Below are 53,598 nucleotides of genomic sequence, written 5' to 3' on the forward strand. Positions count from 1 at the left end.
GTCACGATGTGGCTGAGCACCGATACCGACGGCGCAGCTCCTGACGGCGCCCCGGCCGCGCCCACGGCACCCGATTGGGGAAGAAGGTACCGGCCCAGCGCCCGGCTATATCGCCCGACCCGTGTGCGCAGAAACGACAGAGCGAGCCTTGGACGCAAGCTCATTGACACGCCGCCCCAGAGCGCAAGCCGCCAACCGCAATTGCGGACCACCCACGCGTAATGCCGCGCGTTCGATGTGGTCCCGAACAGAGCCCCCAGCACCTTGCCTTCGGGCGAGCGCGCAACGAGGGCTATCCCGTAAGGGGAAAGCGCGAAGCTCTCCTGATATCGGGCCAGAAACGACTTACCAAGGCGCGGGAACAGGCCAAGTTTCAGGTATTTCTCGTGCAACCGCGCCGTCTCCGGCAAGTCGGCTTTCTGGAGAGGTTCGATGCTGACCATGGTGCGGCCTTCCCGCGTTAACCTTTTGGTGAGGGTTCAATGCGCCAGCGCCGCCTGTGTTCCCGAAGATCGAACCAAGCGCCAATCGCAATTAGTTGACAACATTGATCATGATTTTTAGGCAGGAGCGTCAATCGCTGGAGGCACCATGGCACCCGACACTCCCCCCCGCGGACCCGAACGGATCCGCCACCCCCTCAAGCTGCGCATGGCCAGCGTCCTGACCGTGACCCGGCTCACGCCCGCCATGGTGCGCGTGGTGCTTTATTCTCCCGAGTTTTCCGATTTCGCCAGCCTGGCCCATGACGATCACGTCAAGCTCTTCTTCCCGGCATCGGGCAGCAAGACCTTGCCCGAGCCGCAGGCCGGGCCCGACGGGCTGCGCTTTCCCGCAGGCGAACGCCCCCAAGCCCGCGATTATACGCCCCGCGCCTTCGACACCGGGGCCTGTACGCTGACGATCGATTTCGTGCTCCATGGCGAGGGTCCGGCAGCACGTTGGGCTGCTGCGGCGCAGCCCGGGGATGTGATCGGCGTCGGGGGCCCCCGCGGATCGTTCGTCCTGCGCGGGGCGTTCGACTGGTACCTGCTGATCGGGGATGAAGCCGCCCTGCCCGCCATCGGGCGCAGGCTCGAGGAATTGCCCGCCTCAGCCAAGGTGACGGCCCTCGTCTCGGTCGCCAACGCCGCCGAAACCCAGCGGATTGAGGGGCCACAGGGTTGCGAGATAAAATGGATCCTCCGCGACGGCAACGACCCGTCCGATCCCGCGCCTCTCGTCTCGACGCTCGAAGCAACGCCCCTGCCCTCAGGCGAGGGCTATATCTTTATTGCCGGGGAGGCCTCGGTGAGCAGAGCCCTGCGCGAGCACTTCGTTTCCAGGCTGGGGCACAACCCGGACTGGATCAAGGCAGCGGGATACTGGCAGGCTGGCGAGAGCGATTTCGACGACGGCCACGCCCACTGAGGGCAGAGCTGGAGCGTTTCCAGGAAAAGTGGAAACACTTTTCCGGTTCGGAGCCGCGACACATCAAGAACTTGGCGCTCCTGTTCTGATTCAATCAGATCAGGATGTGCTCTAGAGCTGAACCCGAAAGTGGCTCCAGAGCCAGTCCGTGACCTTTTCCTGCCAGGGGCGGTTCTCCCATTCGCTCAGTGACACTTCGCGGGCGCGCGACACATCCTCGTCGAAAAGCGCGATCTGGCCGGCAGCGAAGCGCGGATCAAAGACGTTGAGATTGGCTTCGTCATTGAGCCGGAAGGACCGCTCGTCGAAATTTGCGGACCCCACGCTGACCCAAGCCTCGTCCACGATGATGACCTTGGCATGGTACATGGTGGGATCGAACTCGAAGAGCCTGACGCCGGCCTCCAGCAGCCGGCCCCAGGAATGACGCGAGGCGCTCTGGACGAGCTCCTTGTTCATGTGCTCCCCGGGCATGAGCACGAAGACCTCCGCACCCCGCTCCCGGGCATCGAGCAACTGGCCGATCGCGATCTCGTCGGGCACGAAGTAGGGCGTGCCGATCCGGATGACGTCCTGAGCTGCACTCAGCGCCGTCATCACCATCAGATGGGTGAGATTGCGCTCCCCGACGCTGGAATTGAGCAGTTGGGCCGGCACGTCCCCGGCTTGCTCGAGCGGGGGAAAAAATTGCTCGCCCTCGAGCAACTCGCCTGAGGTTTCGATCCAGTTGTCCTGAAAGGCGCCCTGGAACTGGGCGACAATGGGGCCGGTGATCCGGTAGTGGGTATCGCGCCACTCGGCGGGCCCACTGGCGTCGCCCCGCCACTCGTCGGCGATCCCCACGCCCCCGGTAAAGGCGACCTCACCATCGACCATGAGAATCTTTCGGTGAGTCCGGTTGTTGATCCTGTCGACCGTGTACCACTGGAGTGGCCGGAACCGTTCGACCTTCACCCCGGCAGAGGTCATCGCATCGACGAGCCCGGGCTCCATGGGGACGCTGCCCTGCCAGTCGAGAAGCACCCGGACCTCAACGCCCTGCTGGGCACGATTGGCCAGGGCCTCGGCAAAACGCTCCGCGATCTCCCCACTCCAATAGACATAGGTCTCGAAGTTGATCGACGCCTGCGCCGATTCGATCTCTTCGAGCATCGCCTCGAAGATCTCGTCGCCATTGACCAGAGTGGTGATGGCGTTTCCGGGCACGATATTGGGCGGGAACAGCCCGTCCATGGCCCGCGCAAACTCGGCCGAGCCGGCCGTCATCCGCGGCGGGACGGGGCCCTTGAGCTCATGGGGCGGCGGAACGAAACTGTTCAGCAATTGGACGACGATCGCGCCGAGCAGAAATGCCGCGAGGCCAACGAAGATGCGTGATGAAAATATGCGCGCCATTGCCCGACCGGTCCGATTGTCGGCGGACCATAGCCCGCTGGTTCCGGCTCTGCCAGCGTTCAGCTTGATGACAGGGGCGAATTCGCGTACAGCCACGGCTTGACGTGCCGGGGCCGCCGGCACATGGACCGGACGTGGAAAGAGGGCTCGCGTGTCGACTTTTCCTCCCATTGCCATCGTCATGGGCAGCCAGTCGGACTGGCCCACCATGCGGTTCGCCGCCGAAACGCTTGAAGCGCTCCGGCTCGATTACGAGGCCCGGATCGTCTCGGCCCATCGTACACCCGAACGGCTCTACGGTTTCGCCACCCGCGCGCGCGACGACGGGTTCAAGGTGGTGATCGCCGGCGCGGGCGGAGCGGCACATCTGCCTGGCATGATCGCCTCGATGACCACCCTGCCGGTGCTCGGCGTTCCCGTCGAATCCCGGGCCCTGCGCGGGGAAGACAGCCTGCTTTCGATCGTGCAGATGCCAGGCGGCATCCCGGTGGGCACGCTCGCAATCGGCAAGGCCGGTGCCATCAACGCCGCGCTCCTGGCCGCCTCCATACTGAGCCTGTCCGACGAGGGGCTCGCCGAGCGGCTCTCGGACTGGCGCAAGGCCCAGACAGCGGCCGTTGCGGAGTTTCCCAAGGACGATGACTGATCACGCACCGCTCCCTGCCGGTTCGACCATCGGCATTCTCGGCGGCGGCCAGCTCGGTCGCATGCTCTCGCTCGCCGCCAGCCGCCTGGGGTTCAAGACCCGCATCTACTGCCCCGACCCGGCCAGCCCTGCCTTCGACGTGACCCCCTCGAGCATCGTTGCTGGCTATGAGGACGAGGCCGCGCTGGAAGGCTTTGCCCGCCTGGTGGACGTGGTGACCTACGAATTCGAGAATGTGCCGCTCTCGACCGCCGAGATGGTCGCTCGGCACGCGCCGCTGCGCCCTGGGGCACGCGCCCTTGAGGTCAGCCAGGACCGGCTGACCGAAAAGGCATTCCTTACCGACGCAGGCATAGCCGTGGCGCCCTATCGCGCGGTCGCCGACCGGGAGGAACTGGAGGACGCGCTCGAGGACATCGGCTATCCCGCCGTTCTCAAGACCACCCGGCTGGGCTATGACGGCAAGGGCCAGCGCACCATCCGGACCCAAGAGGATGCAGCTTCTGCGTTCGAGGCGATCGGCGGCGTCCAGCTCGTGCTCGAAGCCTTCGTGCCCTTCGCGAAGGAAATCTCGGTGATAGCCGCGCGCTCGCTATCGGGAGAGGCGGTCTGCTACGATCCCGCCGAGAACACCCATGAGAATCACATCCTCAAGACTTCGCGCGTGCCCGCCGACATCGACGGCCCGGCGCTCAAGGCTGCAATAAAAGCCGCCGGCACCATCGTGGAGGCGCTCGACTATGTGGGCGTGATGGGCATCGAGTTCTTCGTGCTTGCCGATGGCGGCCTGCTGGTCAACGAGATCGCGCCGCGCGTGCACAATTCAGGCCATTGGACCGAGGCGGTCTGCGTGACCGACCAGTTCGAGAACCACATCCGGGCGATCGCCGGCTGGCCGCTGGGCACCACCCTGCGCATGGCCGATGTGGTGATGGAGAACCTGATCGGCGACGAGATCGAGGACCTGGCCGGCCGGATCAACGGCGGCACCCGCCCCCATTCCTACGGCAAGGCCGAGGCGCGGCCGGGCCGGAAGATGGGGCATCTCAACCACGTCGCCCTGCGCGCGGACGGCAAATAATCACTGCCGCGTGGTGGACAAGACCCGACTCTTCTGGTAGTTACCGCGCCCACGGTGACTGACATGTGTTGGTCGGCGTCGGAGCCTTTATGCCGACGCATGGTTTCAACTGACTTTGATTTTTGAAAGGGCGGTGTTCCGCGTGCAAGTAGTCGTTCGCGATAACAATGTCGATCAGGCGCTCAGGGCGCTGAAGAAGAAGTTGCAGCGCGAAGGCGTGTTTCGCGAGATGAAGCTGCGCAACTATTACGAGAAGCCTTCCGAAAAGAAGGCACGCCAGAAGGCCGAGGCTATTCGCCGGGCCCGCAAGCTGGCTCGTAAGCGCGCGCAGCGCGAAGCAGGTCTCGTCGGCGGCCGTCGCTAACGCGACTGTTCGGCATCGAACGTATTTGCAAGAACGCCGTCCCTCGGGACGGCGTTTTTCATTGTGCTCATGGCACAGCCCCGCAGCGCGACGTCAGGTGCCCTCCAGCGCGGAACCAAAGAATTCCTGCGCCCGCGCCCAGATGCCCGCGGCCCACAAGTCCGCGTGCCCCGCCCCCTCGACGATCCAGAGGTCGTAAGGATTGGGCACTTCGGAAAACAGCCGCTCCCCATTGGCGACGCTGACCACTTTGTCTGCGGTCCCGTGGGCGACAAACACCGGCTCCTCGACGTCGGCGATCCACTCATGGGAGCGGAACTGGTCGAGCATGAGCAGGCTGACCGGCACGAAGGGATAGCGCTCCTGTGCAACGGAGACGGCCGAATAGAACGGCGTCTCGAGCAGCAGCGCCGCGCTCTGGCGCTGGCTGGCCACATGGATGGCCGGCGATGCCCCCAGCGACCGCCCCCAGATGAGAAGCGGCCCGCCCTGCTCGGCCGCCCAGTCATAGGCCGCAAGGGCGTCCTCGAGTATGCTCTGCTCACTGATCTCGCCCGGGGAGAGCGGAAAGCCCCTGTAGTCGACGGCGAGAAAGCCGTACCCCTCCGCCGCGAAGGCTTCGAGCCGAGGATACTCGGCCGTCACGCTGCCCGCATTGCCGCGATAATAAACGATCGTGGCCATGGTGTCCTGCGGCGGCGAATACCACCCGCCCAGCGCGTCGCCTTCTCCTGTCGGGATCGAAACCAGCCGGGCCCTCTCGAGTGCCGTTTCCGAAATCTCGTAGATCCGGCCATCCTGCGCATAGAACAGCGCGCGCTGATTGACATAGAGCAGCCCGACGAGCGCGATATAAGCGATGATGACGACGGCGATGGTGCCGAACAGGATTTTCCGTACCATGAGCTCTCCCTCGAGTGGCCCGAATCGGCGGCGCCGACGCCAACCGGCTCACTATCAGTTGCCAAAATGGCGATAAACCAGATCGCCGGGATCGGGCCTGACCGCGTGGGGATCGAGGCGACCGCCCAGCCTTTCCGCGAGCCGGCAGGAGCGCAGATTGTCCGGGTCGATATAGCTGACCAGCGTGGCAGACCGCGCGGTGTCGCGGGCCCAGCCCAGCATCGCGCTGGCGGCCTCGAACGCGATCCCCCGGCCTTCAGCCGCCGCGTAGACGAACCAGCCCAACTCGTGCTCGGGAAACAGAGGCCCAGCATTGACCGCGACCTGGCCCAGCACCTCGGCGCCGGCCCTGTCCTCGATCATCAGCGCGCCACTGCCGAAGAGATCCCATTGCGCATGATCGGCGCAGAACATGCCCCAGGCGGCAGACCGGGAAAACGGTCCGCCCATATGCCGCGCCCGGTCGGACGCCATCAGCGCACCATAGGCGGGCCAGTCCTCGGCGCGCATCGGGCGGAGCAGCAGACGATCGGTTTCCAGTGTCGGTGGCACGACCATGGCTCAGTCGAGGCTTGCCTCGCCAAGGGCGACTCTGAAGGCGCGCGCGAAGACGTCCGGCGGCTGGGCGCCCGAAAGCGCGAACTGGCCGTTGAAGATGAAGAAGGGCACGCCGGAGATGCCCTGCTGGGCCGAGGCGAGTGCCATGGCCCGCGTGGTGGCGCGTTCGTTCTCATCGGCCAGAAGAGCCTGCACCGCCTCGGACGCAAATCCATGATCCACGGCGATATCGGCCAGAACCTGCCGGTCGGCGATGTTGCGCCCTTCGAGAAAATAGGCCGCTGCCATAGCCTTGGCCAGACCGTACTGGTGCTCTGGCGCTGCCGAGCGGATCAGCGTGTGCGCGTCGATGGTGGGGTAGCTCATGGGCTGCACCGAGAGGTCGAGCGCCACGCCCGCTGAGCGCGCGGCCTCTTCCACGCGGGCCTGCATGGCCGCAATATCCCCGCCATACTTTGCGGCCAGCCGCTCCCGCGTATTCTGGCCCTCGGGCGGCGTCTCGGGATCGAGCAGGAAGGGATGGTGGGTGATCGCCACCTCGACGTCATCGGGCAAGGCCGCAATGGCCTCGTCGAGCCGCGCTGTGCCGATCAGGCACCAGGGGCAGACAACATCGGTGAAAAGATCGAGTTTGAGCATTCGTGCCATACTGCCCTCGGGTGTGGAGATCGCTTCGATGTTCCGGAGAACGAGGCTGCATACCTATCCTGATTTCCCTTGCGACGGAACCGGCGTCGGACCGCGACGGCGAGGTTCGCGGCAGCCACGGCGGCCCAGACGCACAAAAAGAACGCCCCTTTCCGGCCCTGGAGCGGAAAGGGGCGTTCGATTGGATGCAGTGAGGCGCCGCCGCATGTGGGCCCCCGAAAGAGCCCCGCATGCGGCGGGTGTCAGCGCTGCCTAGAACTTGAAGCTCACGCCGGTGCCGATCGACCAGTTGGACACGTCCTGGGTCACTTCATAGGTCGCGTCGGTCTCATCCGACTCGCCCTCAACCGAGATGCTGCCGAAATTGGTCCAGCTGCCTTCAAGAGGCAGGATTGAATTGTCGGTCGCGGCGTACTCAACGCCACCACCGACCGTGTATCCCTGAGGGTCTCGGTGTTGGAGCCTTCCCACTCGTAGTGCTCCGTGACTTCCTGTCCGAAGAGGTCGTCGTAGTCAGGGCCGTCAATACCGTAAGTGATAACGCCGGTTTAAGTCGCAGATGCAGACGTGGTCGCTGTGGCCTCCGACATTGCCGGCCCGCCCATGGCAAAAAGCATGAACCGGTCCGCAGCAAAGCCTAGAGCATATCCTGTTCTGATTGAATCAGAACAGGAGCTCTAAGTCTTTGATTTGTCGCGTTTCCGAACCGGGAAAGTGTCTCCACTTGTCCTGGAAACGCTCTAAGTGGGCGACAGGCGCGAAACAGCTGTTGTACGTGGTGTCGAACGCCAGTTCGCTTTCCTGAGTAACTTGGCCAGACCGAGACTGTGCGCGCCGATTTCAGGGAATGGCTTAGCCTGCTGTGGACCATGCGAGCCAGACCGCCACTCCCACCAGCATGGCCCCGAACACGGCCCCAAGTGCCCGACGGTGACCTGAGCGCGTGACGAAGGGCTCGAGCGCGCCTGCCCCCAGAACGATGAGCGCGTGCACGAGGGTGGCTGCGCCCACATAGACCAGCACCAGAAGGCCAAACGCACCGATCGGCGCTTCGGCCGCGAGGAAACTGGGCAGCACGGCGATATAGAAGACTGCGGCCTTGGGATTGAGCAGATTGGTGACCAGCCCGCGCCGGAAGAACCCCATTGGGGTGCCCGCGAGCTGGCGCGCTCCGATCGGTGCATTGGCATCACGCCAGCTCTCATAGCCGAGCCAGATCAGATAGGCGATGCCCGCCCAGCGGATTCCCTGGTACAGGGCCGGGGTCTGGGCGACGAGCGAAGCCATGCCCACCGCGGCCAGCCCCCCGATCACCGCCAGGCCAAGGGCCACGCCCGCAACCGCGAACAGGCCCGCGACCCTGCCGTGCGAAAGGCCCAGCAGCGCCAGATAAGCCATGTTGGGCCCCGGCGTCAGTTCGACGGCAATCGAGGTGACAAAGAATGCGCCGATGGTGCCCGCGGATGGCCAGTCCAAAGCTCTCCCCCAGTCCCTTCGATGGCGCGGAGCGGTGTGGAGCGCGCCCAACCGGATCGAGCCGGCAGCCCCGGGGCGGGCGCTGCGCTACCGGTCAGTGGTTGAGCGTCTTGACGATGTTCTCGGTCATCTTCTTTGCATCGCCGAAGAGCATCATCGTGTTGTCGCGGAAGAAGAGTTCGTTTTGAACGCCCGCATAGCCGGCTGCCATGCCGCGCTTGATGAACAGCACAGTGCCGGCCTTTTCCACGTCCAGCACCGGCATGCCGTAGATCGGCGAGGTCTTGTCGGTCTTGGCGGCAGGATTGGTGACGTCGTTGGCGCCGATCACGAAGGCCACGTCGGCCTCGCGGAATTCGGAGTTGATGTCTTCGAGCTCGAAAACCTCGTCATAGGGCACATTGGCTTCCGCCAGCAGCACATTCATGTGCCCGGGCATGCGTCCGGCCACCGGGTGGATGGCGTATTTGACGTCGACGCCCGCTTCCTTGAGCGCATCGGCCATTTCCCGCAGCGCGTGCTGCGCCTGGGCGACCGCCATGCCGTAGCCGGGCACGATAATGACCTTGGAGGCGTTGGCCATGATGAACGCGGCATCCTCGGCCGAGCCCTGCTTGACCGGACGTTCCTCGACGCCCTCGGGGCCGGCGGCGGCATCATCGCCACCGAACCCGCCGAGAATCACCGAGATGAAGCTGCGGTTCATCGCACGGCACATGATGTAAGAAAGAATGGCACCCGAAGAGCCCACCAGCGCACCGGTTATGATGAGCGCGGTATTGCCCACGGTAAAGCCGATGCCCGCTGCCGCCCAGCCCGAATAGGAGTTGAGCATGGAGACCACCACGGGCATGTCCGCGCCTCCGATGGGGATGATCATCAGGATGCCCAGCGCCAGCGCGATGATCGTGATGGCCCAGAAGAGCACCGGATCGGCGGTGACCGAGAAGATGCCGACCAGCACCAGCAACAGAACGCCGAGACCCAGATGGATCATGTGCCGCGCTGGCAGAAGGATTGGCTTGCCGCTCATGCGCCCGTCGAGCTTGGCGAACGCGATCACCGAACCGGTGAAGGTGAACGCGCCGACGGCGACGCCGATGCTCATTTCGATGAGCGCCTGCATGTGGATGTGTCCGTCGGTCGCGATCCCGAAGGCATCGGGCGCGTATAGTGCCGCGGCGGCAACGAACACCGCTGCCAGCCCCACCAGCGAGTGGAAAGCCGCAACGAGCTGGGGCATGGCCGTCATCGGCACCCTGCGGGCGATCACCGCGCCGATGCCGCCACCGATGGCGAGCCCGGCAATGATCAGCAACCAGGCCATCGGATCGGACGGCGCCGCGATGGCGAGGGTGGTCAAGATGGCGATCCCCATGCCCGCCATACCGAAATAATTGCCCCGCCGGGCCATTGCCGGGTTGGACAGCCCGCGAAGCGCCAGGATGAACAGCGATCCTGCAATCAGGTAGAGCAGCGCCGCAAGATTTGCCGACATGTATCAATTCCCCCTTGGGCTCAAGCCCTTGCACCCCTTGTCAGGCGCGAGCTTCCCGCGCTCAGATCGGCGGTATCCGTACTCAGTTTCGCCCCGGCTCGGGCCAGGGCTCGTCCAGCCTTGCCAGATATCCGCGCACTTGGTCGCGGAGCTGGCCTTCATCGATATCGTCGGTGTCGCGCAGCGCCGGGTCGGCACAATAGGCGTCCACCGCATAAAAGGTCAGATCGACGGCGTAGGGCATCGGCCCATTCCTGTGCGCCCGGAACATCTCGAGAAACCGGCTCTCGAAGGCCGGACCATTCATCCTGCCTTCGGCAAAATCGGTCATCAGCGCCTTCCAGCCGCCCGCGTCCATCCGGCCCCTCGCCTAGCCCTTCTTCTTGTACATCGCGAGCATTCGCTGGGTGACCAGAAAGCCCCCGAAGATGTTCACGCTGGCCATGATCAGGGCCGCGAACCCGAACCATCGGGCCGGACCGTCGCTGTCGACCAGGTTGACGCCCACCGCCAGCAGAGCGCCGACCACAATCACCGAGGAAATTGCGTTGGTTACAGCCATCAGCGGGGTGTGCAGGGCCGGCGTCACGCTCCAGACCACGTAGTATCCGACAAAGATCGCCAGCACGAAGACCGACACGAAAAAGAAGAAGGGATCGACTACACCGCCCATTATGCGTCTCCATCTTTGCTGGCCGCCTCAGGCGCGGCGGGCGCTTTTGCCGCGGCGGGCGCCGCATCCACCAGGTTGGGATGAACCACCGCGCCGTCGCGCGTCAGAAGCGTCGCGGTGACCAGCTGGTCCTCCCAGTTGACGGCCAGCGCCTTGTTTTCCTTGTCGACCATGGTCTCAAAGAACGCCAGAAGGTTCTTGGCGTAAAGCTGGGACGCGGTCGCAGCGATCTTGCCGGGCAGGTTGAGCGTGCCGATGATCGTCACGTCGTTGTGGACGATCACTTCGCCGGGCGCGGTCAGCTCCACATTGCCGCCGCGCTCTGCGGCCAGATCCACGATCACCGAACCCGGCGCCATGGATTCCACCATCGCCCGCGTCACCAGCTGCGGCGCGGGCCGCCCCGGGATCAGGGCCGTGGTGATCACTATGTCCTGCTTGGCGATATGGCCGGCGACCAGCTCGGCCTGCGAGGCCTTTTCCGCGTCGGTGAGCTCGCGGGCATAGCCGCCGGTGCCCGACGCATCCTTGAGCGCTTCGGTCATGATGAACTTGGCGCCCAGCGATTCCACCTGCTCGCCGGCAACGGCCCGCACGTCGGTGGCCGAAACCGCAGCGCCCAGGCGACGCGCCGTCGCGATGGCCTGCAGCCCCGCCACGCCGGCGCCCATGACGAACACCTTGGCGGCGCGGACCGTGCCCGCCGCAGTCATCATCATGGGCAGCGCGCGCTCATACTGGGCCGCCGCGTCGATGACTGCCTGATAGCCGGCGAGGTTCGCCTGGCTCGAGAGCACGTCCATCACCTGTGCACGCGTGATGCGCGGCATGAATTCCATGGCGAAAGTCGACAGCCCCGCACCGGCGAGGGCGGCAATGTCGTCCTCGTGACCGAAGGGGTCCATCATGCCGATCACCAGGGCCCCGGTTCCGGCGCCGTCGAGGTCCGCGGCCCTGGGCCGGCGCACCGTGAAGATGACCTCGGCGCCTTTGAGCGCTTCGGCCGCTGACCCGGCCATTGTCGCACCGGCTTCGGCATAAGCGGCATCGGAAATGCGCGAATGCTCCCCTGCGCCGGCCTCTACGGAGACTTCGGCGCCCAGCCCGAGAAGCTTGGCAACGGTTTCAGGGGTCGCGGCCACGCGGGGCTCATCCCCGACACGCTCGCGCAAAATGGCAATCTTCATGCGTTACCGCCCTCCCCTGGGCGCGTGAGTAATCGACCGGACGGTCGCTGACCGCGCCTTCTAGACCAGGAGCAGGTAAAGGACGATCAGCAGTATGGCGACGAGGATGGTGCCCCATTTCGACATCGACATGAAAAGCGCGAACGTGCGCTCATGCTCTTCGAAATCCTTTTCCTTCTGCTTTGCGCCAACCGGCTTGTCCGAGAAGGTTACCGTCTGCTGTTCGGCCATTTTCGTCCTCTGTAGATATCCAATGCGTCGTTCGGTCGAGTTCAGGCCAGCCCCGCCTCGACCTGTGACACCTCGAGCTCGTCGATCAGCCTCTCGATCATCGAGAGCCCAAGGGTCCAGAATTCGGGATCCCGGGCATCGAGCCCAAAAGGCGCGAGCAGCTCCGAGTGGTGCCGCGTGCCCCCTGCGGCCAGCATGTCGAAATAGCGGTCGGCGAACCCGTCGCTGGCTTTCTCATACTGTGCGTAGAGCGAGTTCACAAGGCAGTCTCCGAACGCATAGGCATAGACGTAGAACGGCGCGTGGATGAAATGGCCAACATAGGACCACAGCACCTCATATCCATCATTGAGCCGGATTGCGGGACCCAGACTTTCGGATGAGACAGCCATCCAGTGTGCATCGATCTCCTCGGCCAGCAACTCGCCCTGGCGACGCGCGGTATGGATCCGCCGCTCAAAAGCGTAAAACGAGATCTGCCGGACCACGGTGTTGAGCATGTCCTCCACCTTGGATGCCAGAAGCGCGAAGCGCTGGACAGGATCGGTGGTCTTCTCGAGCAGCGCCCGGAACGTCAGCATCTCCCCGAAAACGCTGGCGGTCTCGGCCAGCGTCAGCGGTGTGGGAGCCATCAGCTCGCCCTGCCCGGCGGCCAGCCGCTGGTGCACCCCATGGCCCAGCTCATGGGCGAGGGTCATCACATCGCGCGGCTTGCCCATGTAGTTGAGCATCAGATAGGGGTGCGCGGTCGTGACCGTAGGGTGCGCGAACGCGCCCGGCGCTTTGCCCGGCTTGACTCCGGCATCGATCCAGCCCTTCTCGAAAAACGGCGCTGCGATTTCCGCAAGGCGCGGCGAGAAGCGCCCATAGGCGTCCATCACCGTGCTGCGTGCCGTGTCCCAGTCAAATATCCGATCGTCGCTCCTGGGCAGGGGCGCGTTTCTATCCCAGGCGTCGAGCTTGTCCTTGCCGAACCATTTCGCCTTCATCTGGTAGTAGCGATGGGACAGCCGCGGATAGGCCGCGGTCACCGCCGCTTCGAGCGCTTCGACGACCTCGCGCTCGACCGAGTTGGCCAGGTGCCGGCTGTCGGCGATATCTTCATGGCCCCGCCAGCGGTCCGAGATTTCCTTGTCCTTGGCGAGGACATTGGTGATCTGGGTGAAGAGCCGGCGATTGGCCGACAGCGTGCTCGTGAGTGCGCCGAAGGCCTCCTCGCGCCTGGCTTCGTCCCGATCGCTCAGGCGTGCCAGGGTCTGCTCGAGACCCAGCATTTCGCCATCGACGAAAAATTCGAGCGAGGACATGGTCTCGTCAAACAGCCGGTTCCAGGCCCCGTGACCGGTGACGTGCTTGTCGTGGAACAGCTCCTCTACCCGATCCTCGAGCTGGAAAGGCCGGAACTTGCGCAATTCGGCAAACCACGGCCGATAGCGCGAGAGCGCCTCGTCGGCGTCAAGGGCGGCATCGAGCGCCCCGTCGTCGATCCGGTTGATCTCGAGCGTGAAGAACAGCGTCCGTGTCGAAAGCGTGGTCAGCTTTTCCTGGATGTCACCGAGAAACTTCACCCGCTTGGGATCCTGCGTGTTCTGCGCGTAGACCAGATAAGCGAACGAGCCCAACTGTCCGAACACTTCGTCGAGCCGCTCATAGCGGGTGATCGCTTCCATGAAGCGGCCTTCGCGCGCCAGCGCATCGAGCCGGCCCTTGTAGTCGGCCTCGAACGCCGAGGTCTCCTTTTCGAGGAAATCGAGGTCGGACTTGAGTTCGGGCGCGTCCATTCCTCCATAAAGGTCCGAAAGATCCCATTGGGGCAGATCGCCGAGTTGGCTCGATGCTGGGGCGGCCGGAAACGTGGACATGAGGGCGCGATACTCCGCGAAACAACAGGGTGGCGGGCACACTAGCGACGCGCCCGGCAGGTGCCAAGGGGCACGGGCGCTCCATTCTCGCCCACCGTTCGCCGTCGGCGTTAAAACCCTGTTAAGCGATGCTTTCTAACCTGCCCCAAATCGGCACAGAACCCCTGCGATTCGGGGCATGTCCGAAAGTCGCAAGCGGGGAGCGCGCACCAGAGAATGAACAAGGTCCTGATTGTGGACGACGAGCCCGTCCAGTGCCGGCTCGCCAGTGAAACTGTTGCCCGGGCCGGGTTCGATCCGCTTGTCGCCCATTCGGGACGCGAAGCCCTCGATATCCTCGCAAGGAGCGACGACATCGCCGCCATGATCCTCGACCTCGTGATGCCCGACATGGACGGCATGGCGGTTCTCGAGGCCCTCAAGCGGCGCGATACGGCCCTGCCGGTCATCGTCCAGACCTCCCAGACCTCGCTCGAGACGGTCGTCTCGGCCATGCGCCTGGGCGCGACCGACTTCTTCGTCAAGCCGGTCGCGCCCGAACGCATCACCGTCTCGCTGCGCAACGCGCTCAAGGTCAAGACACTTGAGACCTGTCTGCGGGTTGAACGCAACAAACGTTCTGGCGCATTCGGGTTCGATGACATCATCGCGGCGAGCCCGGCCATGAGCCGGCCCATAAGCCTTGGCCGCAAGGCAGCGGCAAGCACGATCCCCGTTCTGGTCGAGGGGGAAACCGGGGTGGGCAAGGAATTGCTGGCGCGCGCCATCCAGGGGTCGGGCGACCGCGCCGGCAAGCCGTTCGTCACAGTCAATTGCGGCGCCATACCCAAGGACCTCGTGGAGGCCACGCTTTTCGGCCACGTCAAGGGCGCCTTCACGGGCGCCATTGCCGACGCGCCGGGCAAATTCCGCGAAGCCAACACGGGAACGCTCTTTCTCGATGAGGTCGGCGAACTCCCGCCCGAAACCCAGGTCAAGCTCCTGCGCGCGCTCCAGGATGGAGAAATCGAGCCGGTGGGCGCCTCCAGACCCGTGCGGGTCAATGTACGGCTGATCTCGGCAACCAATCGGCGATTGCTGAACCTGGCCCGCGACGGCCATTTCCGCGAAGATCTCTATTACCGGCTCAACGTCTTTCCGATCTATGTACCGCCCCTGCGTGAGCGCCGCGAGGATATCGCAAGGCTCGCCGTCCATTTCCTCACGCGGTTTGCCGCCGAAGAGGGCCGCCATGTCAGCACCATCGACCCTGCGGCGATGAGCCTTCTGGAAAGCTATGACTGGCCGGGCAATGTCCGCCAGCTCGAGAACGCCGTCTTCAGAGCCGTGGTGCTCGCCGAACACGCGGCGCTGACCGTGGCCGACTTCCCCCAGATCGTGCTTGCCGCGGAAGGACACGCCGAGGCCAAAAGCACCACCCACGCCGCCTTCACCATGGCCCGCCCGATCCATATCGATCAGGCGGCCCCACCCTTGAGGCTGGCTGAACCTGTTCCGAGCCCCGTGGCTGACCGGTTTCTCGACGAAAGCGGCGATCTTCTCGCCATCTCCGAAATCGAGCGCGACCTGATTGCCTTCGCAATAGACCACTGCGCCGGACGCATGGCCCAGGTGGCCCGCCAACTGGGCATCGGCCGGTCGACGCTGTATCGCAAGATCAAGGAATACGGCCTGGAGCGGGAGGCCGAAAATGTTGCCTAAAAGCCGCATCTGCCTGCCATCCCGACATCACATTTTCGACACGAGATTGGCCATGCCCAGGACGTTGGGTACATCATGGGGCCAAACAGGGGCGGCTTGCCGTTCCGCTCGAGCAGACAAGAAAAGGGGCTCAACCGTGCTCAGGATTTCGGTATTCGCGCTCTTTGCCGCCATGGCCCTGGCCGCGCCCCAGGCGTCGGCCACCACGCTCGAAACAGTCACCGTGGGTTCCGTCGAGGCCACCCGGATCGTTATCTCGCCGCCGCGAAACGATCTCGCCAAGGCGATCCGCTCCGACCTGCGCGCCGCCGTCGACGCGGCTCCGCAGGGCTCGCGTGCCCAGACCGAGGCCCGTGAGCTCTACTATTTCTACGGCGCGCGGCATTTCGAGCCGCTCTGGCTGACCGAAAGCCAGACGGGAAGCGCCGAGTTTACCGACGCGGCCCACGAGGTCATCGCGCTGTTTGAAAACGCCCACCTCGAAGGGCTGGACCCCGACGACTACCTCACCGATGCGCTCGTTTCCGATTTCAACGGTGAACTGGCGGATTTGACCACGCTGGAAGCCGAGTTCTCGGCTGCCATGGTGCGCTATGCGCAGGACGCCTATTCGGGGCGCCTCGATCCCAGGAGCGTCACGCGCAATTTCGACATCGCCACCAAACGGGTCGATGAAGCCGAACTGCTCGCCAACCTCGCCGGATCGGCAAACCCGGCAGCGGTGCTCGCGAGCTACCACCCGGACCACCGCGAGTTCCAGGCGCTGCGCGCGCTTCTGGCCGAACACTACGCCGGCGAGGCCGAAGAGCCGATCATCGTGCCCGGAGGCACCATGCTCCGGCCCGGTATGAGCGATCCCCGCGTGCCGGTCCTGCGCGAACGCCTCTCGGTGGCCGCGCCTATTGGCGAGGACGCCGCACCCGAGCTTTACGACGAGCCCCTGGCCGACGCGATTCGCGCCTTCCAGGGGTCGATGAACCTCACCGTTGACGGGGTCGTCGGCCCCGCAACGCTCCAGGCCCTTAATGGCCAGCAGGGTGCTTCTGTCGGCCAGATCGTTGCCAACATGGAACGCTGGCGCTGGATGCCCGAGGATCTGGGAGAGTTCCACGTCTTGGTGAACATCCCCGAATACCATCTCGAGGTGAACAAATTCGGCAAGACGATCTGGGACACCAAGGTGATCGTCGGCAATCAGACACGTCAGACACCCGTATTCTCCGACGAGATCCGCCACGTGGTGACCAATCCCTACTGGAACGTGCCCCCCACCATCATGCGCGAAGATGTGATGCCGCGTGTGGTGGCAAACCCGGGCTATCTTGCCAGCCAGAACATGGAAGCGCTCTATGGCGGCCGCGTCATCGACGCCTGGAGCGTGGACTGGTCGCAGGTGAGCCCCGGCCAGGTGCGCGTGCGCCAGAGACCCGGCAGCTCCAACGCCCTGGGCCGGGTCAAGTTCCTGTTCCCCAATACTCACCATGTCTATCTGCACGACACCAACGCACCTGGCCTGTTCTCACGCTCGGCACGCGCGATCTCCTCTGGCTGCGTGCGGGTCGAGGACCCCTTCGGGTTTGCCGAGGCGCTGCTTGAATTTGAATCCAACTTCACCGTCGCCAGCCTCGAGAATTCGCTGGGCTCAAACGAACGCTGGTTCAACATGGACCGCAGGGTCCCGGTTCATCTGGCCTACTTCACGGTCCGCGTGGGCGAGGACGGCAGCGTCCGCTCCTATGGCGACGTCTATGGCCACGAGGCCACAATGATCGACATGCTGGGGCTGTAAGTGATCGCCCGGGGCGTAAACCTTTCGGTAAGATTTCCGCCACGCTCGCGCCGCCTTTCAGCCCTATAGCTCCTCGCGTTGAACGCAGGGGGCTGACGAGGGGTAGCGTTGAGAACCCGTTAGCGTTAACAATCTCGCTAGAGAGTCTGTGCTAGCATCCCGAGAGTTTTAAGCAAAAGCGGGCTGACAGGGCGTGACGAATAGGGCAACTGCGAATTTCATGCGCACCGCACGGGCCGTCACCATCGGCGCCGTTGTGGCCATTTCTGCACTGGTCGGGACCGCCGCTGCCGGCCTGGCCCAGGACCGCTCGCTCCACGTTCACTACACCCACACCAAGGAAACCGAGCACGTCGTGTTCAAGCGCAACGGGCGCTATGTGCAGACGGGGCTCGACCGGCTCAACCACCTGACGCGCGACTGGCGGCGCAACGAACCCACCAAGATGGACCCGGCCCTCTTTGACCTCCTCTGGGAAGTTTATCAGGAGACCGGATCGAACCAGCCGATCCATATCGTCTCGGGTTATCGCGCGCCGGCGACCAATGCCATGCTCGCCTCGAACTCCTCGGGCGTCGCCAACAATTCCCAGCACATGCAGGGTAAGGCGATGGATTTCTTCATCCCCGGCGTGTCCGCCTCCAGGCTGCGCGAAATCGGCTTTAAAAAGCAGATTGGCGGCGTGGGTTTTTATCCCTCCTCGGGCAATCCCTTCGTCCATCTCGACACCGGCTCGGTCCGCGCCTGGCCACGCATGACCACCGCCCAGCTCAAGCAGATATTCCCTGACGGTCGCACCCTGCATCTGCCGTCAAACGGCAACGTGCTGTCCAATGAAGGCCGGCAATATGCCCAGGCTGAATGGAACCGCTGCCGCCGCGTTCCCTGCGGCTCGGGCCCTGCTGCTGGCTCGGGTGACACCCGAATGGCCGATGGTGGCGACCGGCGCACGCTCATGGACCTGTTTACGGGCGGCGGACGGACCGAAACCGCCGCCGCGCCTCAGACCGCGCCGGCTCAGCCCGCTGCCCCGGCGGGCGAAGCTCAGGCGCCCGCCAGCGCTGCTCCTGCCACCCGCACCGTTTCCGTGGCCGCGCTGGACGCCCCTCCTCCCGCCCGGCCCGCCGCGCTTGGCGGCACGCCCCCCGCACCCGCTGACCTTCCATTCCAGCTCATCGAGCGCGAGACTGTTGCATCAGGCGAGCCCGATCTTGAGGCGCCGGTGCCGCCCACCATGCCCGAGCGCGTCGCAAGCCTGCGGGCTCGCGCTGCTCAGCCCGACCCCTCGGCTCCGACCGAAACCACCCTCTCTGATGGAGCCATGGCGATCGCGGCCCTCGATTCTCCGCCGCCGCCGCGGCCCCAGAGCCAGAGCGGCGCCGTTTCGGCCTCGGCCTACGCCGCGGCAGGCGCTTCGCTCGGCCGCCTCCTTGAAGCTCAGCCTCAAGCCCAGGATCCCGTGACCACGGCTTCGCTGCGGCCTTCGGTGACCGAAGCTCCGCCGATTTCATCGTCCGGCAGCGCGACGGGTGCCGTCATCGCCGCCTCGTTCAGCCCGCAAATGGGGCTCGAAAGCTTCGCTCACCTCTTCGAGGGCCCCATCACGCCGGAAGACGTCGCGTCTCCCGAAACGCTTACGGCCGATGTGCTCGATAGCATTTCCACGCGGCAGGGTGAATTATTCGCACCCGACCTCGACCACATCACCGACGTATTTCTCTCCCCCGAGCCAGTCTCCGGAGAGGGCTTTGCCTGGATCAACGACGCCCCCGACAACGGCGATTTCGATCCCGCGGTCCAGCCGGGCACGTTGGGCAATCACCAGTTTTCGCGGACAGCATCGCTTGGCACCGTGGAAACGGCCTTCGGCCGGGGCGATACGATCTGGGTGCGCTTCGGGCAGTGACCCCGGCCCAACAAAGGCCCTCATTGGTTGCAAAACACCAGGCTTGTCCCTACTAACGGACGACCAGCGCCACTCAGGAACAGCCAAGGCAAGGCCCGTGCCGGACACGCCAGACACTCCACTGCTCGATACCATACACTCTCCCGCCGACCTCAAGGGCTTGAGCCGCGACGAGCTCCTCCAGCTCGCCCGTGAGCTGCGTTCGGAGGTGATCGACGCCGTTTCGATTACCGGCGGGCATCTGGGGGCGGGCCTGGGCGTCGTCGAACTGACCGTGGCGCTTCATCACGTCTTTGACACCCCCGATGACCGGATCATCTGGGACGTGGGCCACCAGGCCTATCCCCACAAGGTCCTGACCGGCCGTCGCGACCGGATTCGCACCCTGCGCAGCAAGGACGGGCTTTCGGGCTTCACCAAGCGGGCCGAAAGCGTTTACGATCCGTTCGGCGCCGGCCATTCCTCCACCTCGATCTCCGCCGGGCTCGGCATGGCGGTCGCGTCCGAGCTCAAGGGGGAAAAACGCAACGTCGTTGCCGTGATCGGCGACGGCGCCATCTCTGCCGGCATGGCCTATGAAGCAATGAACAATGCCGGCGCCATGGATGCGCGCCTGATCGTCATCCTTAACGACAACGACATGTCGATCGCGCCGCCGACCGGGGCCATGAGCGCCTATCTGGCGCGGCTGGTCTCAGGCCCGACCTATCGCAGCCTGCGCGATGCGGCAAAGCACGTCTCCCAGATCCTGCCGCCCTTCTTCAAGGACAAGGCCAAAAAGACCGAGGAATACGCGCGCGGATTCTGGACCGGCGGCACGCTGTTCGAGGAGCTGGGCTTTTACTATGTGGGCCCGGTGGACGGGCACAATCTCGACCACCTCCTCCCCATCCTCAGGAACGTACGCGACGCCGAGGACGGGCCGATCCTGATCCATGTCGTCACCCAGAAAGGGAAGGGCTACGCCCCCGCCGAAGAGGCCGCCGACAAATATCACGGCGTCTCCAAATTCAACGTGATCACCGGCGCGCAGGCCAAGGCCAAGTCCAACGCCCCGTCCTATACCTCGGTCTTTGCCCAGTCCCTGATCGACGAGGCAACCGATGACGAGGCCATCGTCGCGGTGACCGCCGCGATGCCCGGGGGCACGGGGCTCGACAAGTTCGCCCAGCATTTCCCCACCCGCACCTTCGACGTGGGCATCGCCGAACAGCACGCCGTGACCTTCTCGGCCGGACTTGCGACCGAAGGCCTGCGCCCGTTCTGCGCCATTTACTCCACCTTTCTCCAGCGTGCCTACGATCAGGTCATCCACGATGTGGCGATCCAGAACCTGCCCGTACGCTTTCCCATAGACCGGGCCGGCTATGTGGGCGCCGACGGGCCCACCCATGCCGGTGCCTTCGACGTGGCGTTCCTCTCGACCCTGCCCAACATGGTGGTGATGGCCGCGGGCGACGAGGCGGAATTGCGTCACATGGTGGCAACCTCGGCGGCCTATGACGAGGGCCCGATCGCGTTCCGCTATCCGCGGGGCGAAGGCATGGGCGTCGATATGCCGGCCCGGGGTAAGATCCTCGAGATCGGGCGCGGCCGCATCATGCGCGAAGGCACGACGATCGCGCTCCTGTCTTTTGGCACGCGCCTTGGGGAATGCCTTGCGGCGGCCGAAACGCTCCAGACCTACGGCTTTTCAACGACTGTGGCCGACGCCCGCTTCGCCAAGCCGCTCGACACCGACCTCATCGAACGTCTAGCGCGCGAGCATTCGGTCATGCTAACGGTGGAAGAAGGAGCGATCGGCGGCTTCGGCTCGCACGTCGCGACCCATCTGGCGGCCAACGGCCTGCTCGATGGCGCGCTGCGGTTCCGCCCCCTGATGATGCCCGACCGCTATGTCGATCAGGCCGGTCAGGGCGACATGTATGGCCAGGCCGGATTGGATAAATCCGCCATCGTAGCCGCAGCACTGCGCGCGATCGGCGACGAAGCCCACGCACTTCAGGTCCTCGCAGCCGCCGGCAGAGAACCCATCTGAGATCAAGACGCCTGTTCTGGTTCAATCAGAACAGGCCATGCTCCAGTCTGCTATTCGCCCGCTTCGGCGTAGTCGTCATTGGCTGGCGCTTCGACCATCCCCAGGGCGTGGAGGTAGAGGTCGAGGATCGCTTCCTGCTCGGCGCGCTCATTGCGGTCCTGCTTCCGGATCCGCACGATCTGGCGCATGACCTTGGTGTCGAAACCCGTGCCCTTGGCTTCGGCATAGACTTCCTTGATGTCGTCGGCGATCGCCTTCTTTTCTTCCTCGAGTCGCTCGATCCGTTCGATGAAGGCGCGCAGCTGATCCCGTGCAATCCCGTGGTCGGCCATAACTCGTCTTTCCTTGCTGGTTCGCCCCCGTTCAACCCCAACCCGAACCGGGCTTCAAGTCCATAGCGCGGTTTCTCACAGGCAAGGCAGACAGCGCGACCAAATTGTGCCAAAAGCGCCGATTAGGAACCGGGGCGGTTGATTTGTCGACTCATCTACTGAAAGGCTCAGCTTCCCATGCGAATCGTCATTGCCGCGTCATCGATCGTGCGCACCACTGTTGCCGCAACGGCATTGGGCATCGTGGCGCAGCTCGGCTGGGCGACGCCGGCCAGTGCCCAGCTTGAGGTCTGCAACCGGACCCCGAACACCGTCTCGATAGCGCTCGGTTACCGCACAGGATCGGGCTGGCAGTCCGAGGGCTGGTGGGTGGCGGGGCCGGAGGCTTGCGCAACGGTCTATCAGGGTGCATTGAATGCACGCTACTATTACCTTTTTGCCGTGGACGACATCGGAGGCGGCGCTTGGGATGGAACGGTGTTCATGTGCACACAGGACACCAGCTTCACCATTTTCGGCGTGGAAGACTGCCTCGCACGCGGATATGAGCGCACGGGGTTTTTCGAGCTCGATACGGGCGACGAGCAAACCTGGACCGTGCAACTGACCGAAGACAACGAAACCAGCCTGGACATGCAATGAAACGATCGCGCAGCGTCAAAATTCTCGCCACCCTGGGTCCCGCCTCGAGCGACAGGGACGTCATCGAGGAGTTGGTCCGGGCCGGGGCGGACGTCTTCCGCGTCAACATGAGCCATGCCAGCCATGACGTGATGCGCGAAACCGTTGCAAAGATCCGCGAGGTGGAAAAGTCGGTCCGCTATCCCATCGGAATCCTCGCCGATCTCCAGGGCCCCAAGCTGCGCGTCGGCAAGTTCGCCGATGGCTCGGTGACGCTGGCGGCGGACGAGACCTTTACCTTCGACACCTCCGATACGCCGGGTGACAAGTCCCGGGTGTACCTGCCCCATCCCGAGATCTTCGCTTCGGTCAAGACCGGCGACCGGTTGTTGCTCGACGACGGCAAGCTCCAGCTCAAGGTGTCGGCCCATTCCGACGAGGCGATCAACTGCACGGTGATCTATGGCGGCAAGCTCTCGGACCGCAAGGGCGTCAGCCTGCCCGATACAATGCTGGCGGTCGGCGCGCTCACCGACAAGGACCGCGAGGACCTCAAGGCGGTGCTCGATGCGGACGTGGACTGGGTAGCCATGTCCTTCGTCCAGCGTCCCGAGGACATCATAGAGGTCCGCAAGCTCGTACAGGGCCGCGCAGGGGTGATGGCGAAAATCGAAAAGCCCCAGGCCATCGATCAGCTCGAGGACATCATCAAGCTCTCTGACGCCATCATGATCGCCCGCGGCGATCTGGGCGTGGAAATGCCGCTCGAGACCGTGCCCGGCCTGCAAAAGCGCATGATCCGCATGTGCCGCCGCCAGGGCAAGCCCGTGGTCGTGGCCACCCAGATGCTCGAATCGATGATCACCGCCCCCGTGCCGACCCGCGCCGAGGTGTCGGACGTCTCGATCGCGGTGTTCGAAGGCGCGGACGCCATCATGCTCTCGGCGGAAAGCGCATCGGGCTCCTACCCGGTCGAATCGGTGGCGACCATGAACAAGATCGCGGTGGCGGTCGAGCAGGACGCCAATTACCAGGGCATCATCCGCGCGCAGGCCACCCAACCCGAGGCGACCGCCGCCGACGCGATCTCCGCGGCGACCCGCCAGGTTGCCGAGACCCTCGATCTTGCGGCCATCGTCACCTACACCTCCTCGGGATCGACCGGCATTCGTGCCTCGCGCGAACGGCCCGCCAAGCCCATCATCGCCCTCTCGCCCAAGCTCTCGACCGTGCGTCGGCTGTCGGTGGTCTGGGGCCTGCACTGTGTGCAGACCGAGGACGCCATCTCGCTCGACGACATGGTCGATCGCGCCTGTGCCATCGCCTATATCGAAGGCCTTGCCCGGCCGGGTGATCGCGTGGCGATCACCGCCGGTGTGCCGCTTGGCACTCCCGGCGCCACCAACATGCTGCGCATCGCTTTCGTCGGACAGGATGGGGCTGGCGGATCCTGATCCGCCCGCTGTCCCAGTGCCGAGACAAACGAAAAGGCCCGGATTACTCCGGGCCTTTTCGTTTGTTCTGTCTTCAAGCCTTCGCCTGGAAGGATCAGCCCTGACGGGCCTTCATCCGGCGATTGGTCTTGTTGATGATGTAGACGCGGCCACGGCGGCGCACCAGCTTGTTGTCCCGGTGCCGCGCCATGAGCGCCTTGAGCGAATTGCGGACTTTCATATCACTTGCCTTCTGACAATAAGATCATGGGCGGGGCTCAAGGCACCGCTGTCGAATTTCGCCCGATACATAGGGGCATCGGCTGGCCCTGTCAACGCGGCCAACGCCGGATTCAGGCGGCTTCCACCAATGCGGCGACGCCCATGCCGCCCGCAGTGCACACCGAGATCAGCGCGCGGCCCCCAGCCCCTTGCGACACCAATTTGGCCGTCATGCCCAGAATGCGCGCACCTGTGGCCGCGAAAGGGTGGCCATAGGCAAGCGATGATCCGTGAATGTTGATCCGGTCCGACCGGATAGGGCCCAGCGGCTCGTCCCGACCCAGCACCTCTCGGTTGTAGTCGATGTCCTCCCAGGCCTTGAGCGTGCACAGCACCTGCGCGGCGAAGGCCTCGTGAAGCTCGAACAAATCGATGTCCTGGAACCCGATTCCGGCCCGCCGGAGCATGTTGGAGACCGCAACGGTCGGAGCCATCAGCAGCCCGTCCCCATGGGCGAAGTCGTTGGCCGACACCGCGCCCATTCTCAGATAGCCCAGAATTGGCAGGCCGCGCTCACGCGCCCAGTCTTCGGACGCCAGCAACACCGCCGCCGCCCCATCCGTGAGCGGGGTGGAATTGGCTGCCGTGAGCGTACCGCGCCCCGAGGACTTGTCGAACGCAGGCTTCATCTCGGCCATCTTCTCGAGCGTGGTGTCGGGCCGGATGTTGTTGTCCTTGAGGATGCCCGCGCAGGGGACCACGAGATCATCGTGAAAGCCCGAATCATAAGCTTCGCTGGCATTCCTGTGGCTCTTGAGCGCAAGCTCGTCCTGCGCCTCGCGCGCAATCGCCCACTCCTTGGCCATCAGCTCGCAATGCTCGCCCATGGAAAGTCCGGTGCGGGGCTCTGCGGTGGAGGGCGCCACCGGGGTCAACTCCCCGAGATTGAAGCCCTTGAACGCCCCGGCCTTCTCGCCGGCGGTCTTGGCGCGCGAAAGGGCCACCATGCGCTTTTGCATCCTGGGGCCATGCACCACCGGGCTGTCCGAGACCGTGTCCGAACCCGCCGCGATCCCGCTGTCGATCTCACCGGTGGCGATCTTGGCGCCGATGGTCAGTGCGGCCTGAAGCGAGGTGCCGCACGCGATCTGGAGCGTGGTGCCCGGCGTCTGAGGGGAAATGCCGGCATCGAGCAGCGCTTCGCGGGCGAGGTTGAAATCGCGCGAATGGGAAATGACCGCGCCGGCCATGACTTCGCCCACGGGCTTGCCCTTGAGCCCATAGGCTTCTGCCAGCCCGCCAAGGGCGGCAGCGAGCATCGAAAGGTTGGTTTCAGATTCATAGCCGGAATAGGCGCGGCAGAACGGGATGCGCCTGGACCCGACGATGGCGACTCTGCGGAGCGTATCGGTCATCTTGGTTATGCCTTTCCGTCGCGGCGCGCCTTGAGGGGACCTCCGAGGAACGGAGCAAATCCGGTCCCCAGGATCATCCCGATATCGGCCATGTCCGGGTTCTCGACCACGCCCTCGGCGACAATCTCTTCTGTGGTATCGACAAGCGGCTGGACCAGGTCACGCCCCAGCCCCGGCAGATTGCCATGGGGGGGCGCCTTCTCCTTTTTGGGCTTGCCGTCTTCCCAGACGTAAAAGCCCTCTCCGCTCTTGCGGCCCAGCTTGCCCTGGGCGACCAGTTTGGCGAACCGGCTGTTGTCGGGCACCTTCTGGCCGAGTTCGCGGGCCACCGAGGCTCCGACATCGAGCCCGACGGTATCCATGAGCTCAATCGGGCCCATGGGCATGCCGAAGGCCACCGCGGCAGCGTCGAGCTGCTCGGGGCTGTCCCCGTCCTCCACCCGCTCGATGGCCGAGATCATGTAGGGCATCAGCGCCCGGTTGACGAGGAAGCCCGGGGCTGACTTGACCACAACCGGGCTCTTGCCGATGGCCAAGACGAACGCGGCGCCGCGCCCGATGGCCTCGTCATCGTTCATCTTTGAACGAATGACCTCGACGAGGGGCAACTGGGCCACCGGGTTGAAAAAGTGCAGCCCGATCAGTCTCGACGGGGTTTCGAGCGTTTCAGCGATCCGCTCGAGCTCGATCGAGGAGGTGTTGGTCGCCATGATCGCTTCGGCACGGAGCTGCTTTTCGGCCGCTGCGAAGATCTCGCGCTTGACCTCTAGCTTTTCCACCACCGCTTCGATCAGGACGTCGCAGCGGGCAATGCCGCGGCCTTCGACATCGGGCATCAGCCGCGCCATGGCGGCGTCCACGGCCTGCTTTGTCTTGAGGCGCTTTTCAAAGAACGTGCGCGCCCGCGCGAGCGCCGGCTTGATCCTCTCGCTGTCCATGTCCTGGAGCGTCACAGCCATGCCCCTGAAAGCGCACCATGCGGCGATATCGCCGCCCATAACGCCGGCACCGACCACATGGACCCGCGCAAAATGGGGCTTGGGCCGGATTCCCTGCTTCTTGAGCCCTTCGGTGAGAAAGAACACCCGGCGCAGATTTCGGGCCGTCGACGAGTTCATCAGTGGCACGAACCCCCCGATCTCGGCGGCCATCATCGCCTTGGGATCGTCCCCGTGCCGCTCGAAAATGTCGATGAGCGCGAAGGGAGCAGGATAGTGGTCCTTGTTGACCTTCTTGGCCGTCTCCTCACGCATCTTGGCAGCCGTGCGGCCGCGCACCGGCCCCATGGCCAGCACGCGCTTGGTCAGCGGAGCCGGCTCGGATTTCGCTTTGGCTAGGATCGCCTTGCGCGCCGCCCAGCGCAGGGTGTCGCGATGACGGACCAGTCTGTCGACGAGATTGAGTTTCTTCGCCGTGCGCGCAGGCACCGCTTTGCCCGTCAGCATAAGCTGCATGGCATCGACCGGGCCGGCCTGACGGATCGAGCGCCCGGTGCCGCCGAAGCCGGGAAACAGCCCGAGCCGGACTTCAGGAAAGCCGAACCGCGTGCCCTCGTCATCGACCGCGACCCGATAGTGGCAGGCGAGCGCAAGCTCAAGTCCACCGCCCATGCAAAAGCCCGAAATGCCCGCCACCACGGGAACCGGAAAATCCTCGATCCGCTGCAGCAGCGCGTGCGTGCGACGCAGCGCTTCGGTCAGGGTCGCCGGCTCGCTCATATCGTCGAACTCGGAGATGTCCGCCCCGGCGACAAACCCCGTGGGCTTGCCCGAAAGAATGCCCACGCCGGCAATGCTGCCGGACTTGGCCTTGGCTTCAAGGTCAGCAACGATGGTTTCGAGTTCGCCGATCACCTCGCGGCTGAGCACATTGACCGAGCTCTTTTCCACCGAAAGGGTCAGCCAGACGATATTCTCGATATCGGTCGAGACCGTCCAGTTGGGTGCGTGTGCAGCGTCTGCCAAGGCCAGCTCCTGATCTGGAAGAACGTTAAGGTTCACTATTGCGCGGCGACGGTTGCCGGCTGGGTCTCGTCATGCTCGGCATGCCGCGCCAGCGCGTCCGCGGGGAAGTCGTCCACGGCGATGACACGGTCCGTGGCCGCGTCGGCCACCCGCATCAACTCGGCCTGATCCGCCGTCAGCACGCCTTTTTCCACCGCATCATCGATCGCGTCGCGATCCAGCCGACGCACGATTTCGCCCTTCTTGATGGCGCGGAAGAATATCGTCTCCACCTCAGCGGCAGCCTCCACTTTCGAAAGCGCATCCTCGAGCATCCCCATGCGATCGGCCGGATCGTGGCTGAGATAGATGCCACGGGTCAACCGGTCACGAAATGCAGAATGCCCCAGCACCGATTTCGCGAGACGGAAATTGTCGCGGTCGCGCGCCGGACGAGCATGGCGCCCGAGCGGGAAAATCAGGACGTTGAGTGCAAAACGCATGAAGGGGTTGGGGAAATTGTCCACCACTTCGCCCAGCCCTTTCTCGATCGCGGCGATCCGATCGCGGGCGATCGCATCGATCACCGGCACGTCTTGGGGCATGCGCCCGTCGTCCTCGAAGCGCTTGAGCGCACACGAGAGGAGATAGAGATCGGAAAAGACGTCGGCCATACGCCCCGAGAGCATCTGCTTGCGCTTGAGCTGCCCGCCAAGCAAGGCGACCGTCCAGTCGCCAGCCAAGGCAAAGCTCTGGGAATAGCGGTGAAGCTGACGGTACCAGCGCTGCATCTCATGGCGGACCGGGGAAGAGGCAAAGCGGCCGAAGGTGAGGTTGTGCAAAAGGCTCGCCACAATGTTGCGGACCATGAAACCGATATGGCCCGAGAACGCGGCATCGAAGGCGACGAGGCCCTTGTGCCTGTCGGGCTCCTGTGCGGCGCTGACTTCCTTGAGGAGATAAGGGTGCGCCCGCAGCGCCCCCTGGGCGAAGGTGATCAGCGTGCGCGTCAAGATATTGGCGCCCTCCACCGTGATCGCAACGGGGACGGCCTGATAGCCGGCAAAGAGATAATTGCTGGGCCCGTCCTGGATAGCCCGCCCGCCATGGATATCCATGGCGTCGTTAACCCGGTCGCGCATCTCCTCGGTGGTGCGGTATTTCAGAGCCGCCGAGATGACGGCGGGCTTTTCCCCGTCGTCGACCAGCGCTGCGGTCATCGCGCGCGATGCTTCGAACTGATAGGCGGATTTCACAAGGCGCGCCATGGCCTCACCAACGCCCTCCATGATGCCGATCGAGATGCCGAACTGGCGCCGGATGCGCGCGTAGGCGGAGGAGGCCCGCAGCGCCGACTTGATCGACACCGTCCCGATGGCCGGCAGCGATATGGCCCGCCCGGTCGCAAGACATTCCATCAGCATGCGCCAGCCCTGCCCGGCATAGTCAGGGCCACCGATCAGGAAGTCGAGCGGCACGAACACGTCCGTGCCCGATGTCGGGCCGTTCATGAACGCAGCGCGAGCGGGCATGTGCCTGCGCCCGATTTCGACACCCGGGTAGTCGGCGGGGATCAGCGCAAGGGTGATGCCAACGTCTTCCCCTTTGCCCAGATGATTGTCCGGATCGTGAAGGTTGAAGGCCAGCCCGATCAGCGTGGCGACCGGGGCAAGCGTGATATAGCGCTTGTCCCAACTCAGCCGCACGCCGAGCACCTGCTTGCCGTCATGCTCGCCATAGCAGACGACGCCGACGTCGCGCATGCCTGCAGCGTCCGATCCCGCATGCGCGCCGGTGAGCCCGAAACAGGGGATTTCTTGGCCCTTGGCCAGGCGATGAAGATATTTGCCCTGTTGTTCGGGCGTCCCATATTTCTCGAGCAGCTCACCCGGCCCGAGGGAATTGGGGACCATCACGGTAATGCCCGCCGCAACCGAGCGCGACGCGATCTTGGAAACGACCTGGCTTTGCGCCTGGGCCGAAAAGCCCAGCCCGCCATGCTCTTTGCCGATCAGCATGCCGAGGAACCCCTTATCCTTGAGGTAGTCCCAGACTTCCGGGGGCATGTCCATGCGGTTGTGGCGCGTATCCCAGTCATCGATCATGGCGCACAACTCTTCGCATGGTCCGTCCAGAAACGCCTGCTCCTCGGCACTCAGAACCGGCTTGCCGATCTTGAGCAACCGGCTCCAGTCCGGCCGCCCCGAAAACAGCTCCGCATCCCAGCCCACCGTGCCTGCGTCGAGCGCTTCCTGCTCGGTGCGAGAAATGCGCGGCAGGATCGACTTGACCATCCGGTATGCCGGTCCGGTCAGCGCCATCCGGCGCACCGCCGGGATCGAGAGCAATGCGAGGACCAACGCCGGCAACAGAGCAACGATCCAGACGAAAGCGTTGCCCGAAAAGGCCAGCCCATCTTCCGAGCGCACGAGGGCCAGAAGTCCCACGACAAGCGCAGCGACCGCCCATTGCCAGAGCGGCGCCTGACGCATGGCCAAGACGCAAAACACAACCAGCGTCAGAAAAATGAGTGCCAGAACCATGAACCGATCTCCTCGCGATGCCTAGCAGCCGCCCTGCCGCCAGCCTGTGTACCCCACAAGGAAACACGTGCGGACGCTTACGTCAACGATATGCCGAATACGTTAGCCAGTCCGCAGGCATCATGAAACCCACCCCCTCATTACGGCGTTACATGCGATCGACAACGTCAGGGCTGACGTTTTGTTGCATGAGGAAGGCCGGCCCATCCACCGCAACGCGAATGGAAATTGATTGACCGTTACGTCAGCCGACGACACTATCGGCCTGCAAATGACAAGCGGCGCCACCGCGGGAGGAAACAATGACGGAGTCCACCGAGACTGAAGGCCCCGGCTCGTCCGACCCGGCCGGCCATGACATCCACCGCCCCTGGCTCACGGCCTACCCCCCGCACATCGACTGGAACGGCCCCACCGATACCACTCCCGTGACCACGCGGGTCCTGAAGTCCTGCGACCGGCACGCCGACGCGATCGCGCTTGATTTCTTCGGCGCCACCACGACTTATGGCGCCTTGGGCGCGCGCATACGCATGCTCGCCGCTGCCTTCCAGTCCGAGCTCGGCATCGAGAAGGGCACCCGTGTTGCGTTTCTGATGCCCAACACACCCGATTTCGTCGCCTGCTACTACGCGGTCCTCATGTGCGGCGGGATCGTGGTCAACTGCAATCCCCTCTATTCACTGCCCGAGCTCGAGCACATCGTCTCAAATTCCGGCGCGGATACGGTCATTACCGTCGATCTGAAAGTGGTCTACGACAAGGCCGATGCCCTCGCCCGCAAGGGGCAGTTCTCTCAGCTAGTGGTGTGCCCGTTCGCCAGGGCCCTGCCCTTCCCGAAGAATTTCCTCTTCGGGCTGGTCAAGCGCGGAGATGTTGCCAAGGTCGAGGAAGGGAGCGCGCGCCTCGTCCGCCTCGACAAGCTCGAAAAGGCGGGCCGCGATTTCCGGCCCGTGGAGATCGACGCCAAGGCCGATATCGCGGTCCAGCAATATACCGGAGGCACGACGGGCCAACCCAAGGGCGCCATGCTGAGCCATGCCAACATCGCGGCCAATGTGGATCAGATCTGCAAATATTGGGACCAGGTGTTCCAGCCCAGTTCCAGCCTAGTGGCGGTCCTGCCCTTCTTTCACATCTTCGCCATGACCGTCTGCATGAACGCGCCGCTGGCGACCGGGGTGCGCATCAACATGCTGCCGCGCTATGAAGAAAAGGATTTCTTCGCCCTGGTCAAACGCGTCAAGCCCGATGTCCTCGTGGCGGTTCCGACCCTTTGCCTTGCGCTCGCCAAATCCGAGCATGCAGCGGGCGGGGCACTGGCCTCGATCAAGGTGACCGTCTCTGGCGGCGCCGCCCTTCCAGAGGCGGTCCGCAAGGCCTATGGGAAGATCAACTCGGGCGCCCTCAAGGAGGGCTACGGGCTGACCGAAGCCTCGCCCGTGGCGATCTGCACTCATATAGACAAACCCGACAAGCAGGGCTCGATCGGCCAGCCGATCCCGGGCACTGACATCGTGCTCGTGGACGTCGATGATCCGGCGCGCAAGGTCGGCCCGGGCGAAAAGGGCGAGATCACCATTCGCGGCCCGCAGGTCATGGTGGGCTATTACGACAATGACGAAGCCAATCGCACCGCCTTTACGCCGGAAGGCTATCTGCGCACCGGAGACGTCGCCCAGATGGACGAGGAGGGTTACATCTTCATTGTCGACCGGACCAAGGACCTCATCATCTGCTCGGGCTTTAACGTCTACCCCCGCGCTATAGAGGACGCGATCTACAACCATGAGGCCGTTGAGGAAACCTCGGTGATCGGGGTGACCGATGAGTACCGCGGCGAGGCGCCTATCGCCTACGTCAAGCTCAAGTCCGGAACCTCCCTCGACGAGAAGACGCTGCTGGCGTTCCTCAAGGATCGGCTCTCCAAGCTCGAAATGCCGCGCGAGATCATCTTCCGCGACGAACTGCCCAAGACCATGATCGGCAAACTCTCGAAAAAGGACCTGCGGGAGGACTATGACCAACGATCCGGATCCAATGACTGAGACCGCCGAACGTCAGGGTGCCGACAGGCACGATCTGTTCTCGATCGCCGATCTTGCACGGGAATTCCAGATCTCCACCCGAACGATCAGATTCTATGAATCGAAAGGCCTCCTGCAGCCCGACCGTGTCGGCGCCACGCGGGTCTTCCGTCGGCGCGACCGGGCCCGGCTGATCCTGATCCTGCGCGGCAAACGGCTCGGCTTTTCCCTGCGCGATATCTCGGAATATCTCTCGCTCTACGACGCCGACCGCAGCAGGACCGCGCAGGTGCAACTGCTGCTCGACAAGGTCGACCAGCGCCTCGACCAACTCGAAAGCCAGAAACAGGATCTCGAAACCACCATCTCCGAGCTCGGAGAAATCCGCGCGCTCGCGGCTCAGCGCCTGCACGCCGAAGCCCCTTGAACGGGGGATACCGGCGGCGCCTGCCGGATCCTAGTCTGCACGCTCGATGTTCCGAGCACAGGCGAGCTGAACCATGAGCGCATCCGCGATCACCTTACTGGCCATTCAGGGGGCGATCTTCCTCTTCTGGATCGTGATCGCTTTCCGTTTCCTGTTCGCGCTCTGGGCCGATGCGCTCGTGACGGCTAGAACCGGCAGCATCTTTCCCGAGCCGAAGGCGATCCTCGCGGCCTTCAGGGATGGCGCGGTCGCCCCGCGCTACAATCGCCTCCGGAACGTTTTCCTTGTGGTGACAGCCGTGCTGCTCGTCCTCGCAGCGCTTTCCCCGCTGGTGCTGTCATGAAAAGACGCAAGCTCCGGCGCAGGCTGACCATGCTCATGGGCATCGCAATCCTCGTGGCCACCGGCGCTCCGGCCGTCACCCGCGACCCTCAAACCTGCCCGCCCGAGCGTGCGATCTACCGGTTCGAGTCCGAGGACGGGCGCTTCGAGTTCAAGATGGTGCCGGCGCGCAATTATGCCTCCATGGCGTCCGATCTCTATCTCCATCTCACCACGCCCCAGCGCGGATACTGGTTCACGTTCTCGGTGTCCAACGGTTATGGCGGCACGAGCCTGATCCCGGTGAGCGACCCGACGGCCCCTTCGGCGCGCCCGGACGGCCCGCGCGAGCTGCTGGCCGAGGAGAGTGCGTTCGATCTCCTTGCCCCATCCCTTCGGTTTTACGCGCTGGATGCCAGCCTTAGCTTCCTTGTTGACCCTCCGGTGTCGGGTGGGCAGGCCCCCGACTACATCATGGCCCCTGAGCTTGGATTGGCGCTGTGGTATGACGCGGCGGCCCTCAGCGGGGATCCCGATGCGAGCCGGGACCCTATGGAGCGCGGCATGTTCAGGCTCGCCGAATGCCTCGTGGCACCGCCCGACCCTGCCTATCCTTGAGCCTGGCCAGCCCGGTTCCCCGGGGGTGACATGGGCCGATCACTGGTCGGATGCGGGCATCTCGACGGGGAATCGAGCCTCGATGCGGGTGCCATCGGTGCCCGTTGCCGAGAATTCTCCCCCCATGTCCGCGACACGCGCGGCGATGTTGTGAAGCCCATGGCCGGGTTCGCCTGCCTTGGGAATTTGGCCATTACCATCATCGGCAATGACCAGCGCGATCCGGCCCGCGTCTTCCTCGATGCCAATGGTGATGCTACGGGCCTCGGCATGCCGGATCGTGTTGCTGGCGGCCTCGCGGACGATCGAGCGCAGCGTGTGAGCCGTCTTGGCGCTCACCGCCCGGGTGGAGCGGCAGCTGGCTTCCCAGTGGAGCACGAGGCCCGCCGCCTCGGCGCGCTCGGACGTCTCATACCGCAGCTCGGCGAGAATTTCCTCGAGCCCGATCCCCGCGCCCTGCGCATTGCTGATGATGTCGCGCAGATCGGTCAGCGTCTGGCCGACGATCACGTCCTTGCGCCCCGAATCCGATAGCTGCAGCGTGCGCTGGAGCTGGGCACCGATATTGTCGTGCAGATCGCGTGCGATCCGCGACCGCTCCTCGCGCACGCCCTGTTCATGGGCCGTACGGCTTTCGATCGCGTGAATCATCAGCTCCACCAGATCCTGCGCCCGATCGACATCGCGCAGCGAGAACAGCCGCCGTCCGCCGCCCGCATAGTTGAGAGATAGTGCCGGCAGGCCCGGCGGGCCGGGCACGATCAGCGCCGTTCCGTCCTCCACAAGCCGCGCGTGTTCCAACCCGTGCCCCACGCGTTCGACCGAGAGCGGCCTGAACGTTTCCTCGAGCAACGCCGCCCACTTCCCAATCTGCACCTCGCCGCGACGGGCCAGCGCGATGTCCACGATATCCCGAAACCGACGCTGGTTGAGCCCGGGACCGCCCGCAAGACGCAGCCCCAGCGCATTGCGCAGCGGCAGATAGGCCATTGCCACGGCGAGAAGCGACAACCCCAGGGCCGGAATGCGTTCGATTGCGACCACGTAAACGAGCACGGCATCAAGGCCCAGAAGCAGCATCGCCCCCAGAAGATACGAACCAAGCCGAAACGACCACAGCCCGAGGTCGAACAGCCGGTATCGCGCGATCCCCAGCGCAAGGCCGACATAGATCAGGAAGATGATCCCGAAGGATTGGCCTTGGGACATCTGCGGCTCGAAGCCCAGGACCGTGGGCAGCGCGATGGCAACGACAAAAACTCCGGTGCCCACCACGATCGAGAGCCCGAACCAGCCAAGCGCCGCGCGGCCGACCGGATCGCGCCGCGACAGGAAGGTCTGGAAACCCGCCAGGCCGACGATGAGGACGAAGTGGACGACCACAAGCCCGTAGACGCCCATAGAAGGGATGGGCAGCAATTGCAGCAGATGGGTGAGCCACACCGCAAAGGTCCCTGCCCAGACGAGCACACATACCCAGCCGGGGACCAGGCGCTGAGGGTAAACGAGAAACAGGCAAACGAGCGCTGCGCCAAAACCGCTCGTTCCGGCATGATTGACGGCCGATAGCACCCTGAACACGTCGCCCTGGAGTGCCAGTTCACGGGTGCTGTACACCGAGGCCGCCAGCGCCGAGGCCATAAGGCCCAACCCGGTCAGGAACAGATAGAGTGCGCTCTGCTCGCGCATGCGCAACGCCCAAACCACCCCGCCGATCAGCAGCCCGCCGGTGCCCACGAGCACCTGGAGCCAGTACTCGAACGGCAGCGAGAACGGATCCCGCGCCGGGCGGGGCGAGAGGTCGACCTCCTGGCGCCCGAAATCGGCGTCCACGATCGTAACCACGACCTGCGGGCTGGCAACAATGGCGCTGAGTGCCGTCTGCCGCTCGCGAAAGTCGTTCACCTGTCCATAATAAGGGAGGGTGTCGGGCTCTTCAATGACATCCACAGCCTCAAGGGCCATCGCGTCGCCATCCGGCGTCGCAACCGAACCCACCTGCGCGCCAGGCCTGAGCAGCGGGTGCCCGCCAGGGTCGGCGACCTCGGTGATGATCACCGTGCCGTCTTGTGCCGGAGCAAGCGAGAGCCCCATCCATGGCTGATTGAGTGCGAGAGACAAGCTTGCGGCAAAGCCCGCAAGGGCGATGGCAAGCACCGCCAGCAGAACCACTGCTGGCGAAACGCGAACCAGGAACCGCCGGTCCGCTGCCGGCCTGACGTCGGTGGTCATCGCGTCCCCTCGCTACCCTCTGAACGGGGGATGCCACAGAATTTGGCAGATGTATACGGTTCTCCAAGCATTTCAGCCATTTCCCAGCAACGGAGACGTCCCGTGAACACATCCAGCTCCAGCCACAACGTGCAACCGAGCGCCCTCGGTGGGCGCTGCAGGAAGGCGTCGTTGGTCGCCATCCTCGCAGCGGCCGCGCTCGCCGCCACCCCCGTTTGGGCCCAGGAGCTGATCGACGGCAATTCGGTTGCCGAGATCGAGGAGCTGCTCAAGGAGCGCGGGGAGGTCACGGCTGTCGAGGAGCCCGGAATGGACGCGCAGTTCCATGTCACGGTCGACAACCTCAATTACCTCGTGTCCTTCATGACGTGCAGCGAGGCCGAAGGCTGTGAGGACGTTTATCTTTACGCCCGCTACGAAATTCCCTCCGATCTCGAGACCATCAACGCCTGGAACTCGGAAGCCCGGTTCACCCGCGCCTATATCGATGCCGAAGAGAACTCCATTCTCGAACTCGATATCAATCTCATCCACGGGGTCACGCCCGACAATTTCATGAACACCATGGATGCCTGGGAGCTCAGCATGGAGCTCTTCGGCGAACATCTCGGAGCGTGGTGATGCGCGGACACAGCCCAAAGGCCATTGCAGCGATCGCAGCAGCGACGGTGCTCGCCACCGCGCTCGCGGGGCCAGCCCAGGCCCAGTTCCCGCGCGAAGGCGTTGCCGGGATCGAAAACGGGGTCAGCACCACCTTTGCCGGTAAGTGGTGGATCGGCTTTCCCGAGGGCGAAGGGATCATCGTCGGCGCCCCCGTCGTGAGCTGCGAGGATCCCGTAGCGCTGGCCGCCCCCAGCGCTGGGGTGCTGGTTTACCATTCGCCCACCGGCGCGCAGGTCAGTTTCGAGGTCTTCGAGTTCTCGGGCCGGACCACCTGGATGCCCGAGAGCGGGGAAAGTATACTCGCGGTCTGGACCGGGCCCGACGAGTTCTTCTCCTATCGCGTGGACGCCATGTCCGGCAGCGCGCTGTGGGATGACCCACGCGTCTACCGGCGCTGCCCGGACGCCGGCTAAGCCCGGCGCCCACTCCGATCATGAATAGGCAGAGCTCGTCGTCCGAAGCCATCGGAGGCGGGCTGTGACCTATGCCGAGACCCGCTTGGAACGATGACTCCAGAGCGTTCCTGAACAGGATTAACGACTTGGAGCTCCTGTTCTGATCCAATCGGACCAGGATACGCTAGGGTTTGGGCGGCGCGCTCTGCTTGATGGTGCTGGCGAGGTATCGCGAGATTTCCGGCCAGAACAGCTCCATCCCAAAGCGGGCGAAGGTCAGGAGCACGAGCACCGCGATGCCGCCGATCGCGAACGCCAGCCAGCCGCCCAGAATGATCACGAACTGCATGGCGATGATCCGCACGTAGAGCCCGATGACGATCGGGCTGGTGGGCTCGTTCTGGACCCGTTCGGAGACGAACCCGATGCCGCGCAGGACGACCAGAAAGAGGATCGGCAGCCCGAAGGCGGACAGCGAAAGATCGACATCGGGCAAAGGATTGAAAGCCGACATGCCGGCTTCGCTCAAAAGGGTGTTGATGAAGATCATGTGGACGGCAAGAAACATCCCCGCGTGGAACACGAGGAACATCGCGATGCTCGGCCCCGCAAGCGTGGTCGACGGGCCCGCGGGCTGATCCTCGGGGCGCGCCACGGCCACCGAGAGGATGGCGAAAAGAGCCACGACCGCCGTTTCGATCCAGTAAAAGACCACCAACTCGTAGGCGCTCCATCCCGCAAGGAGCACCCCGAGTAACGGAAGGGCGTTGTCCGCCGCCACCCGCGCCAGAACCCCGGGGTCCCGGTGCGCAATGATATCCTGCAGGCGGGCCAGTCCATTGCCCCAATCGGTCATGTCTCAGCTCCAAAAGCTATGGCTCAAAGAGCAATGGCGCGCCCGGGCGCCTTTTGCCACCCTCTGTTCAGGGGATCGACACTCGATCAGTCGACCAGAAACCGATTGGTGTAGTAGCTGGAAAAATCGGGCACCGGATCGAGCGGCTGACCCGAGGGGTCGAGGACAAGCCCCGCTTCGTGCATGAACCGGCCCATCTCCTCCATCATGGTCTCGTCCATGCTGCCCACCACGCCCTCGGGCGTCGCGAAATAATGCTCGCCGGCCATTAGTTCCATCGAGGCATGGACCAGCTCTGTGTTCGAGAGCACCATGGGATTGGCGGCAATGAGGATGTTGGCGGCCTCATCAGGGTTCTCTACGGCAAACCGATAGGCTTGTTGCGTGGCCCCAAGGAAGGCGCGTGCGGTCTCGTCGTTGCCCTCCAGCCACGCCTCGCTCGCCGCAAGCAGGGTCGTGTGCTCCTCGGGCACGCCGTAATCGGCATAGTCGAACCCGCGCTGTGCGGGCCCCTCGATCTCGGCCTGAACGCCTTCCCAGGTGTAAACCTCCAGCGTGAAGTCGATCGCCCCGTTGGCTAGCGCCTCATAGGCGGAAGTGCCGAGGGTCACAGTCTCGAACTCTCCCTCGCCGCCACCATTGCGGATGATATTGGTCAGCAGCGCATCCTCCCAGCCGGTGCCGAACCCGCCATAGACGAGACCGTCGAGATCGGCGGGGGTTTCGATATCGTCGCGGTCCGCCAAAAACACCAGCCTGCCCGTCTCCCGCTGGGTGATGGCAAAGACCCCGATAATGTCAGAGCCCCGCGCCCGCTGGCCATAGACCCCGAGCGTGCCCGAAACGCCGAAATCGGCCACCCCGCTCGCAATCAACGCTCCGGCCGAGGTGTCCGAATAGGGCAGGATCTCGACGTCCAGCCCGGCATCCTCATAGTAGCCGAGCGACTGGGCGACATAGAGGCCCACATGGTTTGTGTTGGGCGTCCAGTCGAGTGCCACGGTCACCTCCGTCTGGGCCAACGCCATTGAGGGAGCGAAAAGCAGGCCGGCAAAACCGGTGGAAGCAAACAGGTGTCTCATGAAACTATGTCCTTTGCGTCGGGATTGGTGTTGAGCAACAGGTCGAGAATCTGGGCTTCTATGGCACTGGCAGCGGCGGCGAGGCCTGCGCTGCCGATCCGGGGCCGATCCAGCGCAACGTCGAACTCGCCGATGACCCGGCCCGGACGCGCCGAGAGCACATAGATCCGGTCCGAGAGCAGCACCGCCTCGCGCACATCATGGGTGATCAGGAGGCTCGACCATCGGTTCTGTGTCCAAAGCCCCTCGAGAAACCCCTGCATCTGCATCCGGGTGAGCGCATCGAGCGCGCCGAAAGGCTCGTCGAGCAACAGGATCGGCCGATCCTGCACGATCGTCCTGAGCAGGGCGGCGCGCTGGCGCATGCCGCCCGACAACTGGTCGGGATAGCTGCGCTCGAACCCCTCGAGCCCGAACCGCCCAAGCATCGGGACGACCTTTCGGCGCGCCGTTCTGCGGCTCATCCCCGCGAGTTCGAGCCCCAGCGTGATGTTGTCGATGATCCGGCGCCACGCCATCAGCGCGTCGCGCTGGGGCATATAGGCAAAGGCCGAACGCCGATCGCCGCCACCGGCAAGCGCGATCGTGCCCGATGCCGGGCGATGCTCGCCCAGCAGCAGTTTAAAGAGCGTGGACTTGCCCGAGCCCGAAGGCCCCAGGATCGAGACGAACTCGCCGCGCGCGAGGTGCATGGTGATCTCCTCGATCACCGCAAGATCGCCGAACCCCATGGCCAGACGGTCCAGTTCCAGCAGCACCCCGCTCATGACGTCGGCTCCTTGTGGATATGCCGCCAGGGCATTGCCAGGCGCTCGATCGCCGCGACCAGCGCAAAAAGGCAAAGGGTCAGCACCGCGCTGACCATCACCGCCGAGAGCACGAGGTCGGGCCTGAAGCTGTTCTTGGCATTCAGGATGTAAATGCCCAGCCCGCGCGCCGCGCCTGAATATTCCGCAAAGATCGCGGCGACCACCGCATAGGTGATCGAGATGCGCAGGCCGGCAAAGAAATAGGGCAGTGCCGAAGGAAGCCGGGCGAGCAGGAAGACCCGCAGCCGCCCCGCGCCCATGGAACGCAGCAGCGCCTCGATTTCCCGCTCGGTGGACCCATAGCCCTGCACCAAAGCCACGAGCATGGGAAAGAATGTGACGAGCGCCACGAGGCCGATCTTGGGTCCCAGCCCGAAGCCGAACCAGAGGACGATCAAAGGCGCGATCGCGACCAGCGGCAGGGTCTGGAACACGATGAACACCGGGAAAAGCACTCGCCGCATCATCGGCACGAAATCGATGATCATCGAAAAAGCGAGCGCACAGCAGAGCGAAAGCGCGAACCCCGCGCCGGTCGCCTGAAGCGTCGGGACCGCATTGGCCCAGAGCGCCGCGCGCTGGGCGAACGCCTGCGCCGCGACCGTGGTGGGTGCGGGCAAGACCGTCTGGGAAAGCCCGGAGAACCGGACATAGGCCTCCCAGGCGAGAACGAGCGCGCCGATGGTAAGCAGTGCAGGCAGGCCAAGGGCGAGGGCACGCCCAAGGCGTGACGGCCCAAATGCCGAAGAGCTGAACATGGCTGTGTGATCCGTATCCGGAGATTAGCCCTTGGGGCTGGGGCTGTTGGCCGAAACCGTCAGGTCGAGCGTCAGGTGCCCGCCGTCGGGCGGACCGATCCGCATGAAGGTTTCGCCCAGCGCCGCATAGACCGGCCCGGCATCGCCTGCGAACTTGGTGACGAAGTTCTTCATCTTGACCCGCAGGCCGCTCTGCTCCAGCAGCTCGATACAGCCGGCGACTTCAGCCATATGGGTGTCCGAGCCGAGCACATAAAGCGCCAACTGGCCGGTTACATCCTGGCTGGTCCGGCCCGCGTCGGCAATCCGTTCGAGCGCACCCTCGATCCGCTCGGCAAGCGGGCCCACCGCGCCGATCACCCGGTCCGTATCGCAGATCGACTGGTCCTCGCCACCCGGGCACCCGCGCGACACGGTCGCTGAAAGCACGCAATGGACGCCAGATCGCGCTACCGCCACATGCACGTCCCGCAGCGCGGGAAAGAGCAGTTCAGGTGGACCCACGAGCAGCGTTGAAACGTCATCGGTCTCGATCCTCAGCCGCTCGCGATAGGGATCGAGCGCACCGAGCGCGCCGGTGATGATACCGACGAAATCGTCGGCCATCGGATAGATGGAAAATTGGACGCCTGAATACATGGTCCCTCTCGCTCCGCTGGCATTATCCAGATCAGCTTTAGGGTCCGCTGGCTTTCGCGCCTGCATCTCAGCCCCGACATCTACGGAGCACCCCTGTGGTGGGCCATTGCCTATCAGATTTGATCGCGCCTGCAAACCCGGTTCGGGTCATGAGTCCCGAAATCGCGCCGCCTGGTCACGGGGCGATGCGCTCGAGGCCGTTGGGGACCGGACCGCCCATGGCCCAGTCGATCAGCGCGATGGTGTGAACGATGGGGATATCGGTACCCGAGCCGATCTGGGTCATGCACCCGATATTGCCGGTCGCGATCACATCGGGTTTCGTCCGCTCGATATTGGCAACTTTCCGGTCGCGCAGCCTGCTCGCAAAGCCGGGCTGGAGAATGTTGTAGGTCCCTGCCGACCCGCAGCAGATATGGCCCTCGGGCACGTCGCGCACCGCATATCCCGCACGCTGCAGGAGGCGCTTGGGCTCGTCCCTGATCTGCTGGCCGTGCTGCATCGAACAGGCCGAGTGATAGGCGACCACGAGAGTGTCGCCGCGCCCCTCGGGCAGATCGAGCCCGTCGAGATACTCGGTGATGTCCCGCGCCAGCGCTGACACCCGCGCCGCCTTCTCCCGATAGGCGGGATCCTCGCGCAGCATGAAGCCGTAGTCCTTGATCGTCGTGCCGCAGCCCGATGCCGTGATGATGATCGCCTCGAGCCCATCCTCGATCAGCGGCCACCAGGCATCGATATTGCGCCGCGCGAAGACGAGCGCCTTGTCCTCCTGGCCCATGTGGTGGACCAGCGCCCCACAGCACCCCTCGTCCGGCACTGGCACCACGCCCACCCCCAGCCGCGCGAGCACCCTGCGGGTTGCCGCGTTGATCTCGGGGTCCAGCACCTTCTGGGCGCATCCGCCCAGGATCGCGACACGCCGCGTGCAGGAGCCCTGCTGTGCGGGCTCTGCACCAACCCTCGGCAGTCCGCCCACGGGCACCAGCGAAACCATGGCTTTGAGCCGATCGCCGCCCGGTACCCTGCCGAGCAGCGGCGCCAGCGGCCGCCCCAGCCGCCCCAGCGTCAGCGCAGCGCGGAAGCGACTCGGATAGGGCAGGATCGCAGCCAGCACGCGGCGCAGGAGCCGGTCGTGCCAGGGCCGCCTGTAGGTCTTTTCGATATGGGACCGCGCATGGTCCACCAGATGCATGTAATTGACCCCCGAGGGACAGGTAGTCATGCACGAGAGACACGAGAGGCACCGGTCGATATGGGTCACCACCTCCTTGCTCGCCGGCTTGTCGTTCTCGAGCATGTCCTTGATCAGATAGATCCGCCCGCGAGGGGAATCGCGCTCGTCGCCCTCGAGCAGATAGGTCGGGCAGGTCGCGGTGCAGAACCCGCAATGGACGCAGGAGCGCAGTATCTTTTCCGATTCCCGGGTCTGGCTGTCGGCGAGTTGGGCAGCTGAAAACTGGGTCTGCATGTCAGAGATATCCTGCCAGAACGCCGGGATTGAAGAGCGCTTGAGGGTCGAAGGCCGCCTTGACCCTCTTGCCGAGTTCGGCCACCGCGCGGCCCGGGCCGATCAGCGGCCAGTCCGTGTCCGCCGCGCAGCGCACCACCATCGGGTGGCCCCCGCGCTCGGCGATCCCGGCCATCGCCGCCTCGACTGATGCATCCGCGCCGAGCCCCAGCCAGATCAGCCCTCCGCCCCAATCCGCCATAACCCTCGCCTCGAGACGCTGCGCCAGCTCAAGGATGGACGGAGCCTTGGAAGGTGCTACATGAACGCGCAGGACGGCCGCGCAGTTCGGCGCCGCGAAATCGCGCGCATTGCCGACCCGGCGCCAGTTCTTTGCGCCCTCTTCGTCCCCGACCGGCGCGAAGGCACCATGGTGGGCAAGCAACTCCGAAAGGCGTTCGGAGCGATAGGCACAGCTTTCCGAAAAGCCCTCGATCCGCACCAGCGTCATGGACGGCTCGGCATCTGCAGCCTCGATATAGGCCGCAGCGCTGACTTCGAAGGGCGTGGCCAGAGCATCCGCGAGCGCGGTGAGCGCCCCTTCGGGCGCGAGGCCTCTGGCAGCCAGCGTCACTGCGGACTGGGGCCGCGGCAGCACCTTGAACGTAACCTCGGTCAACACCCCGAGCGTCCCACAGGCCCCGGCATTGAGCTTGACCAGATCGAGCCCCGTCACGTTCTTGGTCACCCGCCCGCCGCTCTTGATGATCTCGCCCCGCCCGTTGACCATCCGGATGCCGATCAGGTGATCGCGGGCCGAGCCCGCCGCCACGCGCCGGGGTCCCGAGATGTTGGCAGCGGCCAAGGCCCCGATCGTCGGCGTGCCCTCGGTTCCCAACAGCCCCCTATGATCCATCGGCTCGAAGGGGAGCATCTGGCCCTTATCGGCAAGGGCGGCCTCCACCTCGGCCAGCGGGGTGCCGGCCCGCGCCGCGATTACCATTTCGGCCGGCTCGTAGAGCGTGATGCCCGACAGCCCGGTGGTGGTGAGCTCCGAGCCTTCTGCCCTCCCCCCGATGGCCCCGCGCGTCGCCCCGCCGCGGATCGCAAAACGCTCGCCCGTCCCTGCCGCGCGGGAAACCAGCTCGGCGAGTTCGTCTTCGCTCGCCGGCACATAGAGGGTGCTCATATCAGCCGCCCTTCGAGCGGGAACACCTTGGCCGGGTTGAGCCGCCAGTCCGGATCGAACGCAGCCCGCACCCTCAATTGCTGGTCGAGATCGGCCTTGGTGAACTGAAAGCCCATCAGATCGCGCTTTTCGATCCCCACCCCGTGTTCCCCGGTCAGGCACCCGCCGACCTCCACGCACAGTTTCAGAATATCATTGCCCGCCGCCTCAGCGCGCGCCTGATCCTCGGGATCGTTGGCATCAAACAGGATCAGGGGATGGAGATTGCCGTCTCCGGCATGAAAGACATTGGCAACGCGCAAACCGTAGCCGGCGACGATTTCGCCGAGCCGCTTGAGCACGAATGGCAATTGCCCGGTGGGGATCGTCCCGTCCATGCAGATATAGTCGGCCACCCGGCCCGTGGCGCCGAACGCCGATTTCCGGCCCTTCCAGATTTGTGCCGTCTCGAGTGCGGATCGGGACTGCTTGATCACCCGCACTCCGTGCGCCTCGGCGATGGCGATGATCCGGGCAAGGCTCGCATCGACCTCTGCGTCCGAGCCCTCGACCTCGATGATCAGCATCGCTTCCACATCGAGCGGATAGCCCGCCTTGGCAAAGGCCTCGCAGATCTCGATCGCGGGCCGGTCCATGAACTCCATGGCCACCGGCACGATACCCGCGGCGATGATCGCGGCGACGCACGCCCCCGCCTCCTCGCTGGAATCGAATCCGAAAAGCACGGGCCGCGCGCCCTCGGCGGTGGGGATGATGCGCAGTGTGGCTTCCGTGACGATCCCGAGCTGGCCTTCCGAACCGATCAGCAGGCCGAGGAGATTGAGCCCGGGGACGTCCATCGCGTCACCGCCGAGATCGATGATCGTCCCGTCATTGAGGACGACCTTGACCCCAAGGACGTTGTTGGATGTCACCCCGTATTTCAGGCAGTGCGCACCGCCCGAATTCATCCCGATATTGCCGCCGATCGTGCAGGCAAGCTGGGAGGAGGGGTCCGGGGCGTAAAAGAAGCCCTCGGGCGCCACCGCCGCGGACACCGCGACATTGGTGATCCCCGTTTCAACAGTGATGGTGCGGCTTTTGCGATCGAAATCGAGCACCCGATTGAGCTTGGAGACCCCGATCACCACCGCATCCTCCTGGGGGATGGCGCCGCCGGCCAGAGATGTGCCCGCCCCGCGCGGCACCACGTTCACCCCTGCCGCGTGGCAGCAGGCCATGACCGCGCTCACTTCCTCGGTGGAGCGCGGGAGCACCACTGCGAGCGGCATGCGCCGGTAGGCGGTCAGCGCGTCAGTCTCAAAGGCCCGCATCTGGTCGGTCGCAACGATCAGGCACTCCTCCGGCACCACCCCCGCCAGCGCGGCGATGATCTCTTCGCGCCGGTCGGTGATGGTCATGTCGGGAATGGGAAACTGGATATGGGTCATGGCCGTCCTTCTCTCTCTCCGACACTGAGCCCCATGCAGCGGCGCGCTCAACCGCTGCAATCAACATTTCCGCATCATGGAAGCCCATGGCACACAGTGAACGCCCCACCCCGACGCCCGGGCTACCCCTCGACCGCCCCAGATAGCGGCGCTCCGGCGTGCGCCAAGCGCCTTGCAAGAACGCCCCATGTGCATTTCAGATATCAAATCGCGCATAGCAGGCATCTGAAAGGGGCATGATAGCAGCTATAGAGTGGAGAACGATAATAAAAAAATTCAGTTCTGGTTCTAAGGAGGAGACCATGACCAGTTTTCTGGGGCGTCTTTTGACGTCCAGCGCGCTCATTGCCGCCGGCACGAGCGTAGCCCACGCGCAGATGTCCGAAGACATGGTGCGCATCGGCGTTCTCACAGACATGAGCGGCATCTATTCGGACCTCGCCGGTGACGGCGCGGTGGAGGCCGTGCGCATGGCCGTGGAAGATTTCGGCGGCGAAGTGAACGGCGCGCCCATCGACGTGGTCGTCTATGACCACCTCAACCAGGCCGACGTGGCCGCGGCCAAGGCACGCGAATGGTTCGATGTCGAGGGGGTCGACATGATCACGGACCTCTCCAATTCGGGCGCGGCCCTGGCCGTGGCGGGCGTTGCCAGGGAGATGGAACGCCACATCATCGTCAACGGATCGTCCAATATCGGCATCACCAACGACGTGTGTTCGCCCTACGCGGTGCACTGGGCCTATGACGCCTATTCGCTCGCCAACGGCACCGGCCGCGCCGTGGTGGAAGCGGGCGGGCTGGAATGGTTCTTCCTCACCGTCGACTTCGCCTTCGGCATCGGGCTCGAAGAACAGGTGACCGGCGTGGTCGAGGACGCAGGCGGAGAGGTTCTGGGGTCGGCCCGGCACCCGCTGGGCACCACCGATTTCTCGTCCTACATGCTTCAGGCCCAGTCTTCGGGTGCCGAGATCGTGGGCATCGCCTCGACGGGCGGGGATGCGATCAACGCCATCAACGCGGCCGCCGAATTCGGGATCACCCAGGACCAGACGCTCGCAGCGCTCCTGCTCTGGCTCAACGACATTCACTCGATCGGTCTCGAAGCCGCCGGCGGGCTGCAGCTCACCAATGGCTGGTACTGGGACATGAACGAGGAGTCGCGCGAATTCGCCAACCGCTACTTCGAGCGCGTAGGGATGATGCCCAACATGAGCCAGGCGGGCAATTACTCGGCCACCATGCACTACCTCAAGGCCATCGAGACGGCGGGAACCGACGACCCCGATGCGGTTTCCCAAGCCATGCGGTCGACGCCGATTTCCGACTTCTTCACCGACGACGGCTACATCCGCGAGGACGGCCGGATGATGCACGACATGTATCTGTGGAAGGTGAAGACCCCTGAGCAGTCCGAATATGATTGGGACTATCTCGAAGCGGTCTCGACCATCCCCGCCGAGGAGGCCTTCCAGCCGCTCGACCAGAGCACCTGCTATCTCGTTACGGGTGAAGAGGGCTGACGCCCCGCTCCTGACCGGAACCGAACTGCCGGGCACCTTATCGGGCCCGGCAGTGCCTTAACGCAGAACGGGTGTTCCCATGAGCGAGCATGTTCTCGAAGTCTCCGGGCTGACCAAGGACTTCCGCGGTTTCGTGGCCGTGGACGATGTCTCGCTTTCGGTCCGCACCGGTGCGATCCACGCCTTGATCGGCCCGAATGGCGCCGGCAAGACCACCTGCTTTAATTTGCTCACCAAATTCCTCACCCCCACGGCGGGCACGATCCGCTATCGCGGCGAGGACATCACCCGCAAGGGTCCCGATGCTATCGCCCGCAAGGGACTGGTGCGCTCGTTCCAGATCTCGGCGGTGTTCAATTCCCTCTCGGTGCGCGACAACGTCATGCGCGCCATCCAGCGCCACAGGGGCGAGTCCTTCGACTTCTGGCGCTCGCGCAAGGTGCTCGGGGCTGGGCGCGAGAAAGCCGAGGGCTTGATCGAAGCCGTCGGCATCACCCGGCTCGCCAACACCCCGGCCGGCGAATTGTCCTATGGCCATCGCCGTGCGCTCGAGATCGCCACGACCCTTGCCCTCGAACCTGACTTCATCCTTCTGGACGAGCCCACCGCGGGCATGGGCATCGAAGACGTCGAGCGCATAACCCGGTTGATCGAGACCGCCGCCAAGGGCCGGACGGTGCTGATGGTCGAGCACAATCTCGATATCGTCTCCCAGATCAGCACCCATGTGACCGTTCTGGCCCGGGGACGCATCCTTGCCGAGGGCGACTACGCGACCATCGCCGCCAATTCCGAAGTGATCGACGCCTATCTTGGAGGCGGCCATGGCTGAGCCTGCATACCAATCCCATGACCAGAGCCATCTTGCCATCCGAGGGCTGAAGGCCTGGTACGGACCCAGCCAGGCGCTCTATGGCATCGACATCGACATCCGCCCGGGCGAACTTGTGACGCTTCTGGGCCGCAACGGCGCGGGCAAATCCACCACCCTGCGCTCGATCATGGGCATGGTCTCGCGCCGCACCGGCTCGGTCATGCTCGCCGGACAAGAGACGATTGGCCTCGCGTCCCATGTGATTGCCCGCAAGGGCATCGCGCTGTGCCCGGAGGATCGCGGCATCTACGCATCCCTCTCCGCTGAGGAAAACCTCATGCTGCCCCCGGTCGTTGACAAGGACGGGCTCAGCGTCGAAGAGGTGCTCGAGATTTTTCCCGGCCTGCGCGGACGGCTCAAGAGCCCAGGCACCAAACTTTCGGGCGGTGAGCAGCAGATGCTGGCCATCGCGCGCATCCTGCGCACCGGTGCGAAACTGCTCCTGCTCGACGAGCCCACCGAAGGACTTGCCCCGGTCATCGTCCAGCAGATCGGGGCAGCGATCGCCCGCCTCAAGGACAAGGGCCTGACCCTCCTTATGGTCGAGCAGAACGTCCGCTTCGCCTCGACCGTCGCCGACCGCCACTACATCATCGATCGCGGCCGGGTCGCCGACGCCATCACCAACGAGACGCTCGTCTCAGATTTCGGCCGCGTAACCCGCCTGCTCGGCGTCTGAGCCGCAACACCCGGTTCAGAGCTTGCCCCTGCGGTGGGTCTGGAACCGGGACGGACGGAAGCCCGTCATCCGCTTGAAGGTGTTGGAGAACGCGAACGGGTTCTGGTAGCCGACTTCGAAGGCCACGTCCTCGACCCGCATTTCCGTTGTCGCCAGCAGGTCTGCCGCATGCTGGATGCGCAGATAGGTCAATTGCTGCATCGGGCTGCGCCCCAGCCGGCTCTGGCACAGCCGCCGCAGATGCTCCCCGCTCATTCCGGCCAGATCCGCCAGCATCTCCAGCGTCCAGCCATGCCCGAGATCGGAGCTGACCCGCGTCCAGAGCGTGCCCAGCCGCTCCTCGCCCTGCAGAGGTTCGACGAACAGCGAGACATAGTGCTCGATCAGGTTGATCCAGAGCGTCGCCGAGCGGATATCGCCGGCGGTCTTCATCTCGTGATGCAGCCCCAGGATCGCATGGGAGAGCGGGCGCGCATCGAAACTGGCCACCAGCGGGGTAAGCCCTCCCGAGGCCGAACGCGGGGACGTCGGCATGTAGCGCACCCAGCAATACTGCCAGCGCTTGCCCAGTACCGCGTGGAAGGCATGGAGCACATGGGCAGGTGCGAGCGTCACCATGCCCTGCCGGTGGGCCCGCCAGCGCCCGTCGAGCAGCATGCGCCCCTCGCCCCCCAGACACGCATGCAGGTAAGCGCCCGAAAGATTGGTCCGCACCACCCGATAGGGTACCGCAGCGTCACCCACACCCACATGCGAAATCTGCCTTTGGGCGAGGGCCGGGCACTCCTCCGCACGCACGATCTGCTGGAAGGTATCGTCCCCGACGATGTGCGTTTCAGATAGTTTCTCGTGCATGATGGCCATAGTCAGGCCAATAGCGCGCCCTGTAAAGTGGGGATCGATAATGCGCCTGGAGGAAACCCCGCTCGCTTGTGCACGCGGGAACGCGGAGGAATCCACATGACAGCCGTGCGCGAAAAGGCACATCCCGATCCGGCCGGATGCCCCGCCAGCCGCGTGGGAGCGCGCTAGCTCGTGGACATTTTCGGTATTCCCCACCAGGCCTTTCTGGGCCAGATCATGCTCGGCGTGGTCAACGGCGCCTTTTATGCCGTGCTCAGCCTCGGGCTCGCGATCATCTTCGGCATCGTCAAGATCGTGAACTTCGCCCATGGCGCCTTCTTCATGGCCGGGGCATTCATCGCCTTTCTTCTGGGCCGGCATCTGGGCATCGGCTACTGGCCGTCGCTCATCATCGTGCCGTTGGTCGTGGCAGGCATCGGCATGGTGGTCGAACGGCTGCTTCTGCGTCGCATCTATGGGCTCGATCCCATCTACGGGCTGCTTTTGACCTTCGGGATGGTGCTCGTGATCGAGGGCGGATTCCGCATCGCGTTCGGCTCCTCGGGCTATCCCTATGCCGCACCCGACCAGTTGCGCGGCGCCACGAATCTTGGCTTTATGGTCATGCCAAACTACCGGCTCGTCGTGATCGTCTCGGCGCTTTTCGTCTGCGCGGTGACATGGTTTGTCATCGAACGCACATCGATAGGCGCCAAGCTGCGCGCGGCCACCGAAAAAGCCGAACTGACTCAGGCGTTCGGGGTCAATGTCCCTCTGCTGCTCACCCTGACCTACGGCGCGGGCGTCGGGCTCGCCGCCTTCGCGGGCGTGCTCGCCGCCCCTATCCAGCACGTCAATCCGTCCATGGGGTCCGAACTGGTCATCATCGTCTTTGCCATCGTGGTGATCGGCGGGCTGGGCTCGATATCGGGAGCCGTGTTCACAGGGCTGATGCTCGGCGTCGTCGAGGGCCTGACCAAGGTGTTCTACGCCGAGGGCTCAACGACCATCGTCTTTCTGGTCATGGCGCTGGTCCTTCTGGTCCGGCCTGCGGGCCTCTTTGGACGCGAGGAGAGCTGAGATGACCATCCCACCCATCCCGCGCGCCGTCCTCATCGCCCTTGGCGCGCTCGCCCTCGCCCTGCTCGTCGCGGTGCCTTTCTTTCCGACCGTCATCTACCCGGTCTTTGTCATGCGCATCATGTGCATGGCGCTCTTTGCCTGCGCCTTCAACATCCTCCTGGGTCAGACCGGCATCCTCTCGTTCGGCCACGCGGCCTTTTTCGGCGGTGCCGCCTACATCACCGGCTATGGGCTCTTGCACCTGGGCTGGGCGCCCGAATTCTCCATACTGCTCGGCGTCGCCTTTGCCACCGCGCTCGGCGCGCTCTTTGGGGCGCTGGCCACGCGGCGCTCTGGAATCTACCTCGCCATGATCACCCTGGCGCTGGCCCAGCTCGTCTATTTCGTTTTCCTGCGCCTCCCCTTCACTCACGCCGAGGACGGGATGCAGGGCGTGCCGCGCGGCACGCTGTTCGGGCTGCTTGACCTGCGCTCCGATCTCAACCTCTATTTCGTCGTGATGGCCATCGTGGCCCTTGGGCTGGCGGCGGTCTACCGGATCGTGAACTCGCCCTTCGGCGAGGTCTTGCGCGCCATCCGCGATCATGAACCGCGTGCCCTCTCGCTGGGCTATCCCGTCGCCCGCTACAAGATCCTTGCCTTCGCCCTTTCGGCGGGGCTTTCCGGGCTCGCCGGATCGCTTAAGGTCATCATCTACCAGGTCGCCGCCTTGCGCGACGTGCACTGGTCCATGTCCGGCGACGTCATCCTGATGACTCTGTTGGGCGGGATGAACTCGGTCTTTGGTCCGGTCATCGGTGCTGGAATCGTCTCCGCGCTCTATTATTATTTCTCCGCCTTTGGCGGCTGGGTCACCGTCATGGTGGGCACCGTCTTCATCGTTTGCGTTCTGGTCTTCCGCCGCGGGGTGGCCGGCCAGATCCGTCACATGCTCGCAGCGGCCCCCAACCGGCCAGCAGCGTCCCCCTCTTCCAGCATCAAGGACAATCAGAATGCCTCGCATTGAACGCGCAAAGATCGTGGAGCGGCTCCAGGAGATGGTGCGCAACCGCACGCCCATCGTGGGCGGAGGCGCAGGCACGGGAATTTCGGCCAAGAGCGAGGAAGCGGGCGGGATCGACCTGATCATCGTCTACAATTCCGGCCGCTACCGCATGGCGGGCCGGGCCTCTTCGGCCGGCCTGCTTGCCTATGGCAATGCAAACGAGATCGTCAAGGAAATGGCGCTCGAGGTGCTGCCCGTGGTCAAGCACACCCCGGTGATCGCCGGGGTGAACGGCACCGACCCGTTCGTGATCATGCCGGTGCTGCTCCGGGAGCTGAAGGATCTGGGCTTTTCGGGCGTCCAGAATTTCCCCACTGTGGGCATCATCGACGGCACCTTCCGGGTAAGCCTCGAGGAAACCGGCATCAATTATGCCTCGGAGATCGACATGATCGGTCAGGCCCACGCGCTCGACATGCTCACCACCCCTTACGTCTTTGACGCCGATCAGGCCATCGAGATGACCAAAGCGGGCGCGGATATGATCGTCCCGCATATGGGCGTTACCACTGGGGGAACCATCGGGGCAACCACAGCAAAGTCGCTCGCGGACTCGGTCCGGCTGATCGACGAATGGGCTGAGGCGGCCCGAAAGGTCCGCAAGGACGTGATCGTCATCGCCCATGGCGGCCCGATCGCTACTCCCGAAGACGTCGCCTATGTTCTTGAGCATTCCGAACACTGCAACGGATTTTACGGCGCCTCGAGCGTCGAGCGCCTGCCGGTCGAGACGGCCATCAAGCACAACATCGAGGCCTTCAAAAACCTGAGGATGAAATAGGCCCGGAACGGGCCAAGGGAAGGAGATCATCATGGCAAGGGTTTACGTCAGCGCGATCATTGATGCGCCGATCGAGGCGGCATGGGCGGTGTTGAGGGATTTCAACGCCCTGCCCCGTTATCACCGCTTCTTTGCAACCAGCGAGATCGAGGACGGGCTGCCCTCGGACCGCATCGGGTGCGTGCGCAATTTCCATAGCCATGACGGCGGGCATATCCGAGAAAAGCTCCTGACTCTCTCGGATCGCGAATACCGGTGCTGCTACGAGATTCTCGAGGCGACGCTGCCGGTGGAGAACTATGTGGCGGAAATGACCCTCAGGCCCGTGACGGAGGGCAACCGGACCTTCGGGGAATGGTGGGCCGAATACGAAGTGAGCGACGAGAACGCCACAGAAGTCCACCGCACGGTGACCGACACCTTCCGGTTCGCTTTCGAGGGCGCAGGGGACGTGGTGCACGGCCGCGCGGTCCAGCGGTGACCACCGCAAAAGTCTACGTTGTCGGCACCTTCGACACCAAGGCCGAGGAACTCCACTACGTCGCCCACCTCATTGCCGCGCAGGGAATCCCGGTCACAACCGTCGATGTGGGCACGAGCGGGCCGGTGTTCGATGTGGACGTCACCGCCCGCGAAGTGGCCGGGCACCATCATAGCGGCGCAGGCGCTGTCACCGTCGCAGGCGACCGCGGGAGGGCAGTCATTGCCATGTCCGAGGCGCTGGTCGCGTTCATGGCCTCGCGCACTGATGTCGCCGGCATCATCGGGCTGGGCGGGTCCGGCGGCACCTCGCTGATCGCGCCGGCGATGCGGGGCCTGCCGCTGGGAGTACCCAAGCTCATGGTCTCGACCGTCGCCTCGGGCGATACGTCAGGATATGTTGGCGTCTCGGATCTCGCCATGATGTTTCCGGTCACCGACATCGCCGGGCTCAACACGGTCTCGCGCCGCATCCTCGCCAATGCTGCCCACGCCATCGCCGGCATGGCCAGCGCGCGCCCTGCAGAGACCGGCCAAGACACCCGCCCCGCCCTCGCGCTTTCGATGTTCGGGGTCACCACCCCTTCGATCCGTAACCTGCGCGATCGGCTCGAGGACGACTATGATTGCATCGTCTTTCACGCCAACGGCGCCGGCGGCCGGGCCCTCGAAGCCATCACCCGGAGCGGCATGGTCCGGGCTGTGCTCGACATCACAACCACCGAAACCGCCGATCATATGATGGGCGGGATATGCTCGGCCGGTCCCGAGCGTCTCGACATGCTCGCGCACACAACGATCCCCTGGATCGGCTCATGCGGGGCGTTGGACATGGTCAATTTCGGCCCCCGCGCGAGCGTGCCCGCGCGCTATGAGGGGCGGCTGTTCCACGTCCACAATGCCAACATCACCCTGATGCGCACCACATGCGCGGAGAACGTCGCCATGGCCCGCTGGCTGGCCGGCAAGCTCAACGCCGCCCGCGGGCCGGTCGACCTCATTCTGCCCCTGGGCGGTGTCTCCGCGCTCGACGCTCCCGGCGAACCATTCTCGGACCCCGCTGCCAACACGGCGCTGTTCGAAACGCTTGAGGCCGAGTTCGTCCAGACCGACAGCCGCCGTCTCCACACGCTGCACGCCCACATCAACGATCCCGCCTTCGCCGACTTCTGCGCGGATCTCGTCCGGACCCGGCTCGGCGGCTAGAGCATATCCTGTTCTGATTGATCCGGAACAGGAGCCCCAAGTCTTTGTCTTGGCGCATGTCCGACCAGGAAAAGTGTTTTCACTTTTCCTGGAAAGACCCAGGCAGGCAGTCTGCTTCATTATTACCCATCACAGGAAGGCCGGACACCGCTTCCGGCCTTCCTCGCGTTCTGCTCACGGGTATCTGGCCACTGCCTCCCCCGTTGCTGATTGGGTCAGAACGGGGCTCCCAGTCCTCGACCTCGTCGCGCTAGAGCATGTCATTTGGCGATTGAATCAGATTTTGGATTCCGTTCAGGGAGTAAATCTGATT

51 protein-coding genes, 1 pseudogene and 1 riboswitch (1 of these 53 running past the window's edge) are annotated in these 53,598 nt (G+C 64.4%); of the genes and pseudogenes, 24 read left to right on the forward strand and 28 right to left on the reverse strand.

From position 1 onward, the window contains the following. Positions 1-443, reverse strand: partial view of a GNAT family N-acetyltransferase gene (locus EO136_RS00570; RefSeq protein ID WP_127142525.1) — the 5' portion only. It extends 334 nt beyond the left edge of the window; only the first 443 of its 777 coding nucleotides appear in the window; it begins with the start codon at positions 441-443; the stop codon falls past the left edge of the window. Between the two features lie 148 nt (positions 444-591). On the opposite strand from EO136_RS00570, the gene EO136_RS00575 reads away from it, so the two are divergent. Then, a complete protein-coding gene (locus tag EO136_RS00575) occupies positions 592-1,410 on the forward strand; it encodes a siderophore-interacting protein (RefSeq protein ID WP_127142526.1) in 819 nt (272 codons plus the stop codon). Between the two features lie 111 nt (positions 1,411-1,521). On the opposite strand, the gene EO136_RS00580 is transcribed toward EO136_RS00575, so the two are convergent. Beyond that, the gene (locus EO136_RS00580) at positions 1,522-2,805 is read right to left on the reverse strand and encodes a phospholipase D-like domain-containing protein (RefSeq protein WP_127142527.1); all 1,284 of its coding nucleotides are present in this window, start codon (positions 2,803-2,805) and stop codon (positions 1,522-1,524) included. 181 nt (positions 2,806-2,986) lie between these two features. Between EO136_RS00580 and purE the strand changes: the two genes are divergently transcribed. The 3 genes from purE (at position 2,987) to rpsU (ending at position 4,896) form a co-directional block, all read left to right on the forward strand. Beyond that, the gene (gene purE, locus EO136_RS00585) at positions 2,987-3,451 is read left to right on the forward strand and encodes a 5-(carboxyamino)imidazole ribonucleotide mutase (RefSeq protein ID WP_127142579.1); all 465 of its coding nucleotides are present in this window, start codon (positions 2,987-2,989) and stop codon (positions 3,449-3,451) included. After that, a complete protein-coding gene (locus tag EO136_RS00590) occupies positions 3,444-4,532 on the forward strand; it encodes a 5-(carboxyamino)imidazole ribonucleotide synthase (protein WP_127142528.1) in 1,089 nt (362 codons plus the stop codon). Before purE ends, EO136_RS00590 begins: the two co-directional genes overlap by 8 nt. A gap of 142 nt (positions 4,533-4,674) precedes the next feature. Continuing rightward, positions 4,675-4,896, forward strand: coding sequence for a 30S ribosomal protein S21 (rpsU, locus tag EO136_RS00595; protein WP_127142580.1), 222 nt, complete (start codon positions 4,675-4,677; stop codon positions 4,894-4,896). 93 nt (positions 4,897-4,989) lie between these two features. Here rpsU and EO136_RS00600 read toward each other — a convergent pair whose 3' ends face one another. The 11 genes and pseudogenes from EO136_RS00600 to EO136_RS00650 form a co-directional block, all read right to left on the reverse strand. Continuing rightward, on the reverse strand, positions 4,990-5,799 hold the full coding sequence (locus EO136_RS00600) for an alpha/beta hydrolase (RefSeq protein ID WP_127142529.1): 810 nt from the start codon (positions 5,797-5,799) through the stop codon (positions 4,990-4,992). Between the two features lie 54 nt (positions 5,800-5,853). Then, positions 5,854-6,357, reverse strand: a complete 504-nt coding sequence (locus EO136_RS00605) for a GNAT family N-acetyltransferase (protein ID WP_127142530.1) — start codon at positions 6,355-6,357, stop codon at positions 5,854-5,856. Between the two features lie 3 nt (positions 6,358-6,360). Further along, positions 6,361-7,005: a DsbA family oxidoreductase gene (locus EO136_RS00610; RefSeq protein ID WP_127142531.1), complete on the reverse strand. Its 645-nt coding sequence runs from the start codon at positions 7,003-7,005 to the stop codon at positions 6,361-6,363. Between the two features lie 252 nt (positions 7,006-7,257). Further along, a complete protein-coding gene (locus EO136_RS00615; RefSeq protein WP_127142532.1) occupies positions 7,258-7,476 on the reverse strand; it encodes an outer membrane protein in 219 nt (72 codons plus the stop codon). Between the two features lie 381 nt (positions 7,477-7,857). Then, positions 7,858-8,481: a LysE family translocator gene (locus tag EO136_RS00620; RefSeq protein ID WP_246018222.1), complete on the reverse strand. Its 624-nt coding sequence runs from the start codon at positions 8,479-8,481 to the stop codon at positions 7,858-7,860. 94 nt (positions 8,482-8,575) lie between these two features. Next, positions 8,576-9,979, reverse strand: coding sequence for an NAD(P)(+) transhydrogenase (Re/Si-specific) subunit beta (locus EO136_RS00625; protein ID WP_127142533.1), 1,404 nt, complete (start codon positions 9,977-9,979; stop codon positions 8,576-8,578). Between the two features lie 82 nt (positions 9,980-10,061). After that, positions 10,062-10,310, reverse strand: coding sequence for a colicin immunity domain-containing protein (locus EO136_RS00630; protein ID WP_164730373.1), 249 nt, complete (start codon positions 10,308-10,310; stop codon positions 10,062-10,064). Between the two features lie 39 nt (positions 10,311-10,349). Continuing rightward, a pseudogene (locus EO136_RS00635) lies at positions 10,350-10,649 on the reverse strand (proton-translocating transhydrogenase family protein); the annotation flags it as partial. 2 nt (positions 10,650-10,651) lie between these two features. Further along, a complete protein-coding gene (locus EO136_RS00640; RefSeq protein WP_127142536.1) occupies positions 10,652-11,839 on the reverse strand; it encodes a Re/Si-specific NAD(P)(+) transhydrogenase subunit alpha in 1,188 nt (395 codons plus the stop codon). 60 nt (positions 11,840-11,899) lie between these two features. Further along, a complete protein-coding gene (locus tag EO136_RS00645; protein WP_127142537.1) occupies positions 11,900-12,070 on the reverse strand; it encodes an aa3-type cytochrome c oxidase subunit IV in 171 nt (56 codons plus the stop codon). Positions 12,071-12,111: 41 nt separating this feature from the next. Beyond that, entirely contained in the window at positions 12,112-13,932 is a 1,821-nt protein-coding gene (locus tag EO136_RS00650; protein WP_127142538.1) for a M3 family oligoendopeptidase, read from the reverse strand. 216 nt (positions 13,933-14,148) lie between these two features. Between EO136_RS00650 and EO136_RS00655 the strand changes: the two genes are divergently transcribed. The 4 genes from EO136_RS00655 (at position 14,149) to dxs (ending at position 21,366) form a co-directional block, all read left to right on the forward strand. Continuing rightward, complete coding sequence (locus tag EO136_RS00655; RefSeq protein ID WP_127142539.1) at positions 14,149-15,633, forward strand: sigma-54-dependent transcriptional regulator; 1,485 nt, start codon at positions 14,149-14,151, stop codon at positions 15,631-15,633. A 136-nt stretch (positions 15,634-15,769) separates the two neighbouring features. Next, the gene (locus EO136_RS00660; protein WP_164730374.1) at positions 15,770-17,422 is read left to right on the forward strand and encodes a L,D-transpeptidase family protein; all 1,653 of its coding nucleotides are present in this window, start codon (positions 15,770-15,772) and stop codon (positions 17,420-17,422) included. Between the two features lie 220 nt (positions 17,423-17,642). Continuing rightward, on the forward strand, positions 17,643-19,328 hold the full coding sequence (locus tag EO136_RS00665) for a peptidoglycan L,D-endopeptidase MepK (protein ID WP_127142541.1): 1,686 nt from the start codon (positions 17,643-17,645) through the stop codon (positions 19,326-19,328). Positions 19,329-19,425: 97 nt separating this feature from the next. Continuing rightward, a complete protein-coding gene (gene dxs, locus EO136_RS00670) occupies positions 19,426-21,366 on the forward strand; it encodes a 1-deoxy-D-xylulose-5-phosphate synthase (protein WP_127142542.1) in 1,941 nt (646 codons plus the stop codon). Positions 21,367-21,416: 50 nt separating this feature from the next. Here dxs and EO136_RS00675 read toward each other — a convergent pair whose 3' ends face one another. After that, positions 21,417-21,698, reverse strand: coding sequence for a DUF2312 domain-containing protein (locus EO136_RS00675; protein WP_127142543.1), 282 nt, complete (start codon positions 21,696-21,698; stop codon positions 21,417-21,419). 177 nt (positions 21,699-21,875) lie between these two features. Between EO136_RS00675 and EO136_RS00680 the strand changes: the two genes are divergently transcribed. Then, entirely contained in the window at positions 21,876-22,340 is a 465-nt protein-coding gene (locus tag EO136_RS00680; protein ID WP_127142544.1) for a DUF1036 domain-containing protein, read from the forward strand. After that, complete coding sequence (gene pyk, locus EO136_RS00685; protein WP_127142545.1) at positions 22,337-23,773, forward strand: pyruvate kinase; 1,437 nt, start codon at positions 22,337-22,339, stop codon at positions 23,771-23,773. Before EO136_RS00680 ends, pyk begins: the two co-directional genes overlap by 4 nt. A 94-nt stretch (positions 23,774-23,867) precedes the next feature. Here the strand turns inward: pyk and ykgO are convergent, their stop codons facing one another. The 4 genes from ykgO to EO136_RS00705 form a co-directional block, all read right to left on the reverse strand. Further along, the gene (gene ykgO, locus EO136_RS00690; protein ID WP_127142546.1) at positions 23,868-23,993 is read right to left on the reverse strand and encodes a type B 50S ribosomal protein L36; all 126 of its coding nucleotides are present in this window, start codon (positions 23,991-23,993) and stop codon (positions 23,868-23,870) included. A 112-nt stretch (positions 23,994-24,105) separates the two neighbouring features. After that, positions 24,106-25,389, reverse strand: a complete 1,284-nt coding sequence (locus EO136_RS00695; protein ID WP_127142547.1) for an acetyl-CoA C-acetyltransferase — start codon at positions 25,387-25,389, stop codon at positions 24,106-24,108. Positions 25,390-25,394: 5 nt separating this feature from the next. Continuing rightward, positions 25,395-27,353: a 3-hydroxyacyl-CoA dehydrogenase NAD-binding domain-containing protein gene (locus EO136_RS00700; protein WP_246018223.1), complete on the reverse strand. Its 1,959-nt coding sequence runs from the start codon at positions 27,351-27,353 to the stop codon at positions 25,395-25,397. Positions 27,354-27,388: 35 nt separating this feature from the next. Beyond that, complete coding sequence (locus EO136_RS00705) at positions 27,389-29,875, reverse strand: acyl-CoA dehydrogenase (RefSeq protein ID WP_127142548.1); 2,487 nt, start codon at positions 29,873-29,875, stop codon at positions 27,389-27,391. A gap of 302 nt (positions 29,876-30,177) precedes the next feature. Here EO136_RS00705 and EO136_RS00710 point away from each other — a divergent pair, with 302 nt between their 5' ends. The 4 genes from EO136_RS00710 (at position 30,178) to EO136_RS00725 (ending at position 33,268) form a co-directional block, all read left to right on the forward strand. Next, positions 30,178-31,923 (forward strand): AMP-binding protein, encoded by a 1,746-nt coding sequence (locus EO136_RS00710; protein WP_127142549.1) that lies wholly within the window; start codon positions 30,178-30,180, stop codon positions 31,921-31,923. Then, positions 31,916-32,329, forward strand: coding sequence for a MerR family transcriptional regulator (locus EO136_RS00715; RefSeq protein ID WP_127142550.1), 414 nt, complete (start codon positions 31,916-31,918; stop codon positions 32,327-32,329). The genes EO136_RS00710 and EO136_RS00715 overlap by 8 nt, the downstream gene beginning before the upstream one ends. A gap of 73 nt (positions 32,330-32,402) precedes the next feature. After that, positions 32,403-32,672 (forward strand): hypothetical protein, encoded by a 270-nt coding sequence (locus tag EO136_RS00720; RefSeq protein WP_127142551.1) that lies wholly within the window; start codon positions 32,403-32,405, stop codon positions 32,670-32,672. Then, complete coding sequence (locus EO136_RS00725) at positions 32,669-33,268, forward strand: hypothetical protein (RefSeq protein WP_127142552.1); 600 nt, start codon at positions 32,669-32,671, stop codon at positions 33,266-33,268. Before EO136_RS00720 ends, EO136_RS00725 begins: the two co-directional genes overlap by 4 nt. Positions 33,269-33,307: 39 nt before the next feature. On the opposite strand, the gene EO136_RS00730 is transcribed toward EO136_RS00725, so the two are convergent. Then, positions 33,308-35,500 carry a sensor histidine kinase gene (locus tag EO136_RS00730; RefSeq protein ID WP_127142553.1) on the reverse strand — a complete coding sequence of 731 codons (2,193 nt, stop codon included), beginning with the start codon at positions 35,498-35,500 and terminating at the stop codon, positions 33,308-33,310. Between the two features lie 171 nt (positions 35,501-35,671). On the opposite strand from EO136_RS00730, the gene EO136_RS00735 reads away from it, so the two are divergent. Continuing rightward, on the forward strand, positions 35,672-36,121 hold the full coding sequence (locus EO136_RS00735; protein ID WP_164730375.1) for a YbjN domain-containing protein: 450 nt from the start codon (positions 35,672-35,674) through the stop codon (positions 36,119-36,121). Further along, positions 36,121-36,576 carry a hypothetical protein gene (locus EO136_RS00740; protein WP_127142555.1) on the forward strand — a complete coding sequence of 152 codons (456 nt, stop codon included), beginning with the start codon at positions 36,121-36,123 and terminating at the stop codon, positions 36,574-36,576. Before EO136_RS00735 ends, EO136_RS00740 begins: the two co-directional genes overlap by 1 nt. 166 nt (positions 36,577-36,742) lie before the next feature. Here the strand turns inward: EO136_RS00740 and EO136_RS00745 are convergent, their stop codons facing one another. The 8 genes from EO136_RS00745 to EO136_RS00780 form a co-directional block, all read right to left on the reverse strand. Continuing rightward, positions 36,743-37,414: a DUF6498-containing protein gene (locus EO136_RS00745; protein WP_127142556.1), complete on the reverse strand. Its 672-nt coding sequence runs from the start codon at positions 37,412-37,414 to the stop codon at positions 36,743-36,745. An 86-nt stretch (positions 37,415-37,500) separates the two neighbouring features. Continuing rightward, on the reverse strand, positions 37,501-38,496 hold the full coding sequence (locus tag EO136_RS00750; RefSeq protein ID WP_127142557.1) for an ABC transporter substrate-binding protein: 996 nt from the start codon (positions 38,494-38,496) through the stop codon (positions 37,501-37,503). Continuing rightward, positions 38,493-39,263 carry an ABC transporter ATP-binding protein gene (locus tag EO136_RS00755; protein WP_127142558.1) on the reverse strand — a complete coding sequence of 257 codons (771 nt, stop codon included), beginning with the start codon at positions 39,261-39,263 and terminating at the stop codon, positions 38,493-38,495. Before EO136_RS00755 ends, EO136_RS00750 begins: the two co-directional genes overlap by 4 nt. Then, positions 39,260-40,063: an ABC transporter permease gene (locus tag EO136_RS00760; protein WP_127142559.1), complete on the reverse strand. Its 804-nt coding sequence runs from the start codon at positions 40,061-40,063 to the stop codon at positions 39,260-39,262. The genes EO136_RS00755 and EO136_RS00760 overlap by 4 nt, the downstream gene beginning before the upstream one ends. 24 nt (positions 40,064-40,087) lie before the next feature. Further along, positions 40,088-40,702: a YkoF family thiamine/hydroxymethylpyrimidine-binding protein gene (locus EO136_RS00765; protein WP_127142560.1), complete on the reverse strand. Its 615-nt coding sequence runs from the start codon at positions 40,700-40,702 to the stop codon at positions 40,088-40,090. Then, a riboswitch (TPP riboswitch) is annotated at positions 40,694-40,807 on the reverse strand. (Overlaps the previous gene by 9 nt.) Positions 40,808-40,877: 70 nt before the next feature. Continuing rightward, positions 40,878-42,173, reverse strand: coding sequence for a glycolate oxidase subunit GlcF (gene glcF / locus EO136_RS00770; protein ID WP_127142561.1), 1,296 nt, complete (start codon positions 42,171-42,173; stop codon positions 40,878-40,880). Position 42,174: 1 nt separating this feature from the next. Beyond that, positions 42,175-43,341 carry an FAD-binding protein gene (locus EO136_RS00775; protein WP_127142562.1) on the reverse strand — a complete coding sequence of 389 codons (1,167 nt, stop codon included), beginning with the start codon at positions 43,339-43,341 and terminating at the stop codon, positions 42,175-42,177. After that, positions 43,338-44,771, reverse strand: coding sequence for an FAD-linked oxidase C-terminal domain-containing protein (locus EO136_RS00780; RefSeq protein ID WP_127142563.1), 1,434 nt, complete (start codon positions 44,769-44,771; stop codon positions 43,338-43,340). Before EO136_RS00780 ends, EO136_RS00775 begins: the two co-directional genes overlap by 4 nt. Positions 44,772-45,073: 302 nt before the next feature. Between EO136_RS00780 and EO136_RS00785 the strand changes: the two genes are divergently transcribed. The 3 genes from EO136_RS00785 (at position 45,074) to EO136_RS00795 (ending at position 47,847) form a co-directional block, all read left to right on the forward strand. Next, positions 45,074-46,294: an ABC transporter substrate-binding protein gene (locus tag EO136_RS00785; RefSeq protein ID WP_127142564.1), complete on the forward strand. Its 1,221-nt coding sequence runs from the start codon at positions 45,074-45,076 to the stop codon at positions 46,292-46,294. A 79-nt stretch (positions 46,295-46,373) separates the two neighbouring features. Next, positions 46,374-47,126, forward strand: coding sequence for an ABC transporter ATP-binding protein (locus EO136_RS00790; RefSeq protein ID WP_127142565.1), 753 nt, complete (start codon positions 46,374-46,376; stop codon positions 47,124-47,126). After that, positions 47,119-47,847: an ABC transporter ATP-binding protein gene (locus EO136_RS00795; RefSeq protein WP_127142566.1), complete on the forward strand. Its 729-nt coding sequence runs from the start codon at positions 47,119-47,121 to the stop codon at positions 47,845-47,847. Before EO136_RS00790 ends, EO136_RS00795 begins: the two co-directional genes overlap by 8 nt. Before the next feature lie 15 nt (positions 47,848-47,862). On the opposite strand, the gene EO136_RS00800 is transcribed toward EO136_RS00795, so the two are convergent. Further along, complete coding sequence (locus EO136_RS00800) at positions 47,863-48,711, reverse strand: helix-turn-helix transcriptional regulator (protein ID WP_127142567.1); 849 nt, start codon at positions 48,709-48,711, stop codon at positions 47,863-47,865. A 216-nt stretch (positions 48,712-48,927) separates the two neighbouring features. Between EO136_RS00800 and EO136_RS00805 the strand changes: the two genes are divergently transcribed. Genes EO136_RS00805 through EO136_RS00825 form a run of 5 tightly spaced genes read left to right on the forward strand, consistent with a single transcriptional unit; the run spans position 48,928 to position 53,285 of the window. Further along, positions 48,928-49,770, forward strand: a complete 843-nt coding sequence (locus EO136_RS00805; RefSeq protein ID WP_127142583.1) for a branched-chain amino acid ABC transporter permease — start codon at positions 48,928-48,930, stop codon at positions 49,768-49,770. A 1-nt stretch (position 49,771) separates the two neighbouring features. After that, entirely contained in the window at positions 49,772-50,779 is a 1,008-nt protein-coding gene (locus tag EO136_RS00810) for a branched-chain amino acid ABC transporter permease (RefSeq protein WP_127142568.1), read from the forward strand. Further along, entirely contained in the window at positions 50,766-51,599 is an 834-nt protein-coding gene (locus tag EO136_RS00815) for a phosphoenolpyruvate hydrolase family protein (RefSeq protein WP_127142569.1), read from the forward strand. Before EO136_RS00810 ends, EO136_RS00815 begins: the two co-directional genes overlap by 14 nt. A gap of 31 nt (positions 51,600-51,630) precedes the next feature. Then, positions 51,631-52,080: an SRPBCC family protein gene (locus EO136_RS18765; RefSeq protein WP_127142570.1), complete on the forward strand. Its 450-nt coding sequence runs from the start codon at positions 51,631-51,633 to the stop codon at positions 52,078-52,080. Then, positions 52,077-53,285 (forward strand): Tm-1-like ATP-binding domain-containing protein, encoded by a 1,209-nt coding sequence (locus tag EO136_RS00825; protein WP_246018224.1) that lies wholly within the window; start codon positions 52,077-52,079, stop codon positions 53,283-53,285. Before EO136_RS18765 ends, EO136_RS00825 begins: the two co-directional genes overlap by 4 nt. Positions 53,286-53,598: the final 313 nt, after the last annotated feature.

Source organism: Pelagibacterium montanilacus (assembly GCF_003992665.1).
GTDB lineage: Bacteria > Pseudomonadota > Alphaproteobacteria > Rhizobiales > Devosiaceae > Pelagibacterium > Pelagibacterium montanilacus.

What these genes read in the sequence shown, in the direction of transcription:
- EO136_RS00575 (WP_127142526.1), top strand. Translation starts at nt 592, where the DNA reads ATGGCACCCGACACTCCCCCCCGCGGACCCGAACGGATCCGCCACCCC.
- EO136_RS00580 (WP_127142527.1), bottom strand. Translation starts at nt 2,805, where the DNA reads ATGGCGCGCATATTTTCATCACGCATCTTCGTTGGCCTCGCGGCATTT.
- purE (WP_127142579.1), top strand. Translation starts at nt 2,987, where the DNA reads ATGGGCAGCCAGTCGGACTGGCCCACCATGCGGTTCGCCGCCGAAACG.
- EO136_RS00590 (WP_127142528.1), top strand. Translation starts at nt 3,444, where the DNA reads ATGACTGATCACGCACCGCTCCCTGCCGGTTCGACCATCGGCATTCTC.
- EO136_RS00600 (WP_127142529.1), bottom strand. Translation starts at nt 5,799, where the DNA reads ATGGTACGGAAAATCCTGTTCGGCACCATCGCCGTCGTCATCATCGCT.
- EO136_RS00605 (WP_127142530.1), bottom strand. Translation starts at nt 6,357, where the DNA reads ATGGTCGTGCCACCGACACTGGAAACCGATCGTCTGCTGCTCCGCCCG.
- EO136_RS00610 (WP_127142531.1), bottom strand. Translation starts at nt 7,005, where the DNA reads ATGGCACGAATGCTCAAACTCGATCTTTTCACCGATGTTGTCTGCCCC.
- EO136_RS00625 (WP_127142533.1), bottom strand. Translation starts at nt 9,979, where the DNA reads ATGTCGGCAAATCTTGCGGCGCTGCTCTACCTGATTGCAGGATCGCTG.
- EO136_RS00630 (WP_164730373.1), bottom strand. Translation starts at nt 10,310, where the DNA reads ATGACCGATTTTGCCGAAGGCAGGATGAATGGTCCGGCCTTCGAGAGC.
- EO136_RS00640 (WP_127142536.1), bottom strand. Translation starts at nt 11,839, where the DNA reads ATGAAGATTGCCATTTTGCGCGAGCGTGTCGGGGATGAGCCCCGCGTG.
- EO136_RS00645 (WP_127142537.1), bottom strand. Translation starts at nt 12,070, where the DNA reads ATGGCCGAACAGCAGACGGTAACCTTCTCGGACAAGCCGGTTGGCGCA.
- EO136_RS00650 (WP_127142538.1), bottom strand. Translation starts at nt 13,932, where the DNA reads ATGTCCACGTTTCCGGCCGCCCCAGCATCGAGCCAACTCGGCGATCTG.
- EO136_RS00655 (WP_127142539.1), top strand. Translation starts at nt 14,149, where the DNA reads ATGAACAAGGTCCTGATTGTGGACGACGAGCCCGTCCAGTGCCGGCTC.
- EO136_RS00665 (WP_127142541.1), top strand. Translation starts at nt 17,643, where the DNA reads ATGCGCACCGCACGGGCCGTCACCATCGGCGCCGTTGTGGCCATTTCT.
- EO136_RS00675 (WP_127142543.1), bottom strand. Translation starts at nt 21,698, where the DNA reads ATGGCCGACCACGGGATTGCACGGGATCAGCTGCGCGCCTTCATCGAA.
- EO136_RS00680 (WP_127142544.1), top strand. Translation starts at nt 21,876, where the DNA reads ATGCGAATCGTCATTGCCGCGTCATCGATCGTGCGCACCACTGTTGCC.
- pyk (WP_127142545.1), top strand. Translation starts at nt 22,337, where the DNA reads ATGAAACGATCGCGCAGCGTCAAAATTCTCGCCACCCTGGGTCCCGCC.
- ykgO (WP_127142546.1), bottom strand. Translation starts at nt 23,993, where the DNA reads ATGAAAGTCCGCAATTCGCTCAAGGCGCTCATGGCGCGGCACCGGGAC.
- EO136_RS00695 (WP_127142547.1), bottom strand. Translation starts at nt 25,389, where the DNA reads ATGACCGATACGCTCCGCAGAGTCGCCATCGTCGGGTCCAGGCGCATC.
- EO136_RS00705 (WP_127142548.1), bottom strand. Translation starts at nt 29,875, where the DNA reads ATGGTTCTGGCACTCATTTTTCTGACGCTGGTTGTGTTTTGCGTCTTG.
- EO136_RS00710 (WP_127142549.1), top strand. Translation starts at nt 30,178, where the DNA reads ATGACGGAGTCCACCGAGACTGAAGGCCCCGGCTCGTCCGACCCGGCC.
- EO136_RS00715 (WP_127142550.1), top strand. Translation starts at nt 31,916, where the DNA reads ATGACTGAGACCGCCGAACGTCAGGGTGCCGACAGGCACGATCTGTTC.
- EO136_RS00720 (WP_127142551.1), top strand. Translation starts at nt 32,403, where the DNA reads ATGAGCGCATCCGCGATCACCTTACTGGCCATTCAGGGGGCGATCTTC.
- EO136_RS00725 (WP_127142552.1), top strand. Translation starts at nt 32,669, where the DNA reads ATGAAAAGACGCAAGCTCCGGCGCAGGCTGACCATGCTCATGGGCATC.
- EO136_RS00730 (WP_127142553.1), bottom strand. Translation starts at nt 35,500, where the DNA reads ATGACCACCGACGTCAGGCCGGCAGCGGACCGGCGGTTCCTGGTTCGC.
- EO136_RS00740 (WP_127142555.1), top strand. Translation starts at nt 36,121, where the DNA reads ATGCGCGGACACAGCCCAAAGGCCATTGCAGCGATCGCAGCAGCGACG.
- EO136_RS00745 (WP_127142556.1), bottom strand. Translation starts at nt 37,414, where the DNA reads ATGACCGATTGGGGCAATGGACTGGCCCGCCTGCAGGATATCATTGCG.
- EO136_RS00750 (WP_127142557.1), bottom strand. Translation starts at nt 38,496, where the DNA reads ATGAGACACCTGTTTGCTTCCACCGGTTTTGCCGGCCTGCTTTTCGCT.
- EO136_RS00755 (WP_127142558.1), bottom strand. Translation starts at nt 39,263, where the DNA reads ATGAGCGGGGTGCTGCTGGAACTGGACCGTCTGGCCATGGGGTTCGGC.
- EO136_RS00760 (WP_127142559.1), bottom strand. Translation starts at nt 40,063, where the DNA reads ATGTTCAGCTCTTCGGCATTTGGGCCGTCACGCCTTGGGCGTGCCCTC.
- EO136_RS00765 (WP_127142560.1), bottom strand. Translation starts at nt 40,702, where the DNA reads ATGTATTCAGGCGTCCAATTTTCCATCTATCCGATGGCCGACGATTTC.
- glcF (WP_127142561.1), bottom strand. Translation starts at nt 42,173, where the DNA reads ATGCAGACCCAGTTTTCAGCTGCCCAACTCGCCGACAGCCAGACCCGG.
- EO136_RS00775 (WP_127142562.1), bottom strand. Translation starts at nt 43,341, where the DNA reads ATGAGCACCCTCTATGTGCCGGCGAGCGAAGACGAACTCGCCGAGCTG.
- EO136_RS00780 (WP_127142563.1), bottom strand. Translation starts at nt 44,771, where the DNA reads ATGACCCATATCCAGTTTCCCATTCCCGACATGACCATCACCGACCGG.
- EO136_RS00785 (WP_127142564.1), top strand. Translation starts at nt 45,074, where the DNA reads ATGACCAGTTTTCTGGGGCGTCTTTTGACGTCCAGCGCGCTCATTGCC.
- EO136_RS00790 (WP_127142565.1), top strand. Translation starts at nt 46,374, where the DNA reads ATGAGCGAGCATGTTCTCGAAGTCTCCGGGCTGACCAAGGACTTCCGC.
- EO136_RS00795 (WP_127142566.1), top strand. Translation starts at nt 47,119, where the DNA reads ATGGCTGAGCCTGCATACCAATCCCATGACCAGAGCCATCTTGCCATC.
- EO136_RS00800 (WP_127142567.1), bottom strand. Translation starts at nt 48,711, where the DNA reads ATGGCCATCATGCACGAGAAACTATCTGAAACGCACATCGTCGGGGAC.
- EO136_RS00805 (WP_127142583.1), top strand. Translation starts at nt 48,928, where the DNA reads ATGCTCGGCGTGGTCAACGGCGCCTTTTATGCCGTGCTCAGCCTCGGG.
- EO136_RS00810 (WP_127142568.1), top strand. Translation starts at nt 49,772, where the DNA reads ATGACCATCCCACCCATCCCGCGCGCCGTCCTCATCGCCCTTGGCGCG.
- EO136_RS00815 (WP_127142569.1), top strand. Translation starts at nt 50,766, where the DNA reads ATGCCTCGCATTGAACGCGCAAAGATCGTGGAGCGGCTCCAGGAGATG.
- EO136_RS18765 (WP_127142570.1), top strand. Translation starts at nt 51,631, where the DNA reads ATGGCAAGGGTTTACGTCAGCGCGATCATTGATGCGCCGATCGAGGCG.